This is a genomic window from Azospirillum brasilense (assembly GCF_003349955.1).
Taxonomy (GTDB): Bacteria; Pseudomonadota; Alphaproteobacteria; order Azospirillales; family Azospirillaceae; genus Azospirillum; species Azospirillum brasilense_B.
On sequence record NZ_QLKQ01000056.1, the window covers coordinates 1 to 49,594 of the forward strand.

The following is a 49,594-nucleotide window of genomic DNA, read 5'->3' on the forward strand; positions in this document are numbered from 1 at the left end:
AAGCGGGAGGGTGGGGGCAATACGCCGCCCCACCTAAACCGCCTCGCGCGCCAGGGCGCCCCACAGCCCGAGCAGGGCGGTCTGGGGCGGCCGGTCGGTGCGGTGGACGGCGTAGGTCCAGCCGGCGGTGCGGGCCAGCGCGTCCAAGCCGTCCTGGTGGGCGCGCAGCCGTTCCAGGTAGGTCTCGCGCACCGCCTCGACCCGCGGCACCAGCAGCTCCTCCTCGCCTTCGAAGCCTTCGAACTCGACGCGGCCCTCGTAGGGCAGGGTCTCCTCCGCCGGGTCGAGGATCTGCAGCAGATGGCCGCGCACGCCGCGTCCGGTGAGCGCCGACACGGTGGCGTGGATCTCGGGCAGCGGCGAAAGCAGGTCGCCGACCAGGACCACCTGGGCGTGGCGGGGCAGCGGTTCGGGCTGCGGCAGCGCGTCGGGAGAGTGGGCGTTGCGCGGGTCGGTCATCTGCCCGGCCATGCGGTTGAGGGCGAACTTGCCGTGGTCCGGGCGCTGGCCGGAGTTGAGCAGGCCCACCCGCTCGCCGCCGCGCACCAGCAGAACCGCGGTGGCGAGGGTCAGCAGGTCGGCGCGCTCCCGCTTGGTCGGCAGGCCGTTGACCGAGCGGTAATCCATGGAGGGCGAGCGATCGCGCCACAGCCAGACGGTCTGGGCGGCCTCCCACTCGTTCTCACGCACATAGACGGGCTGGGTCTTGCCGGACTGCCGCCAGTCGATCATCTGCGGCGAATCGCCGGGCTGGTAGCGGCGGAACTGCCAGAAGGTCTCGCCCAGCCCGACGCGGCGCCGTCCGTGCACGCCCTGCGCCACCGTGGAGGCGACGCGCTCCGCCGCGACCAGGAGCGGCGGCAGGGTGGCGGCCAGCCCCTCCGCGCGCTGCTGCGCCCGCAGGGTGGTGGCGCCGAGGGTGGGGCTGGCCATCGGCGGGTCCTTACGACAGCGGGGCGCAAAGGCGGTTGATGATGTCGTCCAGCGTGATCCCGTCCGCCCGCGCCGCGAAGTTCAGCGCCATGCGGTGCCGCAGCACGGGCTTCGCCAGGGCCACCACGTCGTCGAGCGACGGCGCAAGGCGCCCGTCCAGAACCGCGCGGGCGCGGGCGGTGAGCATCAGCGCCTGGCTGGCGCGCGGACCGGGGCCCCAAGCGACGTGGCGCTGCACCTCCGGCAGGTCGGTCGCCTCCGGGCGGCCCCGCCGCACGAGGTCGAGGATGCCGTCGACCACCCCCTCGCTGACCGGCACGCGGCGGACCAGCCGTTGCGCCACCTGGAGGTCGGCGGGGGAGAGCACCGTCACCGCCTGCTCGTCCGCCGAGCCGGTGGTGGCGATCATCATCCGCCGCTCGGCGTCGCGGTCCGGGTAATCGACGTCGACCTGCATCAGGAAGCGGTCGAGCTGGGCTTCCGGCAGCGGGTAGGTGCCTTCCTGCTCCAGCGGGTTCTGGGTGGCCAGAACATGGAAGGGCTGGGGCAGGGCGTGGTATTGGCCGGCGACCGACACGCGCCGCTCCTGCATCGCCTGGAGCAGGGCGGACTGGGTGCGCGGGCTGGCGCGGTTGATCTCATCAGCCATCAGCAACTGGCTGAACACCGGCCCCGGAAGGAAGCGGAAGGAGCGGCGGCCCTGCTCGTTCTCCTCCAGCACCTCCGACCCCAGGATGTCGGCGGGCATCAGGTCGGGCGTGCACTGGATGCGCTTCTCGGCGAGGCCCAGCACGGTGCCCAGCGTCTCGACCAGCCGCGTCTTGGCGAGGCCGGGCACGCCGATCAGCAGCACGTGGCCGCCGGCCAGGAGCGTGATCAGCGTGAGGTCGATGACCTCCTGCTGACCGAAGATGATCCGGCCAATGCGGTCGCGGACATGGGTCAGCCGGCCGCCCAGGGCCTCGATCTCCGCCATGAGCTGGTGCGGGTTCTCGCTGGCGGGAAAGCCCTGACTCGGATTAACGGCGTCGGTTGCGCTCACGTCTCTGCTCCCGTTAAGACCATGCATTCGGTGGGCAATCCTGTCCGCCCCATCATGACAGCGGGGGTCGAAACAGCCATCGTGGCAAATCCGCCAGTCCGGACCTATGTGACGAGTATGGCGAAATTACGTTGCGCGGCCAGTTCCCTGTGTGCCCCTCAGGCCCGAAAAAGACGAGAAGGCTAGCGATGAAGGTCGGCAATGACGGGGCGAATGACAAGCGCCCAAATGATGCGCGTCCGGGTGGCGATGGCGGCGATGGCCTGCCCCTGACCGCCAGGGAGCAGCGGTTCGACATCCGCATCGCCCGCGACGGCACCTGGTTCCACGAGGGCGACCCGATCCGGCGGATCGAGCTGGTCAAGCTGTTCGCCACGGTCCTGCGGCGGGACGAGGCCGGCGACTTCTGGTTGGTCACCCCGGTCGAGCGCGGGCGGATCGTGGTCGAGGACACGCCGTTCGTCGTCGTGGAAATGGCCGCAAGCGGAAACGGAGACGAACAGGTCCTGTCTTTCCGTACAAATTTAGACGAATGGGTCGAATGTGGGCCGGATCATCCGATCAGGGTTGTCCACAATCCTGAAAATGGCGAACCGACGCCCTATATCCTCATAAGAAACGGGCTCGAAGCGCGAATTCTCCGGTCGGTCTACTACGAATTGGTGGACCGGGCCGACACGCGCGGCCATGATGGTGAGGCTGAGGTGGGGGTATGGAGCAAGAAGGTCTTCTTCGCGCTGGGCAGGCTGCCTGGCGGGTGAGTCTCGACGAGGTCCGCAAGCGCTTTCCGGGAAGCGCCGCCGCCGGCCTGCGCCCGGTCAAGGTGCGCGGCGACCATGATCTGAATCCCGGTTTCGAGCCCTCGCAGGGCAAGCTGCGGGAGGCCGCCGTCCTGGTGCCGCTGGTCGACCGGCCGGAGGAGCTGACGGTCATCTTCACCCAGCGCACCGCCAACCTGACCGCCCATGCCGGGCAGATCAGCTTCCCCGGCGGGCGGATGGAGAGCGAGGACCGCGACCCGGAGGACACCGCCCTGCGCGAGACCGAGGAGGAGATCGGGCTGGGGCGCGACCATATCGAGGTCTTGGGGAGGCTCGACACCTACGTGACGCGCACCGGCTTCCGGGTGACACCGGTGGTCGGGCTGGTGCGTCCGCCCTTCCAGGTGACTCCCGACCCGACCGAGGTGGCGGAGGTGTTCGAGGTGCCGCTGGCCGCCATCCTCGACCCGACCAACCCGCAGCGCCACAGCCGCGAATTCCAGGGCGCGCAGCGCTACTTCTACGCCTTCCCCTACCAGCAGCGCTTCATCTGGGGGGCGACGGCGGGGATGCTGGTGAATCTCTGCGATGTCCTGCGCGCCGAGGGGCTGGGCGAGGGGCTGGGGTGCGACGGCCTGGCGGCCGGCCGCCTGGGCGACGTGCCCGCCGGCGGACCATCGTAGGGCGGGCGGCGCGGTGCTGCGGATCTTCCTGACGGTCATCCTGCCCCTGGTCCTGCCCACGGTCGGCTATGCCCTGTATGTGCTGGTCGTCGAGCGCCGCCGCCGCGAGGCGGAGGAGGCGCACATTCCGGCGCCCTGGTGGGCGACGGCGCCTTGGCCCTGGCTGGTCTTTGCCGGGGTGGCGGCGATGGCGGTGACCCTGGGCTCCGTCGCCCTGACCAGCGGGGTGCCGCCGCACACGCCCTACACGCCGGCCCATGTCGAGGACGGGCGGGTGGTCGGCGGCGGGGCGTCTGGCGGCGGCCCGCCTGGCAATTGAGCGTCTCTGGCAATTGAGTGCCTTGCGGGCTAGCCTGCCGCCATGACCGTCAACGCCCGCATCGCTCCCCAGCCCTGGATGACCGCCCCCGAGACGCGCGCCGTGTTCGACGCCCTGGCCGCCGGAGGGGCCGACGCCCGCTTCGTCGGCGGTTGCGTGCGCGACGCGTGGCTGGGCCGCAAGGTCAAGGACATCGACATCGCCACCCACGCCCCGCCGGACCGGGTGATGGCGCTGCTGAAGGCCGCGGGAATCGGCGCCATTCCCACCGGGATCGAACACGGCACCATCACCGCCGTGGTGGGGAAGGCCCATTACGAGATCACCACGCTGCGCCGCGACGTCGAAACCTTCGGGCGCCACGCCCGTGTGGAGTTCACCGACGACTGGCGGGAGGACGCCGCCCGGCGCGACCTGACCATGAACGCGCTGAGTTGCACGCTGGACGGTTGCGTCTACGACCCGTTCGGTGGGTTGGCGGACATGGCCGCCGGGCGGGTGCGCTTTGTCGGTGACCCGCGCCAGCGCATCGAGGAGGACGTGCTGCGCCTGCTGCGCTTCTTCCGCTTCCACGCCCATTACGGCCGCGGCGCGCCGGACGAGGCGGCGCTGGCCGCCTGCGCGGAGATGGCCCCCCGCCTGCCCACGCTGTCGGGGGAGCGGGTGCGGGGAGAGCTGTCCCGCCTGCTGGCGGCGCCCGACCCGGCGTCGGCCTGGGCGTTGATGATCCGGCTCGGCGTGATGGCCCATCTGCTGCCGGACGCGGTCCGCACCGCGCGGCTCGGCGGGCTGGTCCGGCTGGAGCATGACCTGGACGAGCCGCCGGACGCGGTGCGCCGCTTCGCCGCCGTGCTGGACACCGACCGGGCGGGGGCGCTGGCCGTGGCCCAGACCCTGCGCCTGTCCAACGCCGACCGCGACCGCCTCGCCGCGCTGACCGAGCCGCCGATGGCCGTGGCTCCCTCCGACGGGCCGGTGAAGCGGCGGCAGGCGCTCTACCGGCTGGGCGACGCCGGGCTGTACCGCGACCTCGTGCTGCTGGCGGCGGTGGACGCCCCCGGCCCGATGGCGCTCGACACCGTGACGGCGGCGCTGGTGACCGCCGAGGATCTGCCGTCCCTGGTCCTCCCCATCGCCGGGCGCGACCTGCTGGCCATGGGAATGCCGCGCGGCCCGGCGGTGGGCGCTCTGCTGAAACAGGTCGAGGGGTGGTGGATCGCCGAGGATTTCCGGCCGGGACGGGAGGCGTGTCTGGCGGAGGCGAGGCGGCGGTTGGAAAATCCCTCTCCCCCCGGGGAGAGGGTGCCCGCGCAGCGGGCGGGTGAGGGGGATGTGCTTGTGCCGAACATACCGACACGCACAACCCCCTCACCCTGACCCTCTCCCCAGAGGGGAGAGGGAAATGTCCGTGCTTACGGCCACTTCACCTCGGGCGGCATGCTCATCAATATGGCCTCGGTGTTGCCGCCGGTCTTCAGGCCGAAGGTCGTCCCGCGGTCGTAGAGCAGGTTGAACTCGACGTAGCGGCCGCGGCGGATCAACTGGTGCTCGCGCTGCTCCGGGGTCCAGGGCCGGTTCATGTGGCGGCGGACCAGGGCGGGGAAGACCTCCAGGAAGGCCAGCCCGACGTCGCGGGTGAAGGCGAAGTCGGCCTCCCAGTTCCCGGAATCCAGGTTGTCGTAGAAGATGCCGCCGACGCCGCGCGCCTCGCCCCGGTGCGGCAGGAAGAAGTAGCGGTCGCACCACTCCTTGTAACGCGCGTAGCAGGTCGGGTCGTGGCGGTCGCAGGCGTCGCGGAAGGCGGCGTGGAAGTCGGCGGTGTCCCGATCGTCGGGCACCATCGGGGTCAGGTCGGCGCCGCCGCCGAACCAGCCGAGGCTGGTCACGATGTGGCGCGTGTTCATGTGGGTGGCCGGCACCAGGGGCGAGCGCATGTGCGCGACGAGGCTGATCCCCGACGCCCAGAACCGCCCGTCCTCCGCGGCGCCGGGGATGTTGGCGCGGAACTCCGGGCTGAAGGTGCCGTGCACCGTGGAGACGTTGACCCCCACCTTCTCGAACACACGGCCGCGCATCACCGACATCACGCCGCCGCCCCCCTCGCCGCCGCCATGGTCGGGGCGCTGCCAGGGCTTGCGCTCGAAGCGGCCCGGCGGCAGGTCGGCATGGGTGCCGGTCAGCTCGTCCTCGATCCGCTCGAACTCGGCGCAGATGCGGTCGCGCAGTTCGGCGAACCAGGCGCTGGCCTGGGCCTGACGGGCGGTTCGGATGTCCATGGCGTCGGTGGGGGAGCTGGTCATGGGCGGGCGTCCGGCGTCGGTCAGGGCGAAGGGAAGGGTGGGAGGCTCGGCAACGCGGCCGTCTGCCGCAGCGCCTCACCCAACACCATCGCGGCACTCAGCGCAACATTCAGCGACCGGGCGGGCGGCATCAGAGGGATGACCAGCCGGGCGTCGGCGGCCTCGTGCACCTCGTCGGGAACCCCGGCGCTCTCGCGCCCGACCATGATGCGGTCGTCCGGGGCGAAGGCGAAATCGGTGTAGGGAACGGCGCCGCGTGTGGTCAGCAGGACCAGCCGCCCGGCCTGCGGCAGCGCCCGGTAGGCCGCCCAGGAGCTGTGCCGGACCAGGGCCAGCTGGTCGATGTAGTCCATCCCGGCCCGGCGCAGCTTGCGGTCGTCCAGAACGAAGCCGCAGGGCTCGATCAAGTCCAGCGGCACCCCGAGTCCCGCCGCCAGACGCATCAGAGTCCCGGCGTTCTGGGGAATGTCCGGTTCGAAGAGAACGAGGCGCATGAAATTCCCTTTTGGTTCAGCGAAGTCTAATGGTGCACCGCAAAGCGCGACAAGTTGTCCCGATGACAAAACCTTTTCAAGGCGTTGCCGCGACTGTATACCGCACCCCGGATAGCCGGGACATACAACCCCGGTCGACGCGGCGCGCACCCACCCACCCAGTGAGCGGACATGCCCGTCAAGTCGTGATAAACACTGGTCCACGTGTCATAGGGCGCTTCGGCGCGCCGCGTATGCCTTGAGGAGATTAACGCTTATGGCTCAGACCACGCATCCGCCCGGGACGGGTGGCCACGCGGCCTCCGGCGGCGAGGGGGCTTCCCGCCGTGATTTTCTCTACCTCGCCACCGGTGCCGTGGGTGCCATTGGTGTCGCGTCGGCCGTCTGGCCGTTCATCGACAGCATGAACCCGGCCGCCGACACCCTCGCGCTGGCTTCGATCGACGTGGATCTGGCCCCGGTTCAGGAAGGCCAGGCGATCACCGTCACCTGGCGCGGCAAGCCGGTCTTCGTCCGCCACCGGACGGCGAAGGAGATCGAGGAGGCCCGCACCGTCAACCTCGGCGACCTGCGCGACCCGGCCGCCGACGACACCCGCGTCAAGAAGCCGGAATGGCTGATCGTCGTCGGCATCTGTACGCACTTGGGCTGCGTGCCGCTGGGCCAGAAGCCGACCGATCCGCGCGGCGACTACGACGGCTGGTTCTGCCCGTGCCACGGCTCGCACTACGACACCGCAGGGCGCATCCGCAAGGGTCCCGCCCCGGCCAACCTCGTCGTTCCGCAGTACGCTTTCACGAGCGACACCGCGGTCCGGCTCGGCTAAGCGGCCCTTAAGGTTCTGGAGACCCCAAGATGGCTCAGGCTCACGCCCCCCAGTTCAAGAATCCCGTCGTGAAGTGGATCGACAGCCGCCTGCCGATCTTCACGATGCTGGACCATGAGTACAACCAGTATCCGATGCCCCGGAACGTCAACTATCTGTGGGCGTTCGGTGCCATCGCCGGCATCATGCTGGTCATCATGATCGCCACCGGCCTCGTGCTGGCGATGCAGTACGCGGCCAACACGCACATCGCCTTCGAGTCGGTGGAGCGCATCATGCGCGACGTCAACTACGGCTGGCTGCTGCGCTACGTCCACGCCAACGGCGCGTCGATGTTCTTCATCGCCGTCTACATCCACATGTTCCGCGGTCTCTACTACGGCTCCTACAAGGCGCCGCGCGAGATCCTGTGGATCCTCGGCGTGCTGATCCTGCTGGCCATGATGGCGACCGCCTTCATGGGCTACGTGCTGCCGTGGGGCCAGATGAGCTTCTGGGGCGCCACCGTCATCACGAACCTGTTCTCGGCCTTCCCGCTGGTCGGCGACCCGATCGTGACCTGGCTGTGGGGCGGCTTCTCGGTCGACAACCCGACGCTGAACCGCTTCTTCGCGCTGCACTTCCTGCTGCCGTTCGTGCTGCTGGGCCTGGTCGTCCTCCACACCGCCGCCCTGCACGTCTCCGGCTCCAACAACCCGCTGGGCATCGACGCCAAGGGCCCGCAGGACACCGTGCCGTTCAACCCGTACGTCACGGTCAAGGACGGCTTCGCGGTCGTCGTGTTCCTGATCTTCTACGCGGCCTTCGTCTTCTTCGCCCCGAACTACCTCGGCCACCCGGACAACTACATCCCGGCCAACCCGCTGGTCACCCCGGCGCACATCGTTCCGGAATGGTACTTCCTGCCGTTCTACGCGATCCTGCGCGCCATCCCGGACAAGCTGGGCGGCGTGCTCGCCATGTTCGGCGCCATCGCGGTGCTGGCGGCCCTGCCGTGGCTCGACACCTCCAAGGTGCGCAGCTGCAAGTTCCGTCCGATCTACCGCCAGTTCTTCTGGATCCTGGCCATCGACGCCCTGGTGCTGGGCTACGCCGGCGCGATGCCCGCGGAAGGCGTGTGGCTGCTGGTCGCCCGCATCGGCACGGCCTACTACTTCTTCCACTTCCTGATCCTGCTGCCGCTGCTGGGCAAGCTGGAGCGTCCGCTGCCGCTTCCCGCCAGCATCTGCGAACCGGTTCTGAAGGGCGGTGGCCGCGTTGCCGCCGGCGCCCACGCCAAGCCCATGGAGAAGGCATAATGCGCTCTCTGAAGTCTGCCATCCTCTCTGCGGCCGTCGCCCTGGGCCTGGCCGGCGCCGCGCAGGCGTCGGAAGCGGTGCACATTCCCAAGCAGGAGTGGGCGCACAGCGGCGTGTTCGGCACCATCGACAAGGCCTCGGCGCAGCGCGGCTTCCAGATCTACAAGGAAGTCTGCTCGACCTGTCACTCGGCCAAGCTGGTCCCGATCCGCACGCTCGCCGGCATCGGCTTCAGCGAGGACGAGCTGAAGGCGATCGCCGCCGGCTATGAGGTCCAGGCCGGTCCGAACGACGCGGGCGAGATGTTCATGCGTCCGGGCATCCCGGCCGACCGCTTCCCGTCGCCGTTCCCCAACGACAACGCCGCCCGCGCCGCCAACAATGGCGCCCTGCCGCCGGACCTGTCGCTGATCGCGAAGGCCCGCGTCGGCGGCGAGGACTATCTCTACGCCTTCCTGACCGGCTTCGAGGAGAACCCGCCGGAAGGCGTGACCCTGATGCCGGGCATGAACTACAACAAGTACTTCCCGGGTCATCAGGTGGGCATGCCCAACATCCTGATGCCGGACGGCGTGACCTACGCCGACGGCACCCCGGCGACGGTGCAGCAGCAGGCCCACGACATCAGCGCCTTCCTGACCTTCATCGCCGAGCCGCACATGGATGCGCGCAAGCAGATGGGCGTGAAGGTGATCCTGTTCCTGATCGTGCTGGCCGGCCTGATGTACGCCACCAAGCGCAAGCTGTGGAGCACCCTGCACTGAGCCGCGTCCCGGCTCGGTGTGGATGATCGAGACTGGACAGGGCGCCTTCGGGCGCCCTGTTCTTTTGTGGCCCCGGTTTCCTTATCGACAACCCCATTCCCAGGCGAAGGTGGTGCAGATGACCGACAGGCTGATCGACGAGATCGTGGATTTCTGGTTCGACGAGGCGATGAAGCCCTACTGGTTCCGCCGCTCCGACAGTTTCGACCGGACGGTGCGCGACACGCTGCTGCCCCATCACGAAGCGGCGGCGGCGGGCCGGTACGATCACTGGTTGGAGGATGTGGACGGCTGTCTGGCGCTCTGCGTCCTGCTCGATCAGGTTCCGCGCAACGTCTTCCGCGGCTCGCCGCAGGCCTTTGCGACCGACGCCAAGGCGCTGGCGGTGGCCCGCCATGTGGTGGAGCAGGGCTACGATCTGGAATGCAGCGAGGACGAACGGATATTCCTCTATCTGCCCTTCGAGCATCAGGAGGACATGGACTGCCAGGAGCTGTCCTGCGCCCTGTTCCGGGAACGCGTGAGCGATCCGGAGGTCGTGGATTACGCCGAACGCCACCGCAAGGTCATCGCGCGCTTCGGCCGTTTCCCCCATCGCAACGCCGTCCTCGGCCGCGAGACGACGCCGGAGGAGGCGGAGTTCCTCAAGGAGCCGGGCTCGTCCTTCTGACGGGACCGCTCTCCGAGGGCTCCAGCCAGCGCCTCAGGGCGGCCAGAAGCTCGGGGCGGCGGACCGGCTTGGGCACGTAGTCGTTCATGCCGGCGAACACGCAGCGGTCGCGGTCCTCGGCGAAGCCGTGGGCGGTGACCGCGATGATCGGCACCGTAGCGCGGGAGTTGGTCATCGCCCGGATCGCCAGGGTCGCGGCGATGCCGTCCACCTCCGGCATGGCGACGTCCATCAGCACGGCGTCGTAGGGCGCCTCCGCCGTGGCGACGGAGGCGACGGCCTCCGCCCCACCGTCCGCGGTGTCGACCGTGAAGCCGACCTTGCGCATCAGCGCCGCCGTGAGCAGACGGTTGGTCGGGCTGTCGTCCACCACCAGCAGACGGCCGCCGCGCGCCATGGCCCAGGCGATCAGCTGCTCCTCGCCGGGCGATGGCGGCGTGCCCAAGGAAACCGGCGAGCCGCGTGGCACGGGCTCGGCGTGGGACGTGGCTTGCGGCTGTCGGTGCAGAATGATGTGGTTCACGACGAGCCTTTGGCATTTTGCAAATCAATTTGCGCCGAACCGCCGCAGACTCCCGGTTTCCCGAGGGGGTAGGATGGCCGGCCTGCCCATGCTAAGCAAAGGGTGGGCCAGTTGGTTTCGAGATCGAACTTTTCCCGTCGCCCACAATAGGAGGGCTGCGGGAAGGCCGGCGTTGGAAGGCCAGCGTGGAGAGGAACGATGGGATTGGTTGATCGGCTGTGGGTCGCCTTCGCGGCCCTGAACGGCGCCGTCGCGGTGGGGGCCGGGGCTTATGCCAGCCACGGGCTGGCTGGTGACCCGCGTGGGCAGGAGTTGTTCCGGCTGGCCGGGCAATACCAGATGTGGCACGCGCTGGCTCTGGTCGCCCTGGTCGCGTTGCTGCGCAGCGCCGACGGACCGGCGCGCATGGCGCTGCGCCTGTCCGGGTGGCTGTTCGTGGCGGGAATCCTGCTCTTCAGCGGAACGCTCTACGCGACCGCCACCAGCGGCCCGCTGCCCTTTGCGATGACCGCCCCGACCGGTGGCAGCGCCTTCATCCTGGGATGGCTGGTGCTGGCCCTGGCGGTTCTGCTGTTCGGACGGCGTTTCTTCGGGCGGGCCTGAAACGGGACGCGCGGCAACGGGAAGCGCGGCGCTCAGGCCGGAGCGCTGCTCGTTTCCTCGGCGGAGGTTGGCGACCCCTCGTCCTTCTTGCGGGCGGCGGGCGCGCAGAACAGCTCATGGAGGGTCGCCATAATGGTCTGCGCCTCGTGGCCGTTCAGCGAGTAATAGATGTTCTGGGCGGCGCGGCGCGTCCGCACCAGCTTGTCGCGGCGCAACCGGGCCAGATGCTGGGACAGGGCCGACTGGCTGAGGTCGACCAGTTCCTCCAACTCGCCGACCGACTTCTCGCCCTCGGTCAGGTAGCACAGGATGAGCAGGCGGCGCTCGTTGCTCATGGCTTTGAGCAGCGTGCTGGCCCGCCGTGCGTTGCTCTGCAGATCGGCAATGTTCATGAAACGACCGTTTCTGTCGGCGCCAAGCAACAGCGAACCGTTGCGCCCACCCCTTGCGCCGCAGCCCCGCCGTTTATCGTTCGTGTTCAATCATATGGAAGAGTGTACCGCGCTGTCTACCCGTGGATGTCCCGTAGTCGAAAGAATGTTCGCCGGCTGACGAAACCAGCGTTCAACGGGTTGAAGGCGTGCGTGCCGCCGTTCTAGACTCGCCGCCTCGAATTCGTTGCGGCGGTGCCCGAAGGAGTGCAAGGAACGATGGCCGACCAGACGCTGGACGCCAAGGGGCTGCAATGCCCGTTGCCGGTGCTGCGCGCGCGCAAGGCGCTGAAGACGGTGCCGCCCGGATCGACGCTGACCGTCGAGGCGACCGACCCCAGCGCGCCCAAGGATTTCGCCGCCTTCTGCGAGGCCACCGGCAACCGGCTCGTCTCCAGCGTCGAGGAGGGTGGTGTCTACCGTTTCGTGATCGAACGCTGCGCCTGACGGTGCCGAGGGACGGAGAGGCCTGCACGTCCGCCGCGCAAAAGGGGTGGGGCTGGCGGTTGGGGGATGTGACGATAAGCCCCGCAATCAGCCTGTACTTTCATTAGCGATCCAGGAAGAATGGACGCAGGGAAATGCCTCGAACACGAACGAAAAAGACAGAAAAGCATGTTCACCACCCTGTTCACCCATGCCGCCTGCCTGGACCACGACACAGGGCTGGGCCATCCGGAATGCGCCGACCGGCTTCGTGCGGTGCTGGCGGCTCTTGAAACCGAAGAATTCTACATGCTCGAACGGCAGGAGGCGCCGCTCGCCACCCTCGATCAACTCGCGCGCGCACACCCGCGGGAGCATGTCGAGCGCATCCTGGCCCTGGTGCCGGAGCAGGAGCACGCCGGCATCGATGCCGACACGGTGATGTCCCCCGGTTCGGGCGAGGCCGCGCTGCGCGCCGCCGGGGCGGTGGTCGCGGCGGTGGACGCGGTGGCGTCGGGCCATTCGCGCAACGCCTTCTGCGCCGTGCGTCCGCCGGGGCACCATGCCGAGCATGACAAGGCTATGGGCTTCTGCCTGTTCAACAACGCCGCGGTCGGCGCCTATCACGCGCGGGCGGCGCACGGGTTGCAGCGGGTGGCGGTGATGGATTTCGACGTCCATCACGGCAACGGCACGCAGGACATCTTCCAGCGCGACCCGGACCTGCTCTACTGCTCCACCCACCAGTCGCCGCTCTATCCCGGCACGGGCGACGCGGGGGAGAAGGGCGAGTACGGCAACTGCGTCAACGCGCCGCTCGCCGCCATGTCCGGCTCGCCGGAGTTCCGGCACGCGATGACCCACATCATCCTGCCGGCCATCGACCATTTCAAACCGGACCTGCTGATCATCTCCGCCGGGTTCGACGCCCATTCGCGCGACCCGCTGGCCGGCCTGCATCTGACCGACGACGACTTCGCCTGGGCGACGCGCAAGCTGGGCGATCTGGCCCGCACCCATTGCGGCGCGCGCATCGTGTCGGTGCTGGAGGGCGGCTACAATCTGCGCGCCCTGGCGTCGGCCACCGCGGCGCATGTGCGCGAACTGATGTACTGCTAAGCCCTCCGGTTCTTCAAGGCCGGCTCTTCCGGCTAGGCCCGCGGTGGGAGCGTGATACGCCCGCCGCGGGCCTTGCGCATTTGGGGGCTGAGCCATAATTTCGGTTTTCGGTCCCATCGCGGGCACCCCATCGTATGGATCATTCGCCGGATGGATCATGGCTGACGCTGCACACATTCCCCCCGACATCGCCGCCCTCAGCTTCGAGGACGCGCTGGCCGAGCTGGAGCGCATCGTGCGCCAGCTTGAGGACGGGCGCGGCAAGCTCGACGACGCGATCTCCTCCTACGAGCGCGGCACCGCGCTGAAGCGGCATTGCGAGGCGAAGCTGCGCGAGGCCCAGGCCAAGATCGACCGCATCACCGTTGCCGCCGACGGCACCCTCGGCACCGAACCCGCCCGGATCGACTGACGTGCAGACCGACCTCAAGACAGCCATGGCCGACATGGCGGCCGATGTGGAGCGTGCGATCCTGCACCTCCTGCCGACCACCGACCTCCCCGAATCGCGTGTGCTGGAGGCGATGCGCTACGGCTGCCTGAACGGCGGCAAGCGTCTGCGGCCCTTCCTGGTGCGCCACTCCGCGGCGCTGTTCGGCGTCAATCCGGATTGCGCGCTGCGCGTCGCCGTGGCCGTGGAGTTCGTTCACAGCTATTCGCTGGTCCACGACGACCTGCCGGCGATGGACGACGGCGACCTGCGCCGCGGCCAGCCGACCGTGCACCGCAAGTTCGACGAGGCGACCGCGATCCTGGCCGGCGACGGGCTGCTGACCTACGCCTTCGAGGTGCTGGCCGACCCGGCGACCCACGAAGACCCGAACGTGCGCTGCCAGCTCGTGGCGGCGCTGGCCAAGGCGGCCGGGCCGCACGGCATGGTCGGAGGCCAGATGCTCGACCTGATCGCCGAGCATGAGACTTTCGATCTCGGCACCACGACCCGGCTCCAGCGCATGAAGACCGGCGACATGATCGCCTTTTCCTGCGAGGCCGGCGGCATCCTGGGCAAGGCCCCGCCGCCGCAGCGCCACGCTCTGCGCGCCTACGCCCACGACCTCGGGCTGGCCTTCCAGATCGTCGACGACCTGCTGGACATCGAGGGGACGGAGGCGGAGACCGGCAAGTCGGTCGGTCGCGACGCGCAGGCCGGAAAGGCGACCTTCGTGTCCATCCTCGGGCAGGACCGCGCCCGCTCGCAGGCCGCCATGCTGGCCGTCCAGGCCAAGGCGCACCTGGAGATCTTCGACGGGCGTGCCGATATCCTCAAAGCGGTCGCCGACTTCGTCGTCGCGCGGCGGACCTGAACGGAGGACGTTTCCAACGTGACCCTCAACGACAAGACGCCGCTTCTCGACCTCGTCCGCACCCCCGCCGACCTGCGCGCGCTCAAGCCCGAGCAGCTCCGGCAGGTGGCCGACGAGCTGCGGACCGAGACCATCAGCGCGGTGTCGGTGACCGGCGGTCATCTGGGCGCCGGGCTGGGGGTGGTCGAGCTGACCGTCGCCCTGCATTATGTGTTCCAGACCCCGGCCGACCGGCTGATCTGGGATGTCGGGCACCAGTGCTACCCGCACAAGATCCTGACCGGGCGCCGCGACCGCATCCGCACCCTGCGCACCGGCGGCGGCCTGTCGGGCTTCACCAACCGGTCGGAGAGCGAGTACGACCCGTTCGGCGCCGGCCACAGCTCCACCTCCATCTCCGCGGGGCTGGGCATGGCGGTGGCGCGCGACCAGCTTGGCCGCGACAACCATGTGGTCGCCGTGATCGGCGACGGCGCGATGAGCGCCGGCATGGCCTATGAGGCGATGAACAACGCCGGGTCGGCGAACAGCAAGCTGATCGTCATCCTGAACGACAACGACATGTCCATCGCCCCGCCGGTCGGCGCGATGAGCGCGTATCTGTCGCGGCTGATCTCGTCGAAGCCCTATCTCAGCCTGCGCCATCTGGCCAAGGACATCGCGGAGCAACTGCCGCGCCCCCTGCGCACGGCGGCGCGCCGGGCGGAGGAATACGCCCGCGGCATGGTCACCGGCGGCACGCTGTTCGAGGAGATGGGCTTCTACTACATCGGCCCGATCGACGGGCACAATCTGGACCATCTTCTGCCGGTCCTGCAGAACGTGCGCGACGCCAAGGACGACAAGCCCGTCCTGATCCATGTCGTCACCAAGAAGGGCAAGGGCTACGGCCCCGCCGAGGCGTCGGCCGACAAGCTGCACGCGGTGGCCAAGTTCGACGTCGTCACCGGCGCCCAGTCCAAGCCCAAGTCCAACGCCCCAACCTACACCCGCGTCTTCGCCAACGCCCTGATCGCGGAGGCGGAGCGCGACTCCCGAGTCCTCGGCGTCACCGCGGCCATGCCCTCGGGCACGGGGCTCGACCTGTTCGGTCAGCGCTTCCCCGACCGTTGCTTCGACGTCGGCATCGCCGAGCAGCACGCGGTGACCTTCGCCGCCGGGCTGGCGACGGAGGGCTTCAAGCCCTTCTGCGCGATCTACTCGACCTTCCTGCAGCGCGCCTATGACCAGGTGGTGCACGACGTCGTGCTGCAGCGGCTGCCGGTGCGCTTCGCGCTCGACCGCGCCGGTCTGGTCGGGGCGGACGGGGCGACCCACGCCGGGGCCTTCGACGTGGCCTATCTCGGTTGCCTGCCGGACATCGTGCTGATGGCGGCGGCGGACGAGCTGGAGCTGATGCACATGGTGGCGACCAGCGCCGCCATCGACGACCGCGCCTCGGCGCTGCGCTACCCGCGCGGCGAGGGGGTGGGGCTGGAACTGCCGGAGCGTGGCGAGGTCCTTCCCATCGGCAAGGGCCGCATCCTCCAGGAAGGCACCAAGGTCGCGATCCTCAGCTATGGCACGCGCCTTGCCGAGGCGCGCAAGGCGGCGGCGGAGCTGGGCGCGCGCGGCCTGTCGACGACGGTGGCCGACGCCCGCTTCGCCAAGCCGCTGGACGAGGAGCTGGTGCGCCGTCTGGCGCTGGAGCATGAGGTGCTGATCACCATCGAGGAGGGCTCGGTCGGCGGCTTCGGCAGCTTCGTGCTGCAGCATCTGGCGATGGCCGGACTGCTGGATGGCGGGCTGAAGATCCGTCCGATGGTCCTGCCCGACCGCTTCCTCGACCATGACAGCCCGGCCAAGCAGTATGAGGAAGCCGGTCTCGCCGCCCGCCACATCGTCGCCACGGCCTTGCAGGCGCTGGGGATCGAGGCGGCGGCGGTGCGGGCCTGAGTCCGCAGGAAAAGCGCCGCCGCCCGGCCCTGACTCCGACCCTGGACGAAGGAGCTAATGCCATTAGCCTAAGGTTGGGCGAGGCGCTTTCTCTGGTGCGGATGGGACCGCTGTCTTACAATTCGAAAACAATAGATAATTAACGTATCCGGCGGGACTGGGTGTTGTCGAACATGCCTCAGGTGTTTGCAGCGGGTGCTGGGCGCGCATCCGACGAAAACGGCGCTTCGGCTCAGGATGGTCCGGGGATGTTCCGGTCCATCGTTGAGTCGTCATCGACGCCGACCGCCGTCTTCGACGGTGCATCCTTGCGTTGTCTTTACGCCAACGCCACCATGCGCGCCCTGGGTTTGGAAACGGGGCATCCGATCGCGGACCGCTTCCCGGAGGCCACCGCCGAGCGCGTCGCCGAGGCGCAGGGCAGCGGCGAGACGGTCCGCCTGCGGATCACCGGGCCGGACGAGGTGTCCTGGAATCTGGATCTGGCCGCGCTCGACGGTGGACCGTCGCTGCTGGCCACGCTGCGTCCCGCCGAATCCGAATCGACCGAAACCGCCCACCATCACGCGCGGGAGGTCAGCCACCGGGTCAAGAACACGCTCCAGCTCGTGTCCAGCCTGCTGACGCTCCAGACCCTGTCGGCCAAGGACCCGGACATGCGCCGCGCCTTCCAGGAGGCGTGCAGCCGCATCGGCACGGTGACCCAGGCGCACCAGCGCGTCCACGCCGCCGCCCGCGGCAGCCTCGTCGATTTCGGGGCCTATCTGAGCGACGCCTGCCGTGAGATGGAAAGCCATTTCGCGGTGGGTGGTCCGGAACGCCGCATCGCCGTCACGGTGGAGAAGGCGATGCTGCCGGTGGATTCGGTCATTCCGCTCGCCCTCATCGTCAACGAGCTGGTCGGTAACGCCACGAAGTACGCCTATGTGGCGGGCAGCCCGGGGGACATCGAGGTCAGCCTCGTGCCGCGTGACGAGGGGGGGCGCCGCCTGACCGTCGCCGATCATGGGCGCGGCTTGCCGCCGGGATTCGAAGTCGCGCGCGCCGACTCCCTGGGCATGAAGGTGGCGCGGGCCTTCGCCGGCCAGTTGAAGGGAAAGCTGCGCGCGGAGCCGAACGGTCCAGGCACGCGTTTCGTCCTGGATCTGCCATTCTGATCCTCCGCCGCCGTTGACGGCTCATCGCCTCTTGCCGAACGCCGCGTCCTGGGCCATGCATCCACCCTTGTCGACGGGGGAGGTCTGAGATGGCGCGGGTGCGTGCGGATGTGGCGCTGGTGGAGCGCGGGCTGGCCGAAAGCCGCGCCAAGGCGCAGGCGCTGATCCTGGCCGGGCTGGTCTATTCCGACACCAAGCGCATCGACAAGGCCGGCGACGCGATCGCCGAGGACGCTCCCTTGTCGGTGAAGGGGCAGGACCATCCCTGGGTGTCGCGCGGCGGGCTGAAGCTGGTCAAGGGGCTGGACGTCTTCGGCATTGATCCCACCGGCCTGACCGCCGTCGATGTGGGCGCCTCGACCGGTGGCTTCACCGACGTGCTGCTGACCCGCGGCGCCGCCAAGGTCTATGCGGTGGACGTCGGGCATGGCCAACTGGCCTGGAAGCTGCGCAACGACCCGCGCGTGGTGGTTCTGGAAAAGACGAACGCCCGTCACCTGACCAGCGCCGAGATTCCCGATCCGGTGGACATGGTGGTCTGCGACGCCAGCTTCATCGGGCTTGAGGTGGTGCTGCCCGCCGCCCTTTCCCTGGTGGTTCCGGGCGGTCGGCTGATCGCGCTCATCAAGCCGCAGTTCGAGGTCGGCAAGGGCCGCGTCGGCAAGGGCGGGGTGGTCCGTGACCCCGAACTGCACCAGGAGGTCTGCGACCGCATCCGTGCCTGGCTCGACGCGCTACCGGGTTGGCGGGTGCTCGACATCACCGAAAGCCCGGTCACCGGCCCCGAGGGCAACAAGGAGTTCCTGGTCGGAGCGATGAAGGACGTCTGGATGGAACCATAAACTGTTACGAGAGCACCCATGAGAGTGTAACAAAACCGGCTGGAAACGGTTTGGTGGGGCATGGCAGCCCCTCTTGTTTGCGACGCCTTGTGGGCGATCATCGAACCGCTGATCCCGCCGGAGCGGCCCAAGCCGAAAGGCGGACGGCCCCGGCTGTGCGAACGTGCTGCGCATGGGTATCCCTTGGGAGCATCTGCCGGTGGAGATGGGCTGCGGCTCGGGTATGACCCGCCGGCGGCGTCTGCACGAGTGGCATCGGGCTGGCGTGTGGGAACGGCTGCATCATGTGCGGCTCGACCGGCTCGGCTATGCCAACGCCATCAACTGGGATCGTGCGGCGGTGGACAGCGCCAGCGTCCCGGCAAAAGGGGGGGTGAGGAGACCGGCCCGAACCCGACGGATCGCGGCAAGCCGGGCTCCAAGCGCCCCATCCTCGTCGATGCTAACGGCATCCCGCTCGCCCTGAGGATATCGCCAGCCAACCGGCACGACAGGAAGCTGCTGGAGGCGCTGGTCGATGCCGCGCCGGCGATCCGCCAATGTGCGGACCGGCTCCGGCGGCGACTGGCCAAGCTGCATGCCGACAAGGGCTACGACTTCGCTCACTGCCGGCGGGCGCTGCGCCAACGAGCGATCATTCCGTGGATTGCCCGGCGTAGCGTCGAAAGCAGCGAGCGTCTCGGCCGATACCGATGGGTGGTCGAGCGTACGCTCGCTTGGGTTCCGTTAGGCGCTTTCAGTCGCACATCGTCGGCATTTCCAGACCAACCACCGCCGCGCGCCGTGGCGATCACCCTCATCAGGTCGAGCGTGCCGCGTCGAGCGCGTCCAGAGTGCCGCGGATCAGGGCGATGCGGTCCGCCGTGTCGGCCTGCCGGGGCCGTACGCCGACCTTGACGCCTTCATAGAGCAGATCGGGCCCGGCGGCCTCGAGCGTTGCCGCGATATGGCCCCGCTCCATCACGGATTCCCCAACCTGTTCGCGGAGCGGCGGATGCACGTCGCTCCAGGCCGGACCGTAGGCGCCATCGCGGCCGGTCGCACCGGAGAACATCACGCCACGCAGCAACCCGGCCGAGCGGAGGTAGCGCGCGTGCCGCTCTGGGGCCGTCGCGTCCCGCTCCTCAATGGCGGAACGCCCCCAGTTCACGGCCATGCCCAGGGGCGTCCTTGCCGCAGCGGCGGCGGCTGTCACCGCGGCGCTCTCGATGGCGAGGGGAAGCAGGCCCTTCTGCCAAGGACCGGCGACCGGACGGGCGTCGCAATGTTCGACGACGAGCGTCGTGTCGCCCCAGTCCCAGGAGGCGATCTCCCGAAGCGATGTTTCCAGCGCATGGCCCCCCTCTCCGGCCGCGGCCGGCGAAAGGGTCGGGAAGGCGTGGACCTCGACGGCCAGGATGCGCTGCCCGCGCGCCGCGAAGCCCGCGATCGCCCGGTGGGCCGCGGCAACCAGTTCGATGGCGCGGGCACGCCCGGCCGGATCGGTGGACGCCAGCCCGACCCTCGGGTCCGCCGCCGCCGCGATGGCGGACGCACCGATCAGGGTCAGCACATGCCGCCCCTGCGCGCCACGGCTGTCGAACAGCGCGGCCAGAAGCCGCTCATCCTCGTCCCAGCCGGGTGCCCCCCAGGAGATTTCCAGGCCGTCGACGCCGGGAAGGGACAGGACGCCCTCCAGATAGGCCCGGCGCTCCGCCGCGGTGTCCGGCTGGGCGGCGTAGGCCCCCACGACGCGGAACGGTTTGTGATGGGAATTCATGAAGCTGCCTCTCCGCTTGGCTCGGACGCGCCGAAGGTCGGACGTTCGGGGCCGCTCCCCTGGTCAGGGAAGCGGCCCCGGTTTGTGGATGGCGCCCGGATCAGGCGCGGGATTCGGACGGCCGGGCCTCGCCCCACTCGGCGTCCGTCGGCGTGCTCAGGTCACGGTTGAGCGTCTCGGGCAGCGAATAGGTGACCAGGAAGGAGACCAGCATGGTGAGGGCCATGTAGATCGCCACCGGGACCCAGGAGTTGGCGTACCAGGCCAGCAGCGCGGCGCTCAGCAGCGGAGCGATGCCGCCGCCGATGATCGACGAGAACTCGCGGCCCAGCGTCACCCCGGCGTAGCGGTAGCGGCTGCCGAAGATCTCGGGGAAGAAGCTCATGTGCACCCCGGTCACGCCTTGGGCCGCGACCATGTAGCCGAACACGATGATCGCGGTGATCAGGACCGGCGAGCCGGTGTTCAGGCCGGGGAAGACGAGGAACGGCGTGACGGTCAGCAGACCGGTCAGCACGAGCGTCATGCGGCGCCGGCCGAAATGGTCGGACAGCATGCCGGTCAGGAAGGCGGCGAAGGACGCGGCGATCGCGGCGGCCAGCTGCACCGGCGGGATGAAATGGGTGTCCACGCCCACCACGCTCACCAGATAGGTGATCATGAAGACCTGATAGATGTAGGACTGCGTCGACACGCCCCAGTTCATCAGGATCACCTTGACGACGTTCTTCTTGCCGTGCTTGGCGACGACCTTGAGCGGGGCCTGGTTCTTGACGTCCACCTTCTTCTTCAGCTCGATGAAGATCGGGCTCTCGGCGAGCTTCAGCCGGATGACGAAGGCGGCGATGGTGACGAGGATGCTGCTCCAGAAGATGGCGCGCCAGCCCCAGCTCATCAGCATCTCGTTGGGAAGCTGCTGGGCCCCGATCCAGGCGATGGCGCCCAGCGCCGTGCCGAAGGCCGCACCCACCATGATCAGCGACGAGAGCCGGCCGCGCTGGCCGAGGGGGGCCGTCTCGGTCAGCAGCGTGGCGCCGCCCGACTGCTCGGCGCCCGCGCCGAAGCCCTGCAGGAAGCGGCAGAGAACCAGCAGGAGCGGCGCCCAGATGCCGGCCGTCTCATAGGTCGGCAGGCAGCCGATGGCGAAGGTCGCCCCGCCCATCAGGAACAGCGTCGTGACCAGCACCCATTTGCGGCCGTACTTCTCGCCGTAATGCGCGAAGAAAAGCCCCCCGAGCGGTCGCGCCAGGAAGCCGATCGCGTAGGCGCCGAAGCTGGCGATGATTCCCGCCGCCGGCGAGATCGTCGGGAAGAACAGTTTGCTGAAGATCAGGGCGGACGCCGTGCCGTAGATCACGAAGTCGAAGTTTTCGAGCATCGTGCCGATCAGGCCGGCAAGGGCGGCCCGTCGGACGTTGGCGGCGTCGGCGGGGGCCGTGTCCTTGGTGGCCGTGTCCTGGGCATGGGAGCCCGGTTGGGCGATGGAGCTGGATATCTCGGTCATAGGCTGCTTCCTTCACGAACCACCGGAAGGGTGGAGTGATGATGGCACGCGACGCGCGGCACGCGGTCGTGGGGCGCCCCACGGGGGGGACGGGTCCGGCCGCGCGGCGTCGAGGAAAGGGGGCGTTGCGGGTCGTCCCCGGTCCGCCGGAAGGTCGGCGAACCGGTCCGGCCGGGACGGGCGGTCCTAGCGGGGGAAGACCACGTTGCGCAGCGGTTCGCCGGCCGCGAGGCGACCGATGTTCGCGGCGATGTCCTGCACCCGGCCTTCGAAGGTCTGGCGGGTGACGCCGGAGATGTGCGGCGTCATCAGGACGTTGTCGAGCGAGGCGAAGGGCAGCGGCGACGGCTGGGCGTGGGCGCCGCCGGCCGGGTACTGGTACCAGACGTCGATGACGGCGCCGCCGATGCGGCGCTCCTTGAGGGCGTCGTACAGCGCTTCGGGATCGACCAGCGGGCCGCGGCTGACGTTGACGAGCAGGGCGTCGGGCTTCATCGCGGCCAGCCGCGCGGCGTCGATCATGTGGCGGGTGTCCGGCCGCAGCGGCAGGCACAGCACGACGACGTCGCTCTCGGCCAGCAGCCGGCCGAGCCCGTCGATGCCGGCCGCCCAGCGCAGCCCTTCACGCTCCACATCGACCGGACGCGGCGTGACCGTGACGCCCGTCGCGCCGAACGCGCGCATGAGCTGCCAGGTGCGCGACCCGATGTGCCCATAGCCGACGATTCCGACGGTGGCCCCGGCCAGGGAGTTCAGCTGACAGCGCTGCGATTCATAGACCGACGAATCCCAATGCCCGGTGCGCAACGCGCGATCCTGTTGCAGGAACTGGCGGCGCATGACGACGCTGGTCGCCGCCACATATTCGGCGATCGAGGATTCATGGCAGAAGGTGTTGGCGCAGACGACGCCGTCGGGCAGGGCTCCGGTGTCGATGCCGTCATAGCCGGCGCCGCCGACATGGACGAGGCGCAGGGAGTCGGCCGCGGCCCCCATCGCGGCGGTGAAGCGCGGGCCGACGAAGACGTCGGCGCCCGCCAGATCGGCCGCGACCGCCGCTTCGTCGAAGGCCGGATGCCAGGAGACGACGCTGCCCGCCGGAAGCCGCGCCTCCATCAGCGCGCGGTGAGGCACGAAGTTGGCGTCGGCGATGACGACGCGCAATGGGTGTGGCGGTGGTGCGATGCCGTCGCGCTCGCCGGCCTGTGATGTCCCGTTGGGCATGGCGCAGATGACTCCCTCTAGAAATTATTCACTCGGCATCGTTGGGTGACGGCGCAGCGCCGTCGGTGAAACCGATTGTCCGACCCGTTTCCCCGCCGCCCGGCCCTGACCGTTCCGCGTTCGGGAAGCCATGCGTCGCGGGGACCGCCACAGCGGCCCCGCGAGGCCTCCCAACTCCCGGCGGTTCCCGCAGGACCGCGATGCCGACGTTTCTGGGATATTGGTACACTGGTCTTCTGTTTCATTGGATAGGGCAACGCGTCGGCGCCTGTCAACAGCATAACGCTGGGCCTGCGAAATGTTGCGACGGCGTGCGGCCAACGGTCGCAGGCTGTTCCGGCAAAAAGCCCTTTTTCCCCGGCCTGCGTGCATCTCGTCGACGTGACGAACGGGTGGCCGGCGCCGGGCATCGCGCTCCACCGGACTCGCGGGCGCATTACCAAGACCAAAGCAAGTCTCTGATAGGGCTTGATAAATGGATCGTCGGTCCGGAGTGGAGTGCGCCTTGCGCGCATGGCCGAGCCCCGCAAACCCCGGGACGATGCCCGTGATCCGCACTCTTCGTGTTGACAAGCCGGCGCGCCGGCCGTAGCTATTAAACCAGTAGACCAATTTGCTGTTTGGTTCTCTGGAGCCACGGCAACGGATTTTGCCGGGACCGGACGGGCCCGGGGCCCGCCGTTCCCCTCGATCAACATTCTCACGCGGTTCCAGGCGCGACGACGCGCCGGACCGCCTTCAGGAGACATCAGATGCGCGGCTGTGTTCTGCACGGACAAAAGGATCTCCGCCTCGAAGCGCTGGACGAGCCGTCCCTGCGTCCCGGCGAGGTCCGGGTCAAGATCGCCGCGGGCGGAATCTGCGGGTCCGATCTGCACTACTTCTTCGAGGGGCGCGTCGGCGACTTCAACGTCCGGGAGCCCATGGTGCTGGGCCACGAAATCAGCGGCGACGTCGTCGAGGTCGGGCCGGAGGTCACCCGGACCAAGGTCGGCGACCGCGTCGCCGTCAATCCCGGCAAGCCCTGCCGCGCCTGCCCGCACTGTCTGGGCGGCCGGGAGAACCTGTGCGCCAACATGATCTTCTTCGGCAGCGCCTCGCGGTTTCCCCACGTTCAGGGCGCCTTCCGCGAAACGCTGGTGGTGCGCGACTTCCAGTGCTTCCCGGTCCCGCAGGACACGCGCCACAGCAATCTGGTCTTCGCCGAGCCCTTCGCCGTCGCCCTGCACGCGGTGGCGCAGGCCGGCAGCCTGCTCGGCCGGCGCGTCCTGATCACCGGCGCCGGGCCGATCGGCTGCCTGATCGCGGTCGCCGCGCGCCGGGCGGGCGCCGCGCACGTCACCATCACCGACCTGTCCGACAACGCCCTGGAGATCGCCGCCCAGGTCGGCGCCCACGAGACGGTCAACGTCCTGTCCGACAGCGAGACGCCCAACCGCTGGCAGGCCGACCGCGGCTGCTTCGACGTCAGCTTCGAGGCGTCGGGCAGCGCCAGGGCGGTGGAGACCTGCGTCCTCAGCACGCGGCCCGGCGGCGTGGTCGTCCAGGTCGGCATGCTGGCGCCGGGCCTCACCCCGATCCCGCTCAACCGCCTCCTCGCCAAGGAGGTGACGCTGAAAAGCTCCTTCCGCTTCCACGAGGAGTTCGCCTGGGCCGTCGCCGCCCTGACGACGGGCGGTGTCGACCTGTCGCCGCTGGCCACCGCGCAGTTCCCGTTCGAATCCGCCGCGGAGGCGTTCGACGCCGCGCACGACCGCAGCCGGAACATGAAGGTGCAGATCGTCTTCGGGTGATCCCCCGGACCGAGCCCTTCCGACGGACCCGCCCGCTCCGGCGGGTCCCTCCCTGGAACCGACCGCTTGCGGACATCCGCAAGAGCTTTGCGAGCGACCCATGAAAATCACGCAACTGGAAACCTTGAGGACCGAGGAGTTCTCCAACGTCGTTTGGGTCCGCGTCCACACCGACGCCGGAATCGTCGGGCTGGGCGAGACCTTCTACGGGGCGGGCGCGGTCGAGGCGCACATCCACGACGTCCTGGCGGCGCGCCTGCTCGGCAAGGACCCGCTGCGCATCGAGGCCCACGCCCGCGAGCTGGTGAACCTGCCGATGGCGCAATCCTCGACCGGCGCCGAGTACCGCGCCGCGTCGGCCATCGACCTCGCGCTGTGGGACATCCTCGGCAAGGTGTGCGGCCAGCCGGTGCACCAGATGCTCGGCGGCCTCTGCCACGACCGGGTGCCCGTCTACAACACCTGCGCCGGCTACGGCTACGTGCGATCCAACAAGATCAAGCCGGTCGACACCTGGAACCTGGGCTCCAGCGAGGGTCCCTACGAGGATCTCAATGGCTTCATGACCGACGCCGGCCGGCTCGCCGAGAGCCTGCTGGAGCAGGGCATCACCGGCATGAAGATCTGGCCGTTCGACCCCGCGGCCATCGCCAACGACGGGCGCTTCATCACCGCCGAGCAGATGAAGCGCGCGGTCGAGCCCTTCGAGAAGATCCGCAAGGCCGTCGGCGACCGGATGCAGATCATGGTCGAGTTCCACTGCCTGTGGAACCTGCCGACCGTCAAGAAGATCGCCCGTGTCCTCGAGGACTATGAGCCGACCTGGTACGAGGACCCGATCCGCATGAACTCGGTCAACGCGCTGGCCGAGCTGGCCGGCTCGACGAGCGTGCCGATCTGCGCGTCGGAGACGCTGGGCTCGCGCTTCCCCTACAAGGACATGCTGGAAGCCGGGGCGATCGGCGTGGTGATGACCGATCTGGTGTGGACCGGCGGCCTGACCGAAGGGCGCAAGATCGCCGCGCTCGCCGACACCTACCATCGCCCCTACGCGCCGCACGACTGCACCGGGCCGGTGGCCTACGTCGCCGCCGTGCACTCCTCGCTGTCCAACCCGAACACGCTGATCCAGGAGTCGGTCCGCGCCTTCTACACGGGCTGGTACACCGAGCTGGTGACCGAGGTCCCGCGCATCGTCGACGGCCATGTCCTGCCGATGGACGGGCCGGGCCTCGGCACGGAACTCCTGCCCGCCGTCTTCGAGCGCCCCGACCTGAGCGTCCGCCGCAGCAGCCTCTGACCGGCCAGCCTCCAAACGAAAGACTCTCCATCATGACGACCATGTTTGACCTGACCGGCAAGACCGCGCTTGTGACCGGATCGGCCCGCGGCCTTGGCAACGCCATCGCCGAAGGGCTGGCCGAGGCCGGCGCCGCGATCATCCTCAGCGACATCAACCCCACCGCCCTGGCCGACGCCGCGGCGCGGGCGCGCGACAAGGGCCACACCGTCCATGAGTCGGCTTTCGACGTGACGGACGAGGACGCGGTGGCGAAGGCCTTCGCCGACCTCGACGCGCAGGGGATCGCCGTCGACATCCTGGTGAACAACGCCGGCATCCAGATCCGCAGCCCGCTGGTCGATTTCCCGGTGGCGGATTTTCGCAAGGTCATCGACACCAACCTGACCAGCGCCTTCCTCGTCGGCCGCGAGGCGGGCCGCCGCATGGTCGCGCGGCGGGCGGGCAAGATCATCAACATTGGCTCCCTGACCAGCGAGCAGGCCCGCGTCACCGTGGCGCCCTACGCAGCGGCCAAGGGCGGCATCCGCCTCCTGACCAAGTCGATGACCGCGGAGTGGGCGGAGTTCAACGTCCAGGTCAACGCCATCGGCCCGGGCTACATCGTGACCGAGATGAACAAGCCCCTGATCGAGAACGAGGAGTTCGATTCCTGGGTGAAGAAGCGCACGCCGGCGCGCCGTTGGGGGAACCCGACGGATCTGGTCGGCACCGCGGTGTTCCTGGCCTCCCCGGCCTCCGACTTCGTCAACGGCCAGCTGATCTTCGTCGATGGCGGCTTCATGGCCATCTACTGAACGCGCAACGGCGCTCTCCCCATCCGCTCCCAAGCTGCGGGCGGAAGGGGAGAGCCGGTCCCATCGGAACAGGTCCGACCAAAATGAAGCCGATTCCGTCGCGGCCGTGGCATGCCGACTCCCGCATGATCCACCGGGATCTGCGCAGCGCCATCGTCTCGCTCCGCCGCAGGCCGGGCGAGACGCTCGCCGAGCGTTCCCTTGCCGAGGCTTATGGCGCCAGCCGCCCGAAGGTTCGGCAGGCGATCGACCGGCTGGCCGACGAACAGCTGGCCGAGCGCCACCCGCAGCATCGGGGGATGCGGGTGGCGCGCATTCCCCTGCGGGCGTTGCCGGAGGCCGGGGAAATGCGCAAGGCCCTGGAAATCCGCGTCGTCCGCTACGCGGCCCGCCGGGCGACGCCCGATCAGATCGAGCGTCTGCGCGCGTCCGTCGAACGGCAGCGTGCCTGCCAGACGGTGGGTGATGTCGACGGCTTCCACGCGGCGGACGAGGCGTTTCACTCCCTGCTGTCCGAGGTTGCCGGCCATCCGGGTTTCTGGGACACCGTTGAACGGATCAAGGCGCAGATCGACCGCTGCCGCCGCCTCGGTCTGCTGGTCTTCGGGAGCATGGGCCCGGCGATCGACGAGCATGATGCCATGGTCGCAGCCATCGCCGCGGGGGAGCCCGACCGGGCCGCCGCCCTGATGGCCACCCACCTCGATGGTGTGGCCGGAACGATCGCCACCTTGCGCCGGGTGGTCCCATGCTATTTTTACGAACCCGATGACCTGCCGTCTTCTCGCTGAGACACGCGTGGCGAGGGCCGGTGCCATGCTGCCGATGGGTGACGGCGTCCCCTTTCCGCCCAGGCGTGCGGTTGACTTGTCCGCCGTTGATGCCTAAAGAACTGGAGCGACATCGTACCAGAGAACCAGTTCAGTCACCGGAGAGCGGCATGGATGACCCCGATTTCGACGTCTCCCGCCACCTGCAGAAAATCAAGGTCCGACGCCCTCCCGACATCATCATCGAGCAGATCAGCGACCTGATCGCCCGTCGGATCATCAAGGCGGGCCAGAAGCTGCCCGCGGAACGGGTGCTCGCCGAGCGCTTCGACGTCAGCCGCGGCACGGTGCGCGAGGCGCTCCGCCGTCTGGAATTCTTCGGGATCGTCCGCACCTCGCCGCAGAGCGGCACGGTGGTGGAAAATCTCAGCGAACATGTGCTGCTCGGCCTCATCAACAACATCCTCAACGCCGACGACACCAGCCCGGAGATGCTGATCGAGGTGCGCGGCGCCCTGGAGGCCCTGTCCGCCCGCCTGGCGACCGAGCGCGCGCACAGCGGCCAGATCGCCGAGATCCGCAAGGCCCAGCAGCGGATGCGCGAGCAGGCCGAAGCCAACGCCTACACCCTGGAGGAGGACCTTCTGTTCCACCTCAAGGTCGCGGAGGCGACCAACAACAACCTGCTTCGCTCGCTGATCGCCTTGATGGGGCCGGACGTGCTCCGCTTCTCGCACCAGCACGCCACCTACAAGGATGGTCGCATGCATGCCGCCGCGAACGAGCATGACGCGATCATCGAAGCGATCGAGCGTCGTCAGCCGGAGGAAGCGGAACGGCTGATGAAGCAGCACATCGACAAGTCCTACGAGCATTACCGCCGGACCGGCGATCATCCGGAGGACGACCGGGAGGAAAACGACGGGGCCAAGCGTGGCAAGCCGACGCGCGCCCGACGCGCCAAGGCATCACAATCCATGCGGGAGACGGAGTGAGGGGGGCTCCCGCGGTTTGCGCGGACCAGGCTGCGAGGAGGACACGACGGCGCAGCGGATCGAAGCTGGCGCGTCCGTGCATCTGACGCTTGATCAGCGTCAGCTCGTTGATCTGCCCCTCCGCCTGCCCGCCGCTCCATACAGGAGAGCCACTCTCGCGCGGGACGCTCGGGTTTCTGAACCATCCGATCGTCGGGGTGCGCCGCCGACCACTCAGTCCCGCCCGCAATCCAGCCTGAACGGGCCGAAGGCGGTGGTGATGTCCCGGCTTTCCACCCGCGCGAAGCCCGCAGCGGACAGCGCTCCGGCGATGGCCCCCCGGTCGAACGAGCGGTCCTGACCGCGCAGGGCCGCCACCAGCCGTCCGACGACATGGGTTTCCGGTCGCGTGCGCTCCGCCGTCAGCCCCTCGTGCAGGCTAACGAAGACGCCGCCCGGCGCCAGCGCCCGCCGGACCTTCGCCAGCAGCGCGACGAGATCGCGGGCGTAATAGAGGGTCAGCGACGCCCAGATCACATCGTACCCGCCGCCCAGGTCCGCGTCGTTGAAGTCGCCGGCGATCACCGCGACGCGCTGGCCCGCCGGCCCGGCAACCGCCAACCGCCCGGAGATCCGGGCGGCCATCGGCGGCAGGTCGACCAATGCCACCCTCATGTCCGGCCGCCGCTCCGCGACCGTCAGCGCCAGCGTCTCCGATCCGGCCCCGATGTCGAGGAAGCTCCGGGCGGAGGGCCATTCCGGCAGATCGTCCAGCACGGCCGCCATCGCCGCCGTTCCCATGCCGCGATGGAAGGCGCGCAGGCTGAAGGCCGAGCGGTCCCAGAACTCCGGTGCCGCCATGTCGAGAGGGGCGTCGCCGGTCTCCGCGCGCAGCAGCGCCGACACGTCGCCGTGGCGCACCCGGGGCAGGGTGGTGAGCAGGTCGCGCAGGCTCCGCTCGCCATCGGAAAGCAGATAGGGCGCGGCCTCCTCCGTCAGGCGGTAGCGGCCCTCGCTCTTGACCAGAAGATCCATCGCGGTCAGCGCGTCGAGCACATGGCCGAGCCGTCCGGCGTCGAGGGACAGGCTGGCCGCCAGGTCCGCCGCCGTCGCGGGCTCCGCCAGCCGGTCGAACAGGCCGAACTCCAACCCCGCCGCCAGAAGCTGCCAGCGCAGCGGGGCCTGGATCAGGTCGAACAGCCGGGCCGGGAGCGGGGCGTTGCGGGTCGCAGGGTGTTCAGGGGGATGCATGGTCATGGCCATCACCACACCGCCTTGACGCGCAGGCCGACCTCGCGCGCCGCCCCGTCCTCCGCCAGCACGCCGAGGGGCGCCCGCACGGCGCGGGCGTAGACGTTGCGGTTGAACAGGTTGCTGGCCCACACCCCCAGCTCCACCGCGGCGAAGCGGTAACCGACCTGGGCGTCGACCAGGGCGAAGGCCGATTGCCGCAGCGTGTTCTCCGAATCGAAGTGGTAGGGACCGGAGCCGTTCACGCCCACCTGCCCGAACCAGCCCCTCTCCCCCTCGTCATAGCCCACGCCCAGCGCGTAGGTGGCGTGCGCCGCCATGGGCAGGCGGTTGCCCGAAAGGTCGGCGGGCACCAGCGCGCCGTTGCGGCTGACATGGACGGTGTAGGAGGTCGCCTTGGCCCGTTGCAGGCCGCCGCTGCCGAACAGCGTCCAATGCGCGCTCAGACGCCCGGTCAAGGACAGTTCGGCGCCGACGATCTCGGCCTCGGCGGCGTTGCTGACCTTCTGGGTGCCGCCGGGGACCAGATCGACGATCTGCTTGTCGGTCGTGCGCGTGTGGAAGACCGCCAGCCCGGCCTCGCCGCGACCGGCGGCGAAGCGGCTCTTGACGCCGGCCTCGGCGGTCCAGCTGTGCTCGGGCGCGTAGGTCAGCGTGCCGCGGTTCACCGCCGTGCCGTAATTGTAGCCGCCGGGCAGATAGCCGCGCGCGTAGGAGGCGTAGACGGTCGCGTCCGGTCCGGCCTCGTAGGACAGACTGATGCGCGGCAACAGCGTCGTGTGGTGGAGATCCTGCCCGTAGGCGGCGCGCCCGGCCGGGCTGGAGAGCGTCTGATGGCCGCTCTGGCCGATCCATTCGAGTCTGCCGCCCAGCCCGAGGCGCAGGGCGTCGGTCAGGCCGACCTCCACCTGTCCGAAGCCGGCCAACCCGGTCTGGTCGATGGTGGTCTCGCGGCGGACGCGCGGGGTGCCGATCTGGAAATCCAGATCCGTCCATTCCCGGTGGGCATAGAACCCGGCCAGCCAGCGCAGCCGCGCTTGCGGATCGGCGGACGTCAGGCGAATCTCCTGCGACAGCGCGTCATCGCGATGGGTCGACAGGGTCGGCAGGGTGGCGAGCGGCGAGCCGTCGAGATCCATCTGGAAATCGCGCCTGTAATGGGTCCAGCCGGTGACGCTCGTCAGGTCGAGCCCGTCTCCGCGGTGGTCGATCCGCAAGGACTGCACGGCGCTGGTGGAATCGTCCCAGGAGGGGGTGTTGTAGTTGGTGGTGAAACGGCCGGTGGCGTAGGGGCCCGACAGATAGCGCATCCGCGCCTTGCCCAGTTCAGCCCGTTCGACGATGCTTTTCAGGCGGATGTCGGTGTCGTCGTCGGGCCGCGCCTCCAAGCCGCCGGACAGGGTCCAGCGGCCGGTCTCGGTGCCATTCTTCGATCCGTCGAAGCGGTTGAGGCCGGTGCCCCGGGCGTCCTCCGCGCGGAAGGCCAGCGAGCCGGCCACCGAGTCATCCTTCAATGGCCCGGACACCCGCCCGGCCGCCGTGACGGTGGGACGCCAGCCGTCGGGGCCGTCCTGAAAGCCGGTGTACAGGCTGCCCCACCCCGAGGACGTCCAGTCGGGATCGGCGGTGACGGCCTTGATGGCGCCGGCCTCGGTGTTGCGCCCGTAAAGGCTGCCCTGCGGCCCCTTGAGGATCTCCAGCGCCGCGGGGTCCGGGAGCCGGGGCGCCTGGGTGGCGCCGTGCGGCAGGGCGACGTCGTTCACGAAGAACCCCAACGGGTCCTGGAGGGCGGTGTTGGCGCTGGTCATGCCGCGCAGGACGATCCGCGTCTGGACCGTCGACTGCTCGATCTGGACGTTGGGCGTGCGCTTGGCGATGGCCGCCGGCAATCCCCCCGACAGCGGATTGTCCAGGTCCAGCGGGGTCAGCACCTCGACCGATCCGGGGGTGCGCTGGACATCCTCCTTCCATTGGCGGGCCTCGACCGTCACCGGAGCCAGCACGACGGGGGCGGTTGCGACGACGTCCGGCGGATCGGCAGCCAGCGCCGGACCGGCCATCGCCAGAAGGAGCGGGGCGGAGGGAAGAAGGCGTGCGTGCGGCGGCGCGCGGAACGATGGGTGGGGCATGGAAACGGCTTTCCTCGCTGAAATCCGCGGCGAGGCTAGAGGAAGCGCCCGGGACGGTCGCCCAATCGCCGAACGCTTCCCATCATCGGGCGAACGGGCCGGTCAGCGCCGGGCGAACGCCAGCGCGCACACCGCGCACAGGATCGCGGCGGCCGCCCAGTAGGGCGCCACCGGCGAGAACTGGTGCAGCGCCGCGCCCAGCAGCGGGCCGGCGGCCATGCCCAGCCCCTGGCCGATGCCGTTGAGGCCGGCGGTCCGGGCCTGCGCGTCCGTCGCCGTGCGCAAGCTGAGCATGGCGAGATTGCCCGGCAGCAGCAGGCCCAACCCGCCGCCCACTCCGGCCATCGCCGCCATCAGAAGGGCGGGCGAGGGCGCCAGCGCCGCCGCCGCCATGGCGAGCGCCGCGATGCCGGCTCCGGCGCGCAGCAGGCGGATGGGGGACCAGTCCAGCCAACGCACCGCCAGCCCCTGCGTCGCCACCATCACCGCCATGGTGAGCGCGAGGATCGCGCCGCCGCGCTGGACCGAGTCCACCGGCGGCAGGCCGAAGCTGTCCTGCAGGCGCAGCGCCGTGACCTGCTGCAGCAGGCTGTAGGCCGTCAGCCCACACAGCGTGATCGCCAGGAATCGGCGGATGTCCGCCAGACGGGGCCATCCCCCCGCCCGGACCGCGGCCGGGCCGTCCGGCCGCGCCGCTCCACGGTCCGGCTCTCCGACGCGGAGCCAGACCGCCAGCGTTCCGGCGGCGATCAGCGCGGCGATGATCAGCAGCGCCGCGATGGGGTCGGTTCCTCCCATCCGCCAAGCGAAGGCCCCACCGAGGATGGCGCCCATCCCGAAGGCGGCGCCCATCATTCCCATGCCGCCGGCCCGCCGATCGGCGCTGGTCAGGTCGGCGAGGACGGCCTGGGCGGCCGGCATGATCCCGGCCGACAGCGCCGACTGGACCAGCCGCGCGGCCAGCAGCAGGGCGAACGCCGCCTCGCCCGACAAGGCGCCATCGGCGTGGCCGGCCAGGATCGAGGCCATCGCCGCCGGAAACAGGGCGGCGGCGCCCAACCCGGCCACCAGAACGCGGCGCCGGCCCCAGCGGTCGCAGACATGCCCCCAGGCCGGTCCGGCGACGACCAGCAACAGGGCGGAGAGGCTGAGCAGCAGCCCTGTCCGCACGTCTCCGAAGCCGAGACCGCGTCCAAGCGGCGGAAGAACGATCAGCAGGAACGAGTGGCCGGCGCCGTTCGCCAGCAAGCCGCCGAGCAGGGCGGCCATGGTGGATGCCGTGCGGTCGGTCGGCTTGCGGGCCGGCTTTGCGGTCATCGCGGTCGTCGTGTTCGTCATGGGAGGTCCGGAGCCGGAGGGAGGGCCGGCCACCCTACGCCCGCCGTTCCGCGGCCGCCGTCATCGGCGGAACGGTGCGGGACAGACGCCGAACGGCCGGGCCCGACGGCTTCAGCAGCGCCGGCCTCAGCAGCGCCGGCGGAACTCGGCCGGGCTGCACCCATGCCGCTCGCGGAAGGCGGACGCGAAATGGCTGGAACTGCTGAAACCGCAGAGGAAAGCGATCTCGGTGACGCTCTGGCCTCCGCTCCTCAGGCAGTGTTCTGCGCGCTCCAGCCGCCGGTCGCGCAGCCACGCAAAGACCGTCTGTCCGTAGGCCTTGCGGAAGCAGCGGTTGAGCCGCGCATGGCTCATCCCCGCCGTCTCCGCCAGCCGGTCCAGCGACGGCGGGTGGCAAAGGTCCGACAGCAGCAGGTCCGCCACCCGGGCCAGACCGCGCCGCTCCCCGTCGTCCAGCACGCCTTCCCTCATCGCACGGTCGGTGAGGGAGCCGTCGTTCGACAGCGGCGCCAGCCAATGCGCCAGCATCCCGAGCGCCGCGCTCTCCGCCATCAGCCGGTCGAGCGGCGAGGTGAGGTCGTTGTCCAGCAGCGGGCGCAGCCGACCGGCGCCGGCCTCCGATCGTCCCAGCCGGACGGCGCGGGTTCCGCCCGGCATCCGGTCCAGGCCGGCGCCGACCAGCGCCTCGCCGACGCGGTCCAGGTCGAACTTGACCGCCAGCATCCCGGCCCGTTCCTGCGCCGGCGTCACACGGGTGATCGGCGCGTCGTCAAGACGGAACAGCCAGACGTCTCCGGCGCGCACCGTGTGGCGTGGGGCCGCGTCGCCGCATCCGAACAGGCTGATGCCTGACAGGCCGAAGGCCAGCACCCCGACCGCCCCGCCATGGTCTATCCGTGACCGGTAATCGCCGCGCAGGCGGCAGTCGCTCCTGGTCAGGCTGATGCCCGACCCGATCCGTCCAATGCGGAATTGCACGGAGCCATCGCGGCAGGGCAGCGCATGGTCGCGCCAACCGGATCCCGGTCCGGCGAGACGGGCCAGCAAGGACGGGTCGACCTGGAACACATCCTGTCTGGTCTCACAAAGACAGTCCATGACATCCACCGGAAAAGGCTGGGGGAATGATGAGGAACAGTGGGCGCGGCGGGAAGGGCGACGACGCAGACGAAAATGCTATTGATAATCATTATCACTTCTTACCGAACGGCGCCAGCCTCGAAATCCTCCAAACATATGCGCTCTGCCCGTCTGGCGTTCATGCCATGAACCAGAAGGAGCTGCGCCGCCGCGTCCTTCTCGCAGCCTGATCCACGCAAAGTGCGGGAGAACCGGGGAACGGGGACCACCTCAGCGGCGGCCTGTTGGCGTCGGATCTCTACTTTGCGCGCTTCGCCGACAACCTTCATCTGCGTTTCCGTGGGCGGTCGGACGAGGTGACCCCATTCCGCTCTGCTCTCTGTCCGGGAACTCATCGTCGACAAAGGTGACGGACAGGCCGGCGGCGATCCGAAAAAGGGCGGTTGACGAGCATCGTTCATCCCCTCCAGTGGCAATATGTCTCACCGTAATTCTCTTTTTAATAGAAGTTCTGTGACGGTCATCACATCGTTATGTATGCGCTCGTGACAGTGTATTCCCGGTTGAGTGGCGCTGTGCAAGGCAGTCCATGCAGCGGAGAATGGGCGGAATATGCATTGTTTCTGGACCGGAGGGATAGGAAGCGCAGCTGGGAAGCCTCAACGCGGGCAGCCGACAGGGCGCTGATTTTGAGAAGGGCTGCGGATCTTGTCCCTTCTTAGTGAAATAAGTCCCTTGGGTTGTCGTGAATTACCAAATGTTCAGGAAGTGATCTTCCTTTCAGGAGATTTGTGATTGCAAATAAATCTTTTGAGAAAACACATGCCAGGAACGCATGACATGGAAGATGGCGAATGGTGATTTTCGCGCAAAAATTCTCTGTTTTCGCAACAGCCCTGCGAATGATTGGGCGGCAGACGATGATCGGATTTGCTGACTGGCTGGGCTCATCGTTGGACGCTCCGGCCCAGCGGGGTCCGCTCAATGGAAAGCGCGCCTCTCAGCCGGTGCGCGTGGGCGCGGGCAGGGCCATCGGATGCCTTGCCCTAGCCTTGGCCTTGTCATTTACCTGGAGAGTGGGCATGGCGTCTCCTGTGCTGGCTTACATGGGCATCGAACGGATCGTGGTGATTTGCCGGGTCGATCCGGCCGATGCCGGTGCCTTGACCGCGGCTGCGATGGGTGAGCAAGCGCGCGGAATCATTGCCGAAGGATTGCCGCAAGCGCGCCGGCCGGTGGCCGTGGTTTCGGCGGGCGACCCGGCAATCATCGATCCGGCGGCCCTGGTCGTGACGATCCATGCCAACGCGGCGGCGGACCCGGCGCGTCCCGGACTGGCCGCGGTCGCGGTTTCCGTGCACCGGCCGGGGCAGGTGAGCGACGCGATCCCTTTGTTTCTCGCCGCACCGGCGGCCTTCGAGGCCGGCTCCGGCGACGCCGCAATGAAGCGGGCGTTGCGAGCGCTTCTTCTGCCGGCGGTCGTCGAACCGCTGATGTCCATGCCTAACGCGCGTTGAATGAACTCGTGGGAGCGCTGACCATGCCATACGACCAACTGGACACCACGTCATCCTCCGACACCGGATCGGCCTCCGACCAGTTTGCACCGCATTACGCGCAATGTGGCTGCGCCCAATGCCAATCGGCGCTTGGGGAACTGTCGTCGTTCACCGCCGCTTCCCTGGATCCGGTTTCGGCGGTCATTCCTTCGGGCAACACGAACATCGACGCGCTGCTTGCGGGCAACGTGTACCGTTGGAATTACGGTTCAGCGCTCGGCAGCGCCGTGAACCTTACCTACAGCTTCCTGACGAGCGTGCCGAGCTACTACGGTTCCTCCGCGGCCGAGCGGACCGGATTCCAGGCGGTGACGGCGGCCATGCAGACGGGCATCCAGAACGCCCTGGCCTTTTACGAGCAGGTCGCCAACGTCAAGTTCACCTACGACGCGTCGGGCAACGGCAACCTGACCTTCGGGCAGTGCGCCATGGGCTCCAGTTCGTCAGCCTACGCCTACTACCCGATGACAGGCGGGCAAAGTGTGGCCGGCGACGTCTGGTACAATGTGAACTACGCTCCCAACCAGACGCAGACGGCCGGCAGCTTTGGCTACATGACCACGCTGCACGAGATCGGCCATGCCCTGGGGCTGAAGCACCCTGGCAACTACAACGCCGGTGGCGGCGGCACCGCTGGTCCCTATCTGCCGTCTTCGACCGACAACGTCAAATACACGGTGATGTCCTATTACGGCGGGACCCTTTCGCTCGCCAACCCGCAGACGCTGCAACTGTACGACATCCAGGCGATCCAATATCTGTATGGGGCGAACACGTCCTGGCACAGCGGCGATGACACCTACACCGTCTCGAACTCGTCGCCGCTGGTGATGACGATCTGGGACGGCGGCGGCACCGACACGATCGACGCCTCCAACCAGTCCCACGCCGTTGCGATCAACCTGAACGCCGGCGCTTTCAGTTCGATCGGTGTCAACGCCAGCGGCGCCGCGGCCAGCCAGAACATCGCCATCGCCTACAACGTCACCGTCGAGAACGCCATCGGCGGCAGCGGGAACGACACCCTGATCGGCAACGCGGCGGACAACACGCTGACGGGCGGCAGCGGCAACGACACGATCAACGGCGGCGGCGGTTCCGACACCGCCGTCTTCACCGGCAACCGGTCCGAATATGGCACCACCCTGTACAACGGCACGGTAACGGTCTCCGACCGGACCGGCGGGCGGGATGGAGTCGACACCCTGACGAACATTCAGTTTCTGAAGTTCGCCGACCAGACGGTGTCGACCGATACGCTGCAGCCGAACAGGGCTCCAATCGCGACCGGCCTGTCGCAGACGGTGCTCATCGGCCAGACGGTTGCTCTGTCTATGCTGGTCAGCGCCACCGACGCCGACGGCGACGCGCTGAGCTATTACATCACCGATCCTTCGGGGGCCGGACGGCTCAACCTGAACGGCGCCGTCAACGTGCTGGGCGCGACCCAGCAGGCGGCCGGCAATTACCAAGTCTCCGCCGCCGATTTCGTCAAGCTGACCTACACCGGCAATGGCGCTGAACAGCTGAAAATCTGGGCCTACGACGGGATGCAGTGGAGCGCCGCGACGGCGGCGACGGTGATCAACAGCGCTCCCACGGCGACCGCGACGCCGCGCGGTGTGGCGCTCGGCCAGACGGTGGCCGTGTCCACGCTGGTCAGCGCCACCGACGCCGACGGCGACGCGCTGAGCTACTACATCAGCGACCCGTCGGGGGCCGGACGACTCAACCTGAACGGTGCCGTCAACGTGCTGAGCGCGACCCAGCAGGCAGCCGGCAATTACCAAGTCTCCGCCGCCGACTTCGCCAAGCTGACCTACACCGGCAACGGCGCCGAGGCTCTGACCGTCTGGGTTTACGACGGAGCGCATTGGAGCGCCGCGACGACGGTTTCGGTGTTCAACCGCGCACCCACCGTGACCGCGACGCCGCGCGGCGTGGGCCTCGGCCAGACGGTGGCCGTGTCCACGCTGGTCAGCGCCACCGACGCCGAGGGCGACGCGCTGAGCTATTACATCACCGACCCGTCGGGGGGCGGGCGGCTGAACCTGAACGGCGCCGTCAACGTGCTGACCGCGACCCAGCAGGCGGCGGGCAATTACCAGGTCTCCGCCGCCGACTTCGCCAAGCTGACCTACACTGGCGGCGGTGCCGAAGCGTTGACCGTCTGGGCCTACGACGGGGCACAATGGAGCGCCGCCACAACGGTGTCGGTGAGCAACCGCGCGCCCACCGTCACCGCGACGCCGCGCGGCGTGGGCCTCGGCCAGACGGTGGCGATGTCCACGCTGGTCAGCGCCGCCGACGCCGACGGCGACGCGTTGAGCTACTACATCACCGACCCGTCGGGGGCCGGGCGGCTGAACCTGAACGGCGCCGTCAACGTGCTGACCGCGACCCAGCAGGCGGCGGGCAATTACCAGGTCTCCGCCGCCGACTTCGCCAAGCTGACCTACACTGGCGGCGGTGCCGAAGCGTTGACCGTCTGGGCCTACGACGGGGCGCAATGGAGCGCCGCCACAACGGTGTCGGTGAGCAACCGCGCGCCCACTGTCACCGCGACGCCGCGCGGCGTGGGGCTTGGCCAGACGGTGGCCGTGTCCACGCTGGTCAGCGCCACCGACGCCGACGGCGACGCGTTGAGCTACTACATCACCGACCCGTCGGGGGCCGGCCGGATCAACCTGAACGGCGCGGTCAACCAGCTGACCGCGACCCAGCAGGCGGCCGGCAACTATCAGGTTTCCGCTGCCGACTTCGCCAAACTGACCTACACCGGCAACGGCGCCGAGGCGCTGACCGTCTGGGCCTACGACGGGGCGCAATGGAGCGCCGCAACGACGGTGTCGGTGAGCAACCGCGCGCCCACCGTCACCGCAACACCAACGGCGCTGGGCCTCGGCCAGACGGTGGCGATGTCCACCCTGGTCAGCGCCACCGACGCCGAGGGCGACGCGCTGAGCTACTACATCACCGACCCGTCGGGGGGCGGGCGGCTGAACCTGAACGGCGCGGTCAACCAGCTGACCACGACCCAGCAGGCGGCCGGCAACTATCAGGTTTCCGCCGCCGACTTCGCCAAGCTGACCTACACCGGCGGCGGCAGCGAGGCACTGACCGTCTGGGCCTACGACGGGTTGCAGTGGAGCGCCGCCACGGGAGTGTCGGTAACAGTGATCAACAGCGCCCCCGTCATCACAGGGTCGTCGAATGCGTTGGGCCTTGGCCAGACGGTGGCGATGTCCACGCTGGTCAGCGCTTCGGACGCCGACGGTCAGGCGCTGAGCTACTACATCACCGACCCGTCGGGGGCCGGCCGGCTGAACCTGAACGGCGCCGTCAACCAGCTGACCGCGACCCAGCAGGCGGCCGGCAACTATCAGGTCTCCGCCACCGACTTCGCCAAGCTGACCTACACCGGCGGCGGCGGCGAGCAACTCAAGGTCTGGGTCTATGATGGGTTGCAGTGGAGCGATGCTGCGGCGGTGACGGTGACCAACAGCGCGCCCACCGTCACCGCGGTGTCGCGGATGCTGAATATCGGTCAGACGGTGGCCGTGTCCACGCTGTTCAGCGCCACCGACGCCGAGGGCGACGCGCTGGTCTATTACATCTCCGACCCGTCGGGGGCTGGCCAGCTCAACCTGAACGGCGCGGTCAACCAGCTGAGCGCGACCCAGCAGGCGGCCGGCAACTACCAGGTTTCCGCCGCCGACTTCGCCAAGTTGACCTACACCGGCGGCGGCACCGAGCAATTGAAGGTCTGGGCCTACGACGGGTTGCAGTGGAGCGCTGCGGTGACGGCGGCGGTGACCTACAGTGCCCCCATCGTTACCGCGACGCAACTGGCCTTGGCCGTTGGCCAGACGGTGGCTGTTTCCACGCTGGTCACCGTCGCCGGCGCCGACGGCGACGCGCTGAGCTACTACATCACCGACCCGTCGGGGGAAGGGTGGATCAACCTGAACGGCGCGGTCAACCAGCTGAACGCGACCCAGCAGGCGGGGGGCAATTATCAGGTCTCCGCCGCCGACTTCGCCAAACTGACCTACACCGCCGACGGAAACGAAGAGTTGAAGATTTGGGCCTATGATGGATTGAGGTCGGGAGAACCGGTAACGGCGAAAATCACCAACAACGTTTCCGTGTTCAACCGCCGGCCCATCGTGACACCCAATGCGCCGTTGCGGACAAAGATCGGGGAGGAGGTGTACCTCTCCAGCTTGTTCAGCGTCATCGATCCTGATGGCGATCCGATAACGAACTATTACGTCCGTGATCGTGATTCGATCGACCAGGGGGTCCTGAACCTGAACGGTGCCATCAACATGTTGAGTCAAGCTGAGCAAAACAAAGGTTACTATCAGTTTTCCGCTGAAGACTTTGCCAAGGTCACATTTAGAAACCCCGGTGGTGCCTTTCTGAATGTCAAAGCCTCTGATGAACAGGGCTGGAGCAAGTTGGAACTCCTCACGCTGATCAACGCCTCGCCAGTCATCAAGGCGCTTCCGCGGTCGGTCAAGGTTGGCGAGACGATCAGTCTCGCTTCCCTGTTCACCGATATCCCGGACTACGAAGGCGACCCGGTGGTCAGTTACCTCATCAGAGGCCCGTACGGCAGCGATAATCTCGTAAACCTGGACGGCACCGATGGCCGGATCAACCTGAACGGCGCTGTAAATCTGCTTACTTGGGACAGTGCCCCATATGGCCAGTATCGCGTTTCTGCGGCCGACATCCATAAGGTTACGTACACGGGCGCCGGCGGCGAAACCATGATAACCATAGCTCCGTACGATGAGCAATCGAGTGGCTATGGAGAGTTCATACATCTGACCAACGCCGCACCGTTTGTCGAAGCGCTGCCGCAGACGCTCGCGAACAATCAGAGGGTCAGTGCTTCCACCCTGTTCAGCGTGATCGATGCGGACGGGGACGTGATGACGCGTTACGCCATCAGGGATCCGGCGGGTGCTGGCTCGGTCAACTTGAACGGTGCCACCAATCTGGCGAGTGTGGCCGACCAGGCGCTTGGCGTCTACGAGTTCTCCGCCGCCGACCTCGCAAGGGTCACCTACACAAGCGGTGGCCGCGAGGCACTGCGCATCCGGGCTTATGACGGGGGGCAGTGGAGCGACGAGGCGGCGGTGCTGATGAACAATGGCGCCCCGGTTCTGACGTCGGTGCCTCATACGCTGAAGGCCGGGCAGACCGTCGGCATGTCCACCCTGTTCAAGGTCGCCGATACGGGCGTGAACCCGGTCACGCGCTACGCCATCCAAGACCCGGCGGGCGGCGGTACGGTGAACCTGAACGGGGCCATCAACATGGCAAGCGCGGGGGATCAAGCCGCCGGCATTTCCTGGATTTCGCAGGCCGACATCGGGAAGGTGACCTATACGGGCGGTGCGACCGAACAGGTTAAGGTTTCAGCCTATGATGGCGTCCAGTGGGGCGCCACGACGACGGTGTCACTGATCAATCAAGCGCCGGTGGCGACCATGAAGACCGGGGTGGATAACTCCTTCTCCGGCCTCTACGTCTATAGTGGTGAACCCTTCCTCCTCACCGGCGCATTCTACGTCTTTGATCCGGAGGGCGATGATATAACCCACTATCGGATCGACGCTCCGTCCGTACTCGGCACCATGAATCTGAACGGCGCCACCAATTTGGCGAGTGCGGCTGACCAGGCTTTGGACAGATACATAGTGTCCGCCGATGATATCGGAAAAGTGGAGTTTGCTTTTTTCTCTGACATATCTGTGATCGGAAGCCCTCTTCCATCCGGAAGATACATGGATTTTTACGCTTACGACGGCGCGCAATGGAGCCAGGCGACCGGTATTGGATTGGCGCATCTCTTCTGACCAGATTGAGAATGCGGCCAGCCCACAACATGGAATAGAACTTTCCTTCCGCATTTCTGGGGTTCGACAGAGCGGACTATGGGATTGCGGTCTCTGTCGAGGCGCGGTTCAAGGGCCGCCGCCCGGCCAAGCCAGAGCGCGCTGCAAGCTCCATTACGTCATCCGACGCTCGGCCGCGGGGCCCGTGCGCCTCGGCAGATCGACGACGACGGAGGTGCCGTCCGCCTGCGTGTCGATGGCAAGGCGGGCACCGATGGCCTGGGCCCGCCGCCTCATGTTGGCAAGGCCGTAGCCGCCGGGGCGGTCGGCCGCGCCGCCGGATCCGTCGTCGGCGACCACCACGCGCACCCCGTCGTCTGTCGGCAGGATCTCGATCGTCACCCGGTCGGCCCCCGAATGTCGGGCGGCGTTGATGGTCGCCTCCTGGAGCAGGCGGAACAGCTCCAGCGCCGTCGAGGACGACCAGCCGGACGCCTCGGGCAGGGCGTGCATCCGCCAATCCAAGGTGATGCCGAGAGCGCGAAGCTGGGGTTCGATGTGATCCCGGAAGTTCGCCAGCATCATGCCGGGGTCGTCGCCCACCTCGGCCATCGAGGCGATGACCAGACGCAGGTCGATCAGCGCCTGGCGCGCCGCGCTGCCGAGGTCGCGGGCGTCGGCGCCTGTCCGGCCGCTGAGCGCCACCATCGACACCAGCTGGCCGGCGAGACCGTCGTGAAGGTCGCGGGTGAGGCGCGAGCGTTCCGCCTCGAGCGCGATGGCCCTCTCCTGGGCCTGCTCGCGGGTCAGGCTGACACGCAAGGCCGCCTCCGCGTCGGCGATTTCCCGGCGCAGCTTGGCGTTGAACTGGTCCACCGCGTTGAGGGCCGTCGCGAAACGCCACATCAGAACGGTGCTGGTGACGCTGAGGACCATCAGCACGGGGATCGAAAACGGGCTGATGAACAGGGGCTCTCCGGTGGCGCCGTAGAGGGATGCCGCCTGATGAACGAGCGTCAGCACCGCCAGCAGCGTGGCGCCCAGGATCACATGGGCCGCGTCGTTGTGGTGCCGGATCGCGGCGTGGACGAGCACCGCGACGGCGATGGCGCTCAGGACCATGGCGATCGGCAAGGCAATGAACCAGATCAGCGTCTGGAGCTGCTCAGGCGGCAGGAGGAAGAATCCCGCGGTCGTCCCGAACGGCAACACGGCCAGCAGAAGGGTGGCGGGCGGCAACCGGCGGCCGGCGAAGCTGAGGGCGAACGGAATCAGCAGCGCCGTCACCCAGGAGAAGGACAGGTTGGACAGCCACATGACCGAGGGCAGGACAAGCGAGTCCGGCAGGACCAGCGCCAGATGGCTTATGGAGTTGAAGAACAGAATACCGGCGAACACGATGTAGAACAATTCGGACCGGCGGGCGGCCCAGACGATCACCAGCAACACCCCGAAGGCGATCTCCCAGGCGAACAGAAGCTGGGGCAGCGTAATCAGGAGAAAGTTGTGCCACTGGTACACCGGCCGCAGCAGGCCGTCCGGCCCGGCATGGATGCGGCCCAGATAGCTTTTCTTGCCGAACGCCATCACCGTGCGGATCTCCACGGTGTTGACGCCGTCCTTCAGCAGAGGCGCCGGAATCGGGATGATGGCCGGCCAGATCAGGGTGACGATCTGGCCGGAATGCCTCCACTCGCTGTCGTACAGCAGGACGTCGTTGAGCCGGACGAGGATGCGGCCGGAATAGCGCGACACCAGAACGGACCATGGGGTTTCGCCGTCGGGAGAGCGGCCTTCCGGAGAGCGATCCTCCGGGGAATGAACAAAGTCCATCCGGTAAAGACCGCCGCCGAAGCGGCCCGCGCCGGGCACCGCCATGCTGTGGGGCAGCGAGACGGCGGTTTCCGGACCATCCACCGGCCGGTCGAGGTCCACCAGCGGTTTGAACAGGGCGCGATCGAGGGCAACGCCGCCCTCGGGTGGCGGCAATTGAAAGAAGCGGACGGCGATGCCCAGCGCGAGAATGGTCAGGTAGAAGAGGGCGAGAGCGCCGCGCCGCCGCGCCAGCGATCCCGCCATCCCATCCCGGCGGACCCCTGCGAGACCGGCGCTCACCGCCTCACTCTCCGAGCCGGATCAGCTTGCGCTCGATCGCTTCGAAGATCGCCTCGGAGCGCGAATTGACCTCGAGTTTGCGGTAGATGTTCTTGATGTAGGAGGGCACGGTCTGCCGCGACAGGCCCAGCCGGTCGGCGATGTCGTTGTAGGTGAATCCCTTGGCGATGCCCCACAGGATGTCGGTCTCGCGCGGCGTCAGCAGCGGCGCCGGCTTCTTCGCCGGGCTGAACGAGCCGTCCTGGACCCGCCGGATGATGTAACGGGCGATGGAGGCCGAGATGGGCGACCGACCCTCGATCAGGTCATGGACCGCCTCGACCATGTCCACGGGCTGGGAATCCTTGAGGATGTAGCCCGACGCCCCGGCGCGGATCGCCGTCACCACGCTGTCCTCGTCGCCCAGCACCGAGATCACCATGATCTCGGTGGCCGGGTAACGCTCCCGCACCTCGCGGATCAGTGCGGCGCCGTGGCCGTCGGGCAACCGCAGGTCGGTGACCAGGACGGTCGGGAGAAACCGTTCGCAGGCGGTCCGGGCCTCCGCCAGCGTGCCGGCGACCGCCTGCAGCTCGATGCCGCGCCCGGCCATCAGGGTCTCCGCCAGATGATCGCGCGTCGGCGGATCGTCCTCGACCAGAACGACCGTGACGTGGCGGGAACCGGAAAGCGGTTCGTCGGCCGGGCGCGATGCCATGGACTGTCTGCGATCCTCGAACGGCATGGCTCGGACCGGCTGCCGCCGCCGCCATCATGCGTGAAACCTGGGGTATCCGCCGGAGACGATAATCGGCGCTCACCGCGCCAACAACCCCCTATCGAGGGTGGCGAGGCCGCTCCCCCTATTCATGGGGGGCTCCGGACGGAGAGCGGAAGGGACGTTTACCCCCCTATTCATGGGGTGCCGGTCCTTTGACTACCCCCGTATGGTCTATAACCATTGAGTGTTCCGACAGGACGCGCCGCAACTTTTTCCTGGATCGCCCCGCATCGTCGCGGTGAGCGGTCCGGGAGTGCCCGCGTCGGCGGAGCGCCGGCACGCGGAACGACAGGGGTGCGCTGTGAACGGAAAGACGTGTCCTGCCAAGACGGCTCCGGCCAAATCTGCTCCGGCCAAGTCTGCTCCAGCCAAGTCTGCTCCAGTTGCGCCCGCCGGCGCCCCTAAGGCGAAGCGGCGCCATGCTTTCCCCTCCGCACTCGCGGTCTGGCCTGTCCCGCGTTGCTTCTCCGGACCGTCCCCGAACGGGCGGCCGCTGGCCAGACTGTCGCTGGGGCTGATGACCAGCGTCGCCCTGATGGCCAGCGCCATCGTGCCGGTCGCGGCGCAGTCCCTGCCGTCCGGCCCGTCGGTCGCCGCCGGGGCGGTGTCCATCGCCACGCCCTCGGGCACCAGCGTCATCATCGACCAGTCCTCCAAGAACGCGGTCATCAACTGGAACAGCTTCTCCATCGGCAAGGGGAACAGCGTCGCCATCAACAACGGCGGCGGCGCGACGCTGAACCGGGTCACCGGCAACATCCCGTCGCGCATCGACGGTTCCCTGACGGCCACCGGCTCGGTCTATCTGGTCAACCCCGCCGGCGTGGCGGTCGGGCCGACCGGCAAGGTCCTCGCCGGCGGGTCCTTCACCGCCTCCACCCTCGACGTTTCGGACACGGCGTTCCTGAAAGGCGGGGACAAGACCTTCTCCGGCACGTCCAAGGCGACGGTGACCAACGCCGGCTCGATCGGTTCGCTGGGCGGTGACGTGGCGCTGATCGCGCGCGAGGTCGGCAACAGCGGCACCATCACCGCCCCCAACGGCACGGTGGGCCTCGCCGCCGGCTACGAGGTGCTGGTGAAGGATGGTGCGGTCGAGGGCGGCAAGTTCCACGTCAAGGTCGGCGGGGCCGACACCGCGGCGGCGACCTCCGGTCGGATCACCGCGGCGGCGGCGGAGATCCGCGCCAACGGCGGCAACGTCTACGCCCTGGCCGGCAACACCGGCGGCGTGATCGCCGCCACCGGAACCGCCAGCGTCGGAGGGCGCGTCTTCCTGACGGCCGGCGACAGCGGCACGGTCGAGGCCGGGGGCAGCATCACCGCGACCCGGACGGCGGAGAACGGCGCCGTCCAGGGCGGCGACATCCGGGTGTCCGGCGGCAAGACCACGGTCAGCGGAGCGCTGTCGGCAAAGGGCGCTGCCGGCAAGGGCGGCACCGCAGGCAAGGGCGGCACGGTGGCGGTGACCGGCGCGGCGGTGACGCTGACCGGCACGGCTTCGCTGGACGCCTCGGGCGGCCGTGGCGGCGCGGTGGTGGTCGGCGGCGACTACCAGGGCGGCAAGGACGCGGCCAGGAAGACGCTCAAGGAGACGGTGGCGAACGCGAAGACGACCACCGTCGCCGCCGGGGCGCGGCTGTCCGCCGATGGCATCGCCGGGGATGGCGGCAGCGTCGTGGTGTGGTCGGACGAGCGCACGGACTTCGCCGGCACGATCGCGGCGCGGGGCGCCGGGACGGGCGGCAACGGGGGCAGTGTCGAGGTGTCGGGCAAGGCGCTGCTGTCCTTCACCGGAACCGCCGATCTGAGGGCGGCGTCGGGAAAGACCGGGACGCTGCTGCTCGACCCCTACAACCTGACGATCTCCGCCGCGGCGGACGGCAACGTCTCGGGTCTGTCCGCCAACGGCGACGACAGCGTGCTGAGCGTTGCCACCCTGACGGCGGCCCTGGCCTCGGCCAACGTCACCGTGACCACCGGCTCCGGCGGCAGCCAGGCCGGCACCATCACCGTGGCGGCGCCGGTGGCGTGGTCCGCCGACACGGTGCTGACCCTGGCCGCGGACGGCGACATCGTCGTCAACGCCCCGATCACTGCGACGGGAAGCGCCGCCGGGCTGGTCCTCCAATACGGTGCGGGCAAGGGATACAGCTTCGGCAGCGCCGGATCGGTGACGCTGTCGGGCGCCAACGCCACGCTGCGGATCGGCGAGACCGGGGCGCTCCAGTCCTACACCCTGATCCACGACATGGCGGCGCTCGACGACATCGAGACCACCGGACCGTCGGGGCGTTACGCGCTGGCACAAAGCCTGGACGCGGCGGGAACGACCTACACCGCCGCGGTGGTGGCCGGCACCTTCACCGGAACCTTCACCGGTCTGGGCAACAGCATCGCCAACCTGACGATCAACGCCCCCGACACCGATGACGTCGGCCTGTTCGGGACACTCGGCAGCGGCAGCAGCCTTCGCGACATCGGCCTCGTCAACGCCACCGTGATCGGCAAGAGCAGAGTCGGCGGGCTTGCCGGCGCCACCCTCGGCACCGTGGCGCAGGCCTACGTCGCGGGGGGAAGCGTGACGGGAAGCGAGTGGGTCGGCGGCCTCATCGGCGCCAACGACCATGGCGTCATCGGGCAGTCCTACGCCACGGGCAACGTGACGGGAAGCGGGTCTTACGTCGGTGGGCTCGTCGGCGGGTCCTCGAACGCAACCTACGAAACCGTCCACGCGACCGGCACGGTCGTCGGCTCCGAATCGGTTGGCGGTCTCATCGGCGACAGCGACAGCGACAGCATCACCAAGGCCTTCGCGACCGGGAGCGTGAGCGGCGCGTCCACCGTCGGTGGCCTGATCGGCGCCCTGCGCGGAGGGGCGGGATCGCTTTCGGAGAGCTATGCGATCGGTGACGTCACGGCGACGGTGAACAAGGCCGGAGGGCTGCTCGGCGGGGCCGAGGACGCCTCCGTGAGCAAGGTCTACGCCACCGGATCGGTCACCGGCACCATCAGCGCCGACGATGGCGAGCATTTCATCGGCGGTCTCGTGGGCGACAGCTTCTACGCCTCGATCAGCGACGCCTACGCCACGGGACGGGTGACGCTGAGCGCCACCTGCACGTCGAGCAACTGCAAGGCGGGCGGGCTCGCCGGCCGGCAAGCCAACGGCACCATCCGCGACAGCTATTGGGACAAGGGCACGACGGGCCAAGCCGGCGACATCGGCGACGGCAGCGGCTCCAACAACGTCGGCATCGAAACGGACGACGCCTTCTCCGCCGTGTCCTACGCCTCCTTCAACTTCGCCAACGCTTGGTACATGGTCGAAGGCCAGACACGGCCCTTCCTGCGCTCCGAACAGTCCACCACGATTTTCAACGCCCACCAGCTTCAGCTGATGCAACTCGATCTGTCGGCCGCCTACACGCTGGCGGCTGACATCGACGCCGGCGAGACCGGCGGCAGCAACGCCTCCGGCATGTGGCGCATCGGCGGAAACCGGCACGGGTTCCTGCCGGTCGGGGACGGCTCGGCGGCGTTCACCGGCTCGCTCGACGGCCAGGGCCACGTCATCCGGGGGCTGACGATCGCTCCCGCCGATTACAGCGCGAACCACGGGCTGTTCGGCGTCGTCGGCGCGGCCGGCTCGATCCATAACCTCGGCCTGCTTGATGTTTCCATAACGGGTAACGGAATCACGGTCGGCGGGCTCGTCGGCGAGAACAACGGCACCATCACCAACGCCCACGTGACGGGGAGCGTCCAGGGGCTTTCCGTCGGGGGCCTCGTCGGCAGGAACACCGGGACCATCGCCCAGTCCTATTCCACGGCGAGCGTGGAGGCGCCCGCGCTCGGCGGTGACGAGATCGGCGGCCTGGTCAGTGAAAACGCCGGCACGATCACCCAATCCTACGCGACCGGGAACGTGACGGGGCGGAGCACGGTCGGCGGCTTCGTCGCCAAGAACTCCGGCGCCATCAGCCAGTCCTACGCGACCGGAGCGGTGACGGCGACCATCGGCACCGACACCGGTGGTTTCGCCGGCCTGAATTCGGGCAGCATCTCCCAATCCTACGCGACCGGCGGCGCCGTTTCCGGCAACATGTCGGTCGGCGGCCTTGTCGGAATGAACAGCGGTTCGATCGACCAGTCCTACACCACGAAGGCCGTATCGGGCTCATCGCTCATCGGTGGCTTCGCGGGATATTACGTCGGCGGCACCATCACCTCCTCCTACTTCGACACCACCACCAGCGGGACGACCGAGCACGCCGGCTCCCAATCCACCCTGGTGGGGGTGACCGGCCTGACGACGGCGCTGTTCCAGGATACAGCGTCCTTCATGGCGGGAGCGACCGGCTGGGACTTCGACACCGTGTGGGCGCCGCCGAGCGGCGGCTACTATCCCGTGCTCTACAGCATGGTCCCGGTGACCTGGGTCAAGGCGGTGTCGGCGACCTCGGTCTACGGCAGCAGTTCGGGCACGATCAGCGCGGTGGGCGCGCACAGCGCCCCCGGCGCGTATGTCTTCGGCAAGGCGGACGACAGCCTGTCGCTGGTGGGCGGGACGATCACCGTCGATGCGACCACCGGCGTTTCGGCAACACCGACCATCACCAGCCTGACCACGGCGAACGTCATGGTCACCAGCGCCAAAGGCGCGGCGTATCGTGTCTTCTATTACGGAGATGTTGCCCAGACCGTAACCCCGGCGGCGTTGACCATCACGGCCGATGCGGCGAGCAAGACCTACGGCGATGCCGCAACTCTGACCGGCTTCACCACGTCCGGCCTGAAGAACAGCGACGGCGTGACGGGTGTGACGCTGACCAGTGCCGGCACGGCAGCCACCGCCGGGGTGGGCGGCTACGCCATCACGGCATCGTCGGCCCAGGGCAGCGGCCTGTCGAACTACACGATCACCTACGCTGGCGGGACGCTGACGGTCGATCCGGC

The 49,594-nt window shown here is 68.5% G+C and carries 40 protein-coding genes and 1 pseudogene; 25 read left to right on the top strand and 16 right to left on the bottom strand.

The window, feature by feature from the left end:
* Positions 1–33: 33 nt before the first annotated feature.
* Together DXK32_RS21970 and DXK32_RS21975 are read right to left on the bottom strand one after the other, a co-directional pair.
* Positions 34–933, bottom strand: coding sequence for a DUF58 domain-containing protein (locus DXK32_RS21970; protein ID WP_094305375.1), 900 nt, complete (start codon positions 931–933; stop codon positions 34–36).
* A gap of 10 nt (positions 934–943) precedes the next feature.
* The gene (locus DXK32_RS21975) at positions 944–1,975 is read right to left on the bottom strand and encodes an AAA family ATPase (RefSeq protein WP_432612357.1); all 1,032 of its coding nucleotides are present in this window, start codon (positions 1,973–1,975) and stop codon (positions 944–946) included.
* Between the two features lie 188 nt (positions 1,976–2,163).
* On the opposite strand from DXK32_RS21975, the gene DXK32_RS21980 reads away from it, so the two are divergent.
* Genes DXK32_RS21980 through DXK32_RS21995 form a run of 4 tightly spaced genes read left to right on the top strand, consistent with a single transcriptional unit; the run spans position 2,164 to position 5,115 of the window.
* The gene (locus tag DXK32_RS21980) at positions 2,164–2,736 is read left to right on the top strand and encodes a DUF1285 domain-containing protein (RefSeq protein WP_114860459.1); all 573 of its coding nucleotides are present in this window, start codon (positions 2,164–2,166) and stop codon (positions 2,734–2,736) included.
* On the top strand, positions 2,733–3,419 hold the full coding sequence (locus DXK32_RS21985) for a CoA pyrophosphatase (RefSeq protein ID WP_205215797.1): 687 nt from the start codon (positions 2,733–2,735) through the stop codon (positions 3,417–3,419). The genes DXK32_RS21980 and DXK32_RS21985 overlap by 4 nt, the downstream gene beginning before the upstream one ends.
* Before the next feature lie 13 nt (positions 3,420–3,432).
* Positions 3,433–3,738, top strand: coding sequence for a DUF6111 family protein (locus tag DXK32_RS21990; RefSeq protein WP_114860461.1), 306 nt, complete (start codon positions 3,433–3,435; stop codon positions 3,736–3,738).
* Between the two features lie 42 nt (positions 3,739–3,780).
* Positions 3,781–5,115: a CCA tRNA nucleotidyltransferase gene (locus DXK32_RS21995; protein ID WP_114860462.1), complete on the top strand. Its 1,335-nt coding sequence runs from the start codon at positions 3,781–3,783 to the stop codon at positions 5,113–5,115.
* Positions 5,116–5,150: 35 nt separating this feature from the next.
* Here DXK32_RS21995 and hemF read toward each other — a convergent pair whose 3' ends face one another.
* Together hemF and DXK32_RS22005 are read right to left on the bottom strand one after the other, a co-directional pair.
* Positions 5,151–6,038, bottom strand: coding sequence for an oxygen-dependent coproporphyrinogen oxidase (gene hemF, locus DXK32_RS22000; RefSeq protein WP_114860463.1), 888 nt, complete (start codon positions 6,036–6,038; stop codon positions 5,151–5,153).
* Positions 6,039–6,058: 20 nt separating this feature from the next.
* Positions 6,059–6,532 carry a tRNA (cytidine(34)-2'-O)-methyltransferase gene (locus DXK32_RS22005; protein ID WP_114860464.1) on the bottom strand — a complete coding sequence of 158 codons (474 nt, stop codon included), beginning with the start codon at positions 6,530–6,532 and terminating at the stop codon, positions 6,059–6,061.
* 256 nt (positions 6,533–6,788) lie between these two features.
* Between DXK32_RS22005 and petA the strand changes: the two genes are divergently transcribed.
* The 4 genes from petA to DXK32_RS22025 all read left to right on the top strand — a co-directional run bounded on the left by petA (position 6,789) and on the right by DXK32_RS22025 (position 10,090).
* Complete coding sequence (petA, locus tag DXK32_RS22010) at positions 6,789–7,358, top strand: ubiquinol-cytochrome c reductase iron-sulfur subunit (RefSeq protein ID WP_114860465.1); 570 nt, start codon at positions 6,789–6,791, stop codon at positions 7,356–7,358.
* Between the two features lie 29 nt (positions 7,359–7,387).
* Positions 7,388–8,656 carry a cytochrome b gene (locus tag DXK32_RS22015; protein WP_035676900.1) on the top strand — a complete coding sequence of 423 codons (1,269 nt, stop codon included), beginning with the start codon at positions 7,388–7,390 and terminating at the stop codon, positions 8,654–8,656.
* The gene (locus DXK32_RS22020) at positions 8,656–9,420 is read left to right on the top strand and encodes a cytochrome c1 (protein ID WP_114860466.1); all 765 of its coding nucleotides are present in this window, start codon (positions 8,656–8,658) and stop codon (positions 9,418–9,420) included. Before DXK32_RS22015 ends, DXK32_RS22020 begins: the two co-directional genes overlap by 1 nt.
* 118 nt (positions 9,421–9,538) lie before the next feature.
* Positions 9,539–10,090, top strand: coding sequence for a DUF924 family protein (locus tag DXK32_RS22025; protein ID WP_114860467.1), 552 nt, complete (start codon positions 9,539–9,541; stop codon positions 10,088–10,090).
* Here the strand turns inward: DXK32_RS22025 and DXK32_RS22030 are convergent.
* Entirely contained in the window at positions 10,065–10,613 is a 549-nt protein-coding gene (locus tag DXK32_RS22030; RefSeq protein WP_247877276.1) for a response regulator, read from the bottom strand. The two genes, DXK32_RS22025 and DXK32_RS22030, sit on opposite strands and share 26 nt — an antisense overlap.
* A gap of 198 nt (positions 10,614–10,811) precedes the next feature.
* Between DXK32_RS22030 and DXK32_RS22035 the strand changes: the two genes are divergently transcribed.
* Positions 10,812–11,216 carry a DUF423 domain-containing protein gene (locus tag DXK32_RS22035; RefSeq protein ID WP_114860468.1) on the top strand — a complete coding sequence of 135 codons (405 nt, stop codon included), beginning with the start codon at positions 10,812–10,814 and terminating at the stop codon, positions 11,214–11,216.
* A 32-nt stretch (positions 11,217–11,248) separates the two neighbouring features.
* Here the strand turns inward: DXK32_RS22035 and DXK32_RS22040 are convergent, their stop codons facing one another.
* Entirely contained in the window at positions 11,249–11,608 is a 360-nt protein-coding gene (locus tag DXK32_RS22040; RefSeq protein ID WP_114860469.1) for an ArsR/SmtB family transcription factor, read from the bottom strand.
* A 258-nt stretch (positions 11,609–11,866) separates the two neighbouring features.
* On the opposite strand from DXK32_RS22040, the gene DXK32_RS22050 reads away from it, so the two are divergent.
* The 8 genes and pseudogenes from DXK32_RS22050 to DXK32_RS22085 form a co-directional block, all read left to right on the top strand.
* A complete protein-coding gene (locus DXK32_RS22050; RefSeq protein WP_114860471.1) occupies positions 11,867–12,094 on the top strand; it encodes a sulfurtransferase TusA family protein in 228 nt (75 codons plus the stop codon).
* Between the two features lie 168 nt (positions 12,095–12,262).
* Complete coding sequence (locus DXK32_RS22055; protein ID WP_114860472.1) at positions 12,263–13,192, top strand: histone deacetylase family protein; 930 nt, start codon at positions 12,263–12,265, stop codon at positions 13,190–13,192.
* Between the two features lie 157 nt (positions 13,193–13,349).
* Positions 13,350–13,604, top strand: coding sequence for an exodeoxyribonuclease VII small subunit (locus DXK32_RS22060; RefSeq protein ID WP_040134280.1), 255 nt, complete (start codon positions 13,350–13,352; stop codon positions 13,602–13,604).
* Between the two features lie 25 nt (positions 13,605–13,629).
* Complete coding sequence (locus tag DXK32_RS22065; RefSeq protein WP_114860489.1) at positions 13,630–14,496, top strand: polyprenyl synthetase family protein; 867 nt, start codon at positions 13,630–13,632, stop codon at positions 14,494–14,496.
* An 18-nt stretch (positions 14,497–14,514) separates the two neighbouring features.
* Complete coding sequence (gene dxs / locus DXK32_RS22070; RefSeq protein ID WP_114860473.1) at positions 14,515–16,431, top strand: 1-deoxy-D-xylulose-5-phosphate synthase; 1,917 nt, start codon at positions 14,515–14,517, stop codon at positions 16,429–16,431.
* A 248-nt stretch (positions 16,432–16,679) separates the two neighbouring features.
* Positions 16,680–17,588 (top strand): sensor histidine kinase, encoded by a 909-nt coding sequence (locus DXK32_RS22075; RefSeq protein WP_114860474.1) that lies wholly within the window; start codon positions 16,680–16,682, stop codon positions 17,586–17,588.
* A gap of 89 nt (positions 17,589–17,677) precedes the next feature.
* Positions 17,678–18,430: a TlyA family RNA methyltransferase gene (locus DXK32_RS22080; RefSeq protein ID WP_114860475.1), complete on the top strand. Its 753-nt coding sequence runs from the start codon at positions 17,678–17,680 to the stop codon at positions 18,428–18,430.
* 60 nt (positions 18,431–18,490) lie between these two features.
* Positions 18,491–19,150, top strand: a pseudogene (locus DXK32_RS22085) (IS5 family transposase); the annotation flags it as partial.
* Positions 19,151–19,229: 79 nt separating this feature from the next.
* On the opposite strand, the gene DXK32_RS22090 reads toward DXK32_RS22085, so the two are convergent.
* From DXK32_RS22090 to DXK32_RS22100, 3 genes are all read right to left on the bottom strand, one after another.
* Positions 19,230–20,189 (bottom strand): DUF4862 family protein, encoded by a 960-nt coding sequence (locus DXK32_RS22090; protein WP_114860476.1) that lies wholly within the window; start codon positions 20,187–20,189, stop codon positions 19,230–19,232.
* Between the two features lie 100 nt (positions 20,190–20,289).
* Positions 20,290–21,693 (bottom strand): MFS transporter, encoded by a 1,404-nt coding sequence (locus DXK32_RS22095; protein ID WP_114860477.1) that lies wholly within the window; start codon positions 21,691–21,693, stop codon positions 20,290–20,292.
* 186 nt (positions 21,694–21,879) lie between these two features.
* A complete protein-coding gene (locus DXK32_RS22100; RefSeq protein ID WP_205215798.1) occupies positions 21,880–22,917 on the bottom strand; it encodes a 2-hydroxyacid dehydrogenase in 1,038 nt (345 codons plus the stop codon).
* Positions 22,918–23,669: 752 nt separating this feature from the next.
* Between DXK32_RS22100 and DXK32_RS22105 the strand changes: the two genes are divergently transcribed.
* The 5 genes from DXK32_RS22105 to DXK32_RS32305 all read left to right on the top strand — a co-directional run bounded on the left by DXK32_RS22105 (position 23,670) and on the right by DXK32_RS32305 (position 28,572).
* Positions 23,670–24,710 (top strand): L-idonate 5-dehydrogenase, encoded by a 1,041-nt coding sequence (locus DXK32_RS22105; RefSeq protein ID WP_114860479.1) that lies wholly within the window; start codon positions 23,670–23,672, stop codon positions 24,708–24,710.
* Positions 24,711–24,810: 100 nt separating this feature from the next.
* Positions 24,811–26,010 carry a mandelate racemase/muconate lactonizing enzyme family protein gene (locus DXK32_RS22110; RefSeq protein ID WP_114860480.1) on the top strand — a complete coding sequence of 400 codons (1,200 nt, stop codon included), beginning with the start codon at positions 24,811–24,813 and terminating at the stop codon, positions 26,008–26,010.
* A 32-nt stretch (positions 26,011–26,042) separates the two neighbouring features.
* Entirely contained in the window at positions 26,043–26,807 is a 765-nt protein-coding gene (locus DXK32_RS22115; protein ID WP_114860481.1) for an SDR family oxidoreductase, read from the top strand.
* A gap of 83 nt (positions 26,808–26,890) precedes the next feature.
* Positions 26,891–27,598 (top strand): GntR family transcriptional regulator, encoded by a 708-nt coding sequence (locus DXK32_RS22120; RefSeq protein WP_114860482.1) that lies wholly within the window; start codon positions 26,891–26,893, stop codon positions 27,596–27,598.
* 149 nt (positions 27,599–27,747) lie between these two features.
* Entirely contained in the window at positions 27,748–28,572 is an 825-nt protein-coding gene (locus tag DXK32_RS32305) for a FadR/GntR family transcriptional regulator (RefSeq protein WP_162801305.1), read from the top strand.
* A gap of 213 nt (positions 28,573–28,785) precedes the next feature.
* Here the strand turns inward: DXK32_RS32305 and DXK32_RS22135 are convergent, their stop codons facing one another.
* From DXK32_RS22135 to DXK32_RS22150, 4 genes are all read right to left on the bottom strand, one after another.
* Entirely contained in the window at positions 28,786–29,808 is a 1,023-nt protein-coding gene (locus tag DXK32_RS22135; protein ID WP_247877277.1) for a class I SAM-dependent methyltransferase, read from the bottom strand.
* Between the two features lie 5 nt (positions 29,809–29,813).
* Positions 29,814–31,931: a TonB-dependent receptor gene (locus DXK32_RS22140; protein ID WP_247877278.1), complete on the bottom strand. Its 2,118-nt coding sequence runs from the start codon at positions 31,929–31,931 to the stop codon at positions 29,814–29,816.
* 102 nt (positions 31,932–32,033) lie between these two features.
* A complete protein-coding gene (locus tag DXK32_RS22145) occupies positions 32,034–33,269 on the bottom strand; it encodes an MFS transporter (protein WP_247877279.1) in 1,236 nt (411 codons plus the stop codon).
* A 126-nt stretch (positions 33,270–33,395) separates the two neighbouring features.
* Positions 33,396–34,247 carry a helix-turn-helix transcriptional regulator gene (locus tag DXK32_RS22150; protein ID WP_247877280.1) on the bottom strand — a complete coding sequence of 284 codons (852 nt, stop codon included), beginning with the start codon at positions 34,245–34,247 and terminating at the stop codon, positions 33,396–33,398.
* A 956-nt stretch (positions 34,248–35,203) separates the two neighbouring features.
* On the opposite strand from DXK32_RS22150, the gene DXK32_RS22155 reads away from it, so the two are divergent.
* Both DXK32_RS22155 and DXK32_RS22160 read left to right on the top strand, forming a co-directional pair.
* Positions 35,204–35,866 carry a hypothetical protein gene (locus DXK32_RS22155; protein ID WP_114860484.1) on the top strand — a complete coding sequence of 221 codons (663 nt, stop codon included), beginning with the start codon at positions 35,204–35,206 and terminating at the stop codon, positions 35,864–35,866.
* Positions 35,867–35,889: 23 nt separating this feature from the next.
* Positions 35,890–41,781 (top strand): M10 family metallopeptidase C-terminal domain-containing protein, encoded by a 5,892-nt coding sequence (locus tag DXK32_RS22160; protein ID WP_162801306.1) that lies wholly within the window; start codon positions 35,890–35,892, stop codon positions 41,779–41,781.
* Positions 41,782–41,934: 153 nt separating this feature from the next.
* On the opposite strand, the gene DXK32_RS22165 is transcribed toward DXK32_RS22160, so the two are convergent.
* The 3 genes from DXK32_RS22165 to DXK32_RS33715 form a co-directional block, all read right to left on the bottom strand.
* A complete protein-coding gene (locus DXK32_RS22165; RefSeq protein ID WP_247877281.1) occupies positions 41,935–43,875 on the bottom strand; it encodes a sensor histidine kinase in 1,941 nt (646 codons plus the stop codon).
* 4 nt (positions 43,876–43,879) lie between these two features.
* Positions 43,880–44,572 (bottom strand): response regulator, encoded by a 693-nt coding sequence (locus DXK32_RS22170; RefSeq protein WP_114860487.1) that lies wholly within the window; start codon positions 44,570–44,572, stop codon positions 43,880–43,882.
* Between the two features lie 234 nt (positions 44,573–44,806).
* On the bottom strand, positions 44,807–45,247 hold the full coding sequence (locus DXK32_RS33715) for a pentapeptide repeat-containing protein (protein ID WP_432612358.1): 441 nt from the start codon (positions 45,245–45,247) through the stop codon (positions 44,807–44,809).
* Here DXK32_RS33715 and DXK32_RS22175 point away from each other — a divergent pair.
* A partial coding sequence (locus DXK32_RS22175) for a beta strand repeat-containing protein (RefSeq protein ID WP_247877282.1) occupies positions 45,153–49,594 on the top strand: 4,442 nt, incomplete at its 3' end. The genes DXK32_RS33715 and DXK32_RS22175 overlap by 95 nt on opposite strands.

Bases quoted from the DNA above. Each gene is read 5' to 3' on its own strand.
- DXK32_RS22135 (WP_247877277.1), bottom strand. From the start codon at position 29,808: ATGACCATGCATCCCCCTGAACACCCTGCGACCCGCAACGCCCCGCTC.
- DXK32_RS22050 (WP_114860471.1), top strand. From the start codon at position 11,867: ATGGCCGACCAGACGCTGGACGCCAAGGGGCTGCAATGCCCGTTGCCG.
- DXK32_RS22160 (WP_162801306.1), top strand. From the start codon at position 35,890: ATGCCATACGACCAACTGGACACCACGTCATCCTCCGACACCGGATCG.
- DXK32_RS22060 (WP_040134280.1), top strand. From the start codon at position 13,350: ATGGCTGACGCTGCACACATTCCCCCCGACATCGCCGCCCTCAGCTTC.
- DXK32_RS22080 (WP_114860475.1), top strand. From the start codon at position 17,678: ATGGCGCGGGTGCGTGCGGATGTGGCGCTGGTGGAGCGCGGGCTGGCC.
- DXK32_RS22145 (WP_247877279.1), bottom strand. From the start codon at position 33,269: ATGACGAACACGACGACCGCGATGACCGCAAAGCCGGCCCGCAAGCCG.
- petA (WP_114860465.1), top strand. From the start codon at position 6,789: ATGGCTCAGACCACGCATCCGCCCGGGACGGGTGGCCACGCGGCCTCC.
- DXK32_RS21970 (WP_094305375.1), bottom strand. From the start codon at position 933: ATGGCCAGCCCCACCCTCGGCGCCACCACCCTGCGGGCGCAGCAGCGC.
- DXK32_RS33715 (WP_432612358.1), bottom strand. From the start codon at position 45,247: ATGGACACCGCCCCGGCGGCGACCGACGGGCCGGACGGCAGGGACTGC.
- DXK32_RS22105 (WP_114860479.1), top strand. From the start codon at position 23,670: ATGCGCGGCTGTGTTCTGCACGGACAAAAGGATCTCCGCCTCGAAGCG.
- DXK32_RS22090 (WP_114860476.1), bottom strand. From the start codon at position 20,189: ATGAATTCCCATCACAAACCGTTCCGCGTCGTGGGGGCCTACGCCGCC.
- DXK32_RS22115 (WP_114860481.1), top strand. From the start codon at position 26,043: ATGACGACCATGTTTGACCTGACCGGCAAGACCGCGCTTGTGACCGGA.
- DXK32_RS22095 (WP_114860477.1), bottom strand. From the start codon at position 21,693: ATGACCGAGATATCCAGCTCCATCGCCCAACCGGGCTCCCATGCCCAG.
- DXK32_RS22155 (WP_114860484.1), top strand. From the start codon at position 35,204: ATGGTGATTTTCGCGCAAAAATTCTCTGTTTTCGCAACAGCCCTGCGA.
- DXK32_RS22025 (WP_114860467.1), top strand. From the start codon at position 9,539: ATGACCGACAGGCTGATCGACGAGATCGTGGATTTCTGGTTCGACGAG.
- DXK32_RS22040 (WP_114860469.1), bottom strand. From the start codon at position 11,608: ATGAACATTGCCGATCTGCAGAGCAACGCACGGCGGGCCAGCACGCTG.
- DXK32_RS22055 (WP_114860472.1), top strand. From the start codon at position 12,263: ATGTTCACCACCCTGTTCACCCATGCCGCCTGCCTGGACCACGACACA.
- DXK32_RS22035 (WP_114860468.1), top strand. From the start codon at position 10,812: ATGGGATTGGTTGATCGGCTGTGGGTCGCCTTCGCGGCCCTGAACGGC.
- DXK32_RS22005 (WP_114860464.1), bottom strand. From the start codon at position 6,532: ATGCGCCTCGTTCTCTTCGAACCGGACATTCCCCAGAACGCCGGGACT.
- DXK32_RS21980 (WP_114860459.1), top strand. From the start codon at position 2,164: ATGAAGGTCGGCAATGACGGGGCGAATGACAAGCGCCCAAATGATGCG.
- DXK32_RS22120 (WP_114860482.1), top strand. From the start codon at position 26,891: ATGAAGCCGATTCCGTCGCGGCCGTGGCATGCCGACTCCCGCATGATC.
- DXK32_RS21995 (WP_114860462.1), top strand. From the start codon at position 3,781: ATGACCGTCAACGCCCGCATCGCTCCCCAGCCCTGGATGACCGCCCCC.
- DXK32_RS22100 (WP_205215798.1), bottom strand. From the start codon at position 22,917: ATGCCCAACGGGACATCACAGGCCGGCGAGCGCGACGGCATCGCACCA.
- DXK32_RS32305 (WP_162801305.1), top strand. From the start codon at position 27,748: ATGGATGACCCCGATTTCGACGTCTCCCGCCACCTGCAGAAAATCAAG.
- DXK32_RS22140 (WP_247877278.1), bottom strand. From the start codon at position 31,931: ATGCCCCACCCATCGTTCCGCGCGCCGCCGCACGCACGCCTTCTTCCC.
- hemF (WP_114860463.1), bottom strand. From the start codon at position 6,038: ATGACCAGCTCCCCCACCGACGCCATGGACATCCGAACCGCCCGTCAG.
- DXK32_RS22110 (WP_114860480.1), top strand. From the start codon at position 24,811: ATGAAAATCACGCAACTGGAAACCTTGAGGACCGAGGAGTTCTCCAAC.
- DXK32_RS22170 (WP_114860487.1), bottom strand. From the start codon at position 44,572: ATGGCATCGCGCCCGGCCGACGAACCGCTTTCCGGTTCCCGCCACGTC.
- DXK32_RS22015 (WP_035676900.1), top strand. From the start codon at position 7,388: ATGGCTCAGGCTCACGCCCCCCAGTTCAAGAATCCCGTCGTGAAGTGG.
- DXK32_RS22075 (WP_114860474.1), top strand. From the start codon at position 16,680: ATGTTCCGGTCCATCGTTGAGTCGTCATCGACGCCGACCGCCGTCTTC.
- DXK32_RS22065 (WP_114860489.1), top strand. From the start codon at position 13,630: ATGGCCGACATGGCGGCCGATGTGGAGCGTGCGATCCTGCACCTCCTG.
- DXK32_RS22020 (WP_114860466.1), top strand. From the start codon at position 8,656: ATGCGCTCTCTGAAGTCTGCCATCCTCTCTGCGGCCGTCGCCCTGGGC.